Consider the following 48,567-nt stretch of genomic DNA (forward strand, 5'->3'; position numbering starts at 1 on the left):
CGCAGCGACTGCACCGCGAGGTGCAGCGCGACCAGCGACGACGAACACGCCGTGTCCACCGTCAGCGCCGGCCCCTCAAGACCGAACGAATACGCCAGCCGACCCGACGCGACACTCGTGGTGCCGCCGGTGAGCAGGTAGCCCTCGGAGCCGTCCGCGGTCTCGTGCAGGCGCGGGCCGTAGTCCATCGCGGTGGCGCCGATGAAGGTACCGACCCGCTTGCCGCGCACGGATGCGGGGTCGATGCCCGCGCTCTCGAACACCTCCCAGGCGGCCTCCAGGAGGAGCCGCTGCTGGGGGTCCATCGCCGCGGCCTCGCGGGGGTTGATGCCGAAGAAGTTCGCGTCGAACTCGGTGGCCGTGTCGAGGAATCCGCCGTGCCTGGTGCTCGACAGGCCCGGCTGTGACGGGGCGGTGCCGAGGAGGGCGTCGAGGTCCCAGCCCCGGTCGGCGGGGAAGTCGCCGATGGTGTCGATGCCTTCGGCGACGACCTGCCACAGCTCTTCGGGGGAGGTGATCCGGTCCGGATAGCGGCAGGACATGGCGACGACGGCGATCGGCTCGTCATCACGGAGGGCAGTGGCCGGGTGGGCGCCGCTGTCGGCCGAGGTGCCGGAAAGCTCGCCGACGAGGTGGTCGACCAGGACCGCGGGCGTCGGGTGGTTGAAGAGCAGCGCGGCGGGCAGCCGGAGGTCGAGCTCCTCGTTGAGGATGTTGCGCAGCTCGACGGCGAGCAGCGAGTCGAAGCCCAGTTCCTTGAAGGTGTGGGTGAGGACGACGTCGTCACCGGAGGCGTGGCCGAGGACGGTGCCGACCGTGTTCCGTACCAGGTTGGTGAGTTCGCGGGTGAGTTCCCGCGTGCCGAGCGAGGTCCGGCGGGCCGGCTCGGCGTCAGCCTGCGCCGTCTCCTCGTCCTCAGCGCCGTCCGTGGCGAGGCCGACCGGTCCGGCGGTGACCGCCGTGGTGGGGCGCGGGGTGTGCTCGGACCAGTAGCGGCGGCGCTGGAACGCATAGGTGGGCAGGTCGAGGGTGGTCGCGTCGGCGTCGATCACCGCCCGCCAGTCGACCTCGGTCCCGTTGACGTGCAGCCCCGCGAGCGCGGCCATGACCGCGTGTCCCTCGGCGCCCTCCCGCATGCCGGGCAGGAAGACGGTGCCGGGCTCGTCCAGGCACTCCTGGCCCATGGCGGTGAGCACTCCGCCCGGTCCGACCTCCAGGAAGGTCCGCACGCCCGCGGCGTTCAGGGCGTTCAGGGCGCCGGCGAAGCGGACCGGCTGGGCGACATGCCGGACCCAGTAGGCCGCGGACTGCAGTTCGCCCGCGTCGGCCGGTTCTCCGGTGACGGTGGAGACCAGCGGGACGGCCGGCTCGTGGTAGGTCAGGGTCTCGGCGACGGCCTGGAACTCGGCGAGCATCGGGGCCATCAGCGGTGAGTGGAAGGCGTGGCTGACCGTCAGCTGCCGGGTCTTGCGGCCCATCCGGCGGAAGTGTTCGGCGATCGACAGCAGGTCCTGCTCGGCACCGGAGATCACCGTGGAGCCCGGCGAGTTGATGGCGGCGAGGCCGACGGTGTGCTCCGAGCCGCGCAGGAGCGGGCCCACCTCGGCCTCGGAGGCCTGGAGCGCGATCATCGCGCCGCCGGTCGGCAGGGCCTGCATCAGTCGACCGCGCGCGGCGATCAGCGTCGCGGCATCGGCGAGCGAGAGGACACCGGCCACGTGGGCGGCGGCGACCTCACCGATGGAGTGTCCGGCGAGGTAGTCGGGGCGCACCCCCCACGAGGTGATCAGCCGGAAGAGGGCGACCTCGATCGCGAACAGCGCGGGCTGGGTGTACCGGGTCTCGTCGAGCGACGCGCGGTCGGCGGCGGCGTCACCGGTACCGCCCTCGCCGTCCTCCGCCCAGATGATCGCGCGCAGCGAGCGGCCGATGCGGTCGTCGAGCTCGGCACACACCTCGTCGAAGGCGTCGGCGAAGACCTGATGGGTCTCGTACAGCTGCCGGCCCATCCCCAGGCGCTGGCTGCCCTGGCCGGTGAAGAGGAAGGCGAGTGCACCGTCCTCGGCGCCGCGACCGGTGACCACGCAGGCGGAGCGCTTGCCCAGCGCCAGCGACTCCAGCCCGGCGGTGAGGGCGTCGAGGTCGCCGGCCACGACGGCGGCGCGGTGGGCGAAGTGGGTGCGCGTGGTGGCGAGTGAGAGAGCGACGTCGGCGGGGCGCCGCGGCGCGTCGGCACTCAGCGATGCGAGCAGCCGCCCGGCCTGGGCGCGCATCGCGGTCTCGGTCTTCCCGGACAGCAGCCAGGGCACGTGCGCTTCGTCCGCCGACGGCTGCCCGGAGGGCGCCGGCTGCGCGTGCCCGTCACGGTCGGTCGCGGGGAGCCCCGCCCCCTCCACCCGGTCGGGCGGCGAGGCGAGCACGAGGTGCCCGTTCGTACCGCCCATCCCGAAGGAGCTGACCCCGGCGACCAGTTGGCGGTCCGGGTGCGGCCACGGGCCCGACTCGCTCCGCACACGCAGGCGCAGATCGTCCAGCGGGATCTCGGGGTTGGGCTGTTCGTAGTTGAGGCTCGCCGGAATCCTCCGGTGGGCGATGCTCAGTCCGGCCTTCAGCAGGCCGACGATGCCGGCCGCGCCTTCGAGGTGGCCGATGTTGGTCTTCGCCGAGCCGACGAGCAGCGGCGCGTCGACGGCACGGCCGGTGCCGAGCGCGGCACCCAGCGCGGCGGCCTCGGTGGGGTCGCCGACCCGGGTGCCGGTGCCGTGCAGTTCGACGTACTGCACCCGGGCCGGGTCGATGCCCGCGTCGTCGTAGGCGCGCCGGATCACTTCTTCCTGGGCCCGTCCGCTGGGCACGGTGAGGCCGTCGGTGGCACCGTCGCTGTTGACCGCGCCACCCATGATGAGCCAGTGGATGCGGTCGCCGTCGGCGAGGGCCTGCTCGTACGGCTTGAGCAGCAGGGCGGCACCGCCCTCGCCGCGCACGTAGCCGTTGGCGCGCTCGTCGAAGGTGTAGCAGCGGCCGTCGGGCGACAGACCGCCGAACCTCTCCGTGCTGAGGGTGGTCTCGGCGAGGATGTTGAGGCTGACCCCGCCGGCCAGGGCGAGCGTCGAGTCGCCACGGGCCAGGCTCTCGCATGCCATCCGGACCGCGACGAGCCCGGAGGACTGCGCCGTGTCGACGGTCATGCTCGGCCCGTGCAGGTCGAGGACGTACGAGACGCGGTTGGCGATGATGCCGCGGTGGGTACCGGTGACGGTGTGCGCGGTGATGCCGTCGACGCCGGCCGCGTGCATCAGGCGGGCGTAGTCGTCGGCGATCGCGCCGACGAAGACGCCGGTCCTGCTGCCGCGCAGGTCGGCGGGAACGATCCGGGCGTCCTCCAGCGCCTCCCAGCCGAGTTCGAGCATCAGGCGCTGCTGCGGGTCCATCACGGTTGCCTCGCGGGGCGAGACTCCGAAGAAGCCCGCGTCGAAGCGGTCCACCTGGTCGAGGAAGCCGCCGAAGCGGGCCGCGATGGGCGTGTCGGGGTTCCAGCGGTCGGCGGGCGCCTCGGTGATCGCGTCCTGGCCGCTGTCGAGGAGCTTCCAGAACGCCTGCGGGTCCGGCGCTCCCGGCAGCCGACAGGCGATGCCGATGACCGCGATGGCCGGAGTGCCCTGCGAGCGGGGGGTCTGTGCGGACTCAGCCATGGGTCTTCTCCGGAGCCTGGAAGGCGGCGCAGGACCAGGTGTAGCCCGCACCGCCGCCGATCACGAGGGCGATCTCGCCGGGCTGGAGGATGCCCGAGGCGATGATGTCGCTGAGGTTGGCGATGAAGTCGCCGGCGCCGAGGTGGCCGGTCTTCCGGCCGAGGAACAGTGGCTCGGCCTTGATCACGTCCTCGATGACGGGCAGGTACATGAGGTTGTAGACGGAGTCGCCGGCGCGGGGCAGCGCGATGCAGCGGATCCGTGGGTCGCCCGGCTCGATACCGGCGAACTCCAGGCACTCAAGCAGGATGTGCCGCACCTTGGCCAGGCCGAGCGACTTGAGCTGCTCCATGCCGCCCATCTCCAGGTACGCCTTCTTCGGGCGGCGTACGTCGATGGGGCGGCTGTGGTCGAGGGCCGCGTCGCTGAAGCCGTCGCGGCCTCGGAAGAAGAGCTCGGTCTCGGCGGCCGCAGCGGTGGAGAAGGAGAGCATGTGCAGCAGGTCGCCGTGGCCGTCGGTGCGGCCGAGCAGGAGGGCGGTGCCGGCATCGCCGTAGACGACGTCGTAGTCGCCGGCCCAACGGTCGAAGCCGGGCAGGGAGAAGCGGTCGCCCGTGGTGACCAGGACCGAGTCCATCGCCGGGTCCGCGACCAGCCGGGTCGCGGCGAGCTGGACGCCGAGCGCACCGCCGTTGGACATGTGCTGGAGGCCGAAGGGCAGCGCCTTGCTGACACCCGCCTGGTCGGCGACGTAGTGGGCGGGAGCCCAGAAGTCGTGGCCCTGGTGGTAGATCCAGGCGTGGGCCAGCAGGCCGACGCGGTCGGTGTCCCAGTCGGCGGCACGCAGCGCCCGCTGGGCGGCCCGCGCCGCAAGCTGAGGGCCGGAAAGTTCGGTGGAGACCGGGAGTTCGGTGACGCCGACGCGGTGCCGGTGCTCGGGTTCCAGTCGCCCGTCCGCGATCACCGCGTCCACGGTTTCCCGGTCCTCCGGTAGCCATGTCGAGGCCGCCTTGATGCTCAGAGCGCCGCCCAGCCTCATCCTGGAATCCCCCTACTGCCACGTGCTTCGAATGTGAAAGTCCGGCGTGGGGGTCAGGCCTCCCCGACCCGCTGACCTGCCACGCGGAGGCCCACGTTAGTTAGCTCGAAGCGTTGGGAAGTAGGTCACTTAAGGCGCAACCGCCCGTGTGCTCCTTTAGTGATACCGATGTGCCTCATGACCCTCATCGGTACCCGTTCCGGCGTCGCCGTAGAGGCTGTCGGACCAGCTCAGCACCCTGGTCACGGGGCGGGTGCACCGGACGCCCCGCACCTCGGACGCCGGCACACAGGTGCGTGCGGCGGTACCGGGGATCACGCTTACCAGCCGCGCCCGCAGCGAAAAGCCATGAGTTCGAACTGCACAGATCGGCATCAATGGGCCATCTGGAAATGGAAGTTGAAAAGCCCGAAATGCACGGGGGAGGTTTTCGTGGTAGCCGCTGCCCCCACCGCCCCACCTCTCGGGCCAGAACGTGATCCGTGTCACGTCATTGACGCACCATCAGCCAACCCGCGAACCGGCGCGTGGAATTAGACTGACTCGTCGTCATAGCCGAAGCCACAGGCCGCCGGGAAGCGGAATTGGTCTGCGCAGTTCGCATTGACCGATGTATCATCCCGTTTCCAGGCCTGTGAAGTCGAGCGGCGCACCCGGGCGTTGCGCCGGGTGCCCGTTCGGAGTCGAGGCCCTGGTAGATCCTTGGGAGCCCACCGAATCGGGGGATTACTTGTGGCCTTCAAGAAAAATCTGAGCAAAGAAAACCCGTCGGGGCATGCCCTCCTGGGCCGCTCCCCGGACCTGGTCAACCGATTCTGCGCGCGGCTGGCGCAGCAGCAGAGCACGCTGATGGCGAGTCCCGCGAGTCGGGACCGCATCGCCGTCCAGGCCGACGGGGTCATCGCCGACTGTGCGCTGACCCTGCGGCTGGGGCAGGCCGTCACCTCGGAGACGGCGGCCCGCCTGGCCCGGGCCGCCGCCGATCCGCACCCCACGCTCCACGCCGACCAGGCCGCGCTGGCGCAGGCGTCCGTCGTGCTCTTCGAGACGGTGGCAACTGCGCTGCAGGAGGTCGTGGTTGCCGAACCTCAGGGTCCCGCCCTGCTCGCCGAAGCACTCCTCACGCTCCATCGCAGCGTCAACGCACGCTGGCAGGTCATCGCAGGTGACCGCGAGGCGGCCTTGCTGACCGCGATGCACAACGCGAGCAACGCCCACCGCCGGGAGCTCGCGCGTGACGTGCACGACCGAGTGGGCAGCAGCGTGAGTCTGGCGATGCGCCAGCTGGAGCTCTACGCCCTGTCGGTCGCCGACCGGACCGAGGCCGAGCAGAAGCGCGTGCTGGCCGTGCGTGACACGCTCGTCAGCACCCTGCTGGAACTGCGCGAACTCATCACCTGGCTCCGCGAGGACTCCTCGGACCTGGACCTGCGCAGCGCTCTTGCGGCGTTCGTGGAGTCGATGCAGGTGTCAAGGACGAGCGCGGTGACGATCGACGTCATCGGGGACGGCGCACCCGCCGGCCACCGGACGCTCACCGAACTCTTCCTCGTGCTGCGTGAGTGCCTGCTCAACGCTCTCGCGCATTCCATGGCCAGCCGGATCGATGTGCGGGTCGAGTTCACCGAGAGCGAGGTGAACGTCCTGGTCGAGGACAACGGCATCGGGCTCGACCTGCACCGGGCCGTATCCGGCCGCAGGGGCCACGGCCTGCTCTCCATGTCCGAGCGCGTTGCGCAACTCAACGGCCGGCTCGCCATCAAGGACACCGTGCCGACCGGTACCCGGGTCGACCTGTGGATACCGATCGGAGTCGCAGAACATGTCTGACCGGATCCGCATACTCGTCGCCGACGACCACACGATACTGCGCCAAGCCCTGTGCGACTCCCTGCGCAGCGAACCCGACCTCGAGATCGTGGCGGAGGCCGGAGACGGCCAGTCCGCGGTGGAGCTGGCGGTGCAGCATCAGCCCGACATCGCCCTGCTGGACGTCGAGATGCCGGGGCAGAAAACCCTGACCACCGTGATGCAGCTGCGCGACCGCTGCCCGGACACGAGCACGGTCATCCTGACCATGCACGACTCCCCCGGCCTGGTCCAGGAGTTCCTCGAACTGGGCATCAGCGGCTTCCTCCACAAGAGCGCGACCCGCGCGACCCTGATCTCCGCGATCCGCGCCGCCCGCTCCGCCGATCAGCAGGTGACGATGTCGGTCTCCCGGAAGAGCCTCAAGGTCTCCCGGCAGAAGCCGACCGGGCCGGGTGCGCTGTCCAACCGCGAGATCGAGGTGCTCAACCATGTCGCCGCCGCCCGCAGCAATAGACAGACGGCGGCCTCGATGGGAATCGCCGAAGGCACGGTGAAACGCCACATGCGAAATATATTCGAGAAACTCGGCGCGGTTTCCCGGATCGACGCGGTGAACAAAGCGATTGCCGCCTCGGCTATCCACGCCGACACATCGCAATCATCATGGCACGCAAACAACGCAGCCGTCTGAGCGCGAGAACCCAGTGCCCCCGCCCCGCATCGCTGCTCCTTCCGCGCATATCGCACCCTGAAAAGACATCGTAGGCCACCGAGGAATTCTGTGAATATCGACCCCGCCCTCGCCCCCGTGCTTGCCACCCTTCCGACACTCGACTGGTTCAGCGACGTCGACGGCACCCGCGCCGCCACCCGGAGGCTGCTGGCCGCCGCTCCCGCGCTCGCCGACCCGAGGATCGAGATCAGCGGGTATTCGTTCACCGGCCCTGACGGCAACCGGATAGAGCTGCGCGTCTACACCCCGACCGGGGAGGGCGGCGCGCCGCTGCCCGGGGTGCTCTACTGCCACGGCGGCGCCTTCATCACCGGAGACCTCGACACCGCCGACGGCAACTGCCGCGAGATCTGCCTCGGAGGCGGCGCGGTGGTGGTCTCGGTCGGCTACCGGCTGGCGCCCGAACACCCGTACCCCGCCGGACTCACCGACTGCTACGCCGCGCTCGGCTGGCTCCAGGCCCATGCGGCCGACCTCGGCGTGGACCCCGACCGGCTGGCGGTCAGCGGGCGCTCCGCAGGCGGTTGCCTCGCCGCCGCAGTGGCCCTGATGGCCCGCGACCGGGGCGGCCCACCTCTGATCCACCAGCTCCTGCTCATCCCCGTACTGGACGACCGCTGCGACACGCCCTCCGCTCACAGCGTTACCGACCACCGTGTGCTCAACCGGCCCACCGCCCTGACCATGTGGCAGACCTACCTCGGCCCGGCAGACCCGACCGCTCCGTACGCGGTGCCCTCCCGTGCCGACGACCTGTCGGGGCTCCCCTCCGCCTACGTCATGGTGGCCGAGAACGACCCCTTGCGGGACGAGGGCATCGACTACGCGCGCCGACTCGTCGAGGCCGGTGTCAGCACCGAACTCCACCTCGTGCCGGGCGCATTCCACCTCTTCGAGGGGTACGCGCCGGACAGCGCATTGGCCCGGCGTACGACGGAGCACTGGATGGCCGCGCTGCACGGCGCGCTGCGCCGCTGAACCGAAGTGACATGTCCACTCCCCGAAAGGGGTAGCCGTCAGTGCCCCTAATCGGCCTTACCGTCCAGCGCGGGTGCGGATAGCTTTCAAGAGGCCACGACGGAGACGGCCTCCGCAGACATGGCCCACTTCCCCTTGACCCATCACGGAAGGCAGGGCCATGTCGGACGGCGGACACGAGGAAAGCGCATGGATTCGGCGGTACCAGCCCACCCCCGGGGCGGCCCGCCGGCTGGTGTGCTTTCCGCACGCGGGCGGATCGGCCACTTTCTTCCGCCCGCTCGCACTCGCCCTGTCGGGTGCCGTCGACGTCGTGGCCGTACAGTATCCGGGCCGTCAGGACCGGCGTGCGGACCCGCTCATCGACAGCATTCCCCGGTATGCCGACACGATCGCCGAGGCGCTCGCCGGCTGGACCGACCTTCCGCTGCACTTCTTCGGCCACAGCATGGGCGCGATTCTCGCCTTTGAAGTGGCTTTGCGATTCCAGCGCGAGGACATTGCGGTCGCCCACCTCTTCGCCTCCGGCCGTAGCGCCCCCTCCGTCCTCAACGCCGACGCGGTCCACCGGCTCGGTGACGACGCGCTGCTGAAGGAGATGGCCGCGCTCGGCGGCACCGACCAGCGGCTGCTCGTCGACGACGAACTGCTCAGGGGCGCCCTGCCGGCCATCCGCAGCGACTACAAGGCGATCGAGACGTACCGGTGCGCCCCTGGCGCTGTCCTCAACTGCCCCATCACCGTGCTGACCGGCAACGACGACTCCCGCGTCAGCCAGGCCGGCGCCGCCGCCTGGAGCAGGCACACCACCGCCGGAACGCGCTTCGCGGCCTTCCCCGGCGGACACTTCTTCCTCAGCGACCAACTCCCGGCGATCACAACCCTGATCACGACCGAGCAAGGGCTCGCGCCCCATCAGGCGCGCCGAGCGCCTGGAAGCACGGTCGAAGGTGAAGGGCTGTGACCGGCATCACGCGGTAGCGGTCTGCGGGCGGCCCAGCTGGGCTGCCCGGGTTCGCCTCGGTCCGGAGCCGCCGGCGCCGGCGTCAACCGGCATGAAAATGCCCCCGAAGCGAGCTGCTTCGGGGGCATCGTGCCATTTCAGGCGGTTGTGGCCAGGGCCGGGGTCGAACCGGCGACCTTCCGCTTTTCAGGCGGACGCTCGTACCAACTGAGCTACCTGGCCGTACTGCACCGTCTCTTGCGAGACGAGCGATCCCGACGGGACTTGAACCCGCGACCTCCACCTTGACAGGGTGGCGAGCTAACCAACTGCTCCACGGGACCTTGTGGTGGCGAACCACCAAGGTCTTGCGGCACTGCACTTTACTACGGTACTGCGTGCCCCCAACGGGATTCGAACCCGTGCTACCGCCTTGAAAGGGCGGCGTCCTGGGCCACTAGACGATGAGGGCTTGTGGTCCGTTCGGCTGTTTCCAGCGTTCCCGGGGACGTCGAGAAGCATATGGGATGTGGGGCGGATCGCCAAAACGGGTTTGGGCCGGGTGGGGGTGGGGGTGTCCGGAGGGGTTGGTGGGGGCCTCCGGCGGCGGGGTCAGGACCAGCCGAGCTCGTCCAGCTCGTGGTCGTCGAAGCCGAAGTGGTGGGCGACCTCGTGGATGACGGTGGTGCGGACCTCGTCGACCACCTGCTCGCGGGTCTCGCAGTGCCGCAGGGTGGGGCCGCGGTAGATCAGGATGCGGTCGGGCAGGACGCCGGCGTACCACTCGCCGCGCTCGGTGAGCGGGGTGCCCTCGTAGAGGCCGAGGAGTTCGGGGTCGCCCGGTTCGGGTTCGTCCTCGACGAAGACCGCGACGTTGTCCATCATCGCCGCGAGCTTCGGGGGGATCCGGTCCAGGGCGTCGCTGACCAGCGTCTCGAACTCTTCCCGGGTCATCTCCACCGGATCATTGTCGGGTCTGGGGTGACGGTGTGCCAGGCGGCGGACGGCGGTGTTTGATGGGCCCGTGACGACCTCGGAGAACGCGTTGGACGACACCGTGACTGCGGCACCGCAGCCGCCGCGCCCCCCGGTGCTGCGCGGGCAGGGGCCCGCCGTGGCGGTGGTCGCGGCGGGCGGGGCGATCGGGGCGCTGGCGCGGTACGCGGCCGGGCTGGGCTGGGAGACCGGGCCGTCGGCCTTCCCGTGGACGACGCTGCTGATCAACGTGGTCGGCTGCGCGGTGATCGGGGTGTTCCTGGTGGTGGTCACCGAGGGGCGTCCGGCGAACCCGCTGCTGCGGCCGTTCTTCGGCACCGGGGTGCTGGGCGGGTTCACCACCTTCTCGACGTACGCGGTGGACGTCCGCCGGCTGCTGGAGGCCGGGCGGCTCGGGCCCGGGCTGGCGTACCTGGGGCTGACCCTGCTGGGCGCGCTCGGCGCGGTGTGGGCGGCGGCGGTGCTGACCCGGCGGCTGATCCACCGCGGGGGTGCCCGGTGAGCCGGCTGAGCGGGCCGGCGCTGCGGCTGACCGTCCTGGTGGGCGAGAGCGACACCTGGCACCACCGGCCGCTGTACAGCGAGATCGTGCACCGGGCGCGGGCCGCCGGGCTGGCCGGGGCGAGCGTGTTCCGGGGGATCGAGGGCTTCGGCGCCTCCTCGCTGGTGCACACGGCGCGGCTGCTGTCGCTGAGCGAGGACCTGCCGGTGGCGGTGGTGATCGTGGACCGGGAGGAGCGGGTGCGGGGGTTCCTGCCGCAGCTGGAGGAGTTGGTCGCGGAGGGGCTGGTGCTGCTGGACCGCTGCGAGGTCGTCCGGTACGCGGGCCGGGGTACGGAGCCGGGTGCGGGTGCGGGTGCGGGTCCGGACGCGGGGGCGGGGGAGAGCGCGGAGTGAACTGGCTGCTGGTGGTGGCGGGCGCGGTGGTCGGCGCTCCGCTGCGGTACCTGACCGACCGGGCGGTGCAGTCCCGGCACGACTCGGTGTTCCCGTGGGGCACCTTCACGGTGAACGTGGTCGGCTGCCTGGTGCTCGGCCTGCTGACCGGCGCGGTCGCGGCCGGGGCGGCCTCCTCGCACGTCCAGCTGCTGGTCGGCACGGGCTTCTGCGGGGCGCTCACCACCTACTCGACGTTCTCGTACGAGACGCTGCGGCTGGCCGAGTCCGGTGCGGGGCGGTACGCGCTGGCGAACGTGGCCGGGAGCCTGGCGGCGGGGCTGGGCGCGGTGTACGCGGGGGCGGAGCTGGCCTCGGCGCTCTGGGGCTGAGCGGGCCCCCAGCGCCCCTGGACGGCCTCCTGGCGGCCTCCAGGAGGGCTTCCGAGGGGGCGGTCGCCGAGAACTGCGCCACCCACCCGTGTCCCGCCGCGCCCGGCGCGCGTTGGGCACCGAAAGCGGCCGCGCGGCAGTGGGCGGCCCGGGTGGGGCGATGGAGAGGGAGCTCGGTGGCTTCGGTGCGGGCGGCGCGTTCGGGCGCGGTGGTACGGGCGGCGGCGGTGCTGGCGGTGGCCGGGCTGGGGCTGACCGGGTGCATGTCGGTCGGTCCGGCGGCGGAGGAGAAGCACGGTGTGGCGCCGGTCGGGCAGGCCGGTCCGGCGGGTCGGCCGGGGGCGACGGGCGGCCCCTCGACCGCGCCGGGTGCCGGGCACCCGGGGGGTGCGTCGGGGCGCTCGGAGCACCAGGGGGGCTTGCAGGCCGAGAACGCGCCGACCGGGGCGACGAGCGCCGCGCCGGGCGAGCTCGCGCCCGGCGCGAACGGCACGGTGGCCGGTGTGGTCCCGGTGCCGGGGGCGGGTTCCCCCGAGGGCGCGCCGGGCGGCAGCGGTGCGTCGGGCGGCGCGAACGTCAGCCCCGCGCCCCACCCGGGCGGCTCCTCGGCCGGCGGCTCCACGGGCACCGGCGGCACCGGGGAGGGCCGCTCCGGCGGCGGTTCGGCCGGGACCCCGTCGGCCACCCCGAGCGGCCACCCGTCCGGCACCCCCGAACCCGAGCACACCACGCCCGCCGCGACCGTCCCGCCGGGCCCGGAGCCCTCCGCCGGCAGCTCCGGATCTTCGGCCCCGAGCCCGCATGCGGGTGCGCATTAGCGATCTGGCCAGGGCATTTGCCTCTGATCCCGAGGGTCGTCTATGGTGGTAGATCGTTCGTTTGATTCATTTGATTGGCGCCCTATTCCCATCTGGCGCCCTTGGCGCGTTCCGGCGATCCGTGGCTGACCGCATAGAGGCGGTTGTGAAACAGAACCCCGGACTTTGGCGCGTGCCACTTCCGGAAGGTTTTGCATGTCTCTCGTTGACGACGCCCGCTTCGCCATGCCCGCGAACGAGGCTGCCGCCGATGTCACCGACACCACCGAACTGATCGCCGAGGCCGCCGAGGCTGCCGTCGAGGTCACCGACACCACCGACGCCGCCGAGGCCGTCGAGGAGGCGGCCGAGGCCGCCGAGCCGACCATCACCTTCGGCGACCTGGGCCTGCACGACGACGTCGTGCGCGCCCTCGCCAAGCGCGGCGTCACCACCCCGTTCCCGATCCAGGCCGCGACCATCCCGGACGCCCTGGCCGGCAAGGACGTGCTGGGCCGCGGCCGCACCGGCTCCGGCAAGACCCTCAGCTTCGGCCTGCCGCTGCTGACCCGCCTCGCCGACGGCGAGCGCACCCGCGCCAAGCACCCGCGCGGCCTGATCCTGGTCCCGACCCGCGAGCTGGCCATGCAGGTCGCCGACGCCCTGGAGCCCTTCGGCTCGGTGCTCGGCCTCAAGCTCAAGGTCGTCTGCGGCGGCACCTCGATGTCGAACCAGATCTACGCGCTGGAGCGCGGCGTCGACATCCTGGTCGCCACCCCCGGCCGTCTGCGAGACCTGCTGAACCGCGGTTCCGCCAAGCTGGCCGACGTCCAGACCGTCGTGCTCGACGAGGCCGACCAGATGGCCGACATGGGCTTCCTGCCCGAGGTCACCGAGATCCTCGACCAGGTGCCGGCCGGCGGCCAGCGCCTGCTGTTCTCCGCCACCCTGGAGAACGAGATCGACACCCTGGTGAAGCGCTACCTGAAGAACCCGGTCACCCACGAGGTCGACCCGTCGGCCGGCGCCGTCACCACCATGACCCACCACATCCTCGTGGTGAAGCCCAAGGACAAGGCGCCGATCACCAACGCGATCGCCGCCCGCAAGGGCCGCACGATCATCTTCGTCCGCACCCAGATGGGCGCCGACCGCGTCGCCGAGCAGCTGATCGAGGCCGGCGTCAAGGCCGACGCGCTGCACGGCGGCATGACCCAGGGCGCCCGTACCCGCGTCCTCGGCGACTTCAAGGACGGCTACGTCAACGTCGTCGTCGCCACCGACGTCGCCGCCCGCGGCATCCACGTCGACGGCATCGACCTGGTCCTCAACGTGGACCCGGCCGGCGACCACAAGGACTACCTGCACCGCTCCGGCCGCACCGCCCGGGCCGGCCGCTCCGGCGCCGTCGTCACCCTGGTGCTGCCGCACCAGCGCCGCGGCGTCTTCCGCCTGATGGAGGACGCGGGCGTCGACGCCAGCCGCCACATCCTGGACCACGCCTTCGACGCCGAGGTCGCCAAGATCACCGGCGCCCGCTCGCTCACCGAGGTCCAGGCCGAGAGCGCCGCCAACATCGCCGGTGCCGCCGAGCGCGAGCTCGCCGACATGACCCGCCAGCTGGAGCGCGCGCAGCGCCGCGCCACCGAGCTGCGCGAGGAGGCCGACCGCCTGGCCGCCCGTGCGGCGCGCGAGCGGGCCGACCTGGGCATCGAGGACGAGGCCCCGGCCGACGCCCCGGAGACCGGCGAGGAGGCCGCCCCGGCCGCCGCCGAGGCTCCGGCCGCCGCGGCCGCGCCGCAGGCGGAGGAGCGCACCCCGGCCTACCGCGAGGCCCGCAGCGAGCGTCCGGCCTTCGGTCGGGACCGCGACCGTGACCGTGACGACCGCGGTGGCCGTTCCGGTGGCTTCAACCGTGACCGCGACGACCGCGGTGGCCGCTCCGGTGGCTTCAACCGTGACGACCGTGGTGGCCGTTCCGGTGGCTTCGGTGGCGACCGTGAGCGCTCGGGTGGCTTCAACCGTGACCGTGACGACCGCGGTGGCCGTTCCGGTGGCTTCAACCGTGACGACCGTGGTGGCCGTTCCGGTGGCTTCGGTGGCGACCGTGAGCGTTCGGGTGGCTTCAACCGTGACCGTGACGACCGCGGTGGCCGCTCCGGTGGCTTCGGCGACCGTCCGGCCCGCACCTTCGGCGACCGCCCGTCCTTCGGCCGGGACCGCGACGAGCGCGGCGGCAGCAGCAGCCGTCCGTTCGCGCGCCGCGACGACCACCGCTCCGGCGGCCGTCCGCAGGCCGACCGCGGTGGCTTCAACCGTGACCGCGGCGGCTTCGGCGACCGCGACCGCGGCGGCTTCAACGGTGGCGGCTTCAACCGCGACGACCGCAAGCCGCGCTGGAAGAACTGACCTCGACCGAGGTCGTGCGGCACGGCCGGTGATCGACCGCCGGCCGGCTGACTGAACCACGTACGAAGGGCCCGCTCCGTCCCCCGGAGCGGGCCCTTCGCGTTCCCCCGGCGATATCCCCCGATACCCCCGGTACCCCCCCCGACACCTCGCTGCCACACGCCCCCCGAGGTGTTGTTCTGGTAGTGAGAATAACCTGTGGCGCGTGCTGAGGGTAGTCCCGTAGCGTCACGGACATGAGCAGCAGACTGCATGACGTGGCACGGGTGAACGAGGAGATCGCCGCGCGGGGGAGCTACCGGACGGCCGGGGGCGAACTCGTGCAGGTGGGGGAGCAGTTGGCGGCTGCCCGGGCCGGCACGGTGTCGTACGCGCCGGAGGGGCTGGACGCGCTGCTGGCGGCGGGGGAGCGGGGTCCGGCGGGCGGGCGGATCGAGGTGACGGCCGAGGGCAGCGTCGAGGCCGCCCGGCGGCTGGTCGCGGCCGGGGCCGGGCCGGTCGGGGTGCTGAACTTCGCCTCCGCGCGCAACCCCGGCGGCGGGTACCTGCGCGGCGCCCGCGCCCAGGAGGAGGACCTCTGCCGCAGCGCGCTGCTGTACAGCTGCCTGGTCGAGGCGCCGGACTACTACGAGGCGCACCGGGCCTCGACGGACCTGCGGTACAGCCACCGGGTCATCGTCTCGCCCGCCGTACCGGTGATCCGGGGCGGCCGGGGCGACCTGCTGGCCCGGCCGTACCCGGTCACCTTCCTGACCTCGCCCGCCCCCAACGCCGGTCAGCTGGAACGGCGTTCGGCCGGTACGGACGTCCGGGGCGTGCTCGCCGAGCGGGCCCTGCGGGTGCTCGCGGCGGCGGCCCGGCACGAGGTCCGCGCCCTGGTGCTCGGCGCCTGGGGCTGCGGGGTGTTCCGCAACGACCCGGCCCAGGTCGCCGAGGCCTTCGAGGGCGCGCTGGCCCGGTACGGGGGCGCGTTCGACCAGGTGGTGTTCGCGGTCTGGGACCGCTCGCCGGTCTCGGCCAACCGGGCGGCCTTCGAGGCGCGGTTCGGTACGGCGGTCGTGCCGTCCTGAACCGGGGCCGTGAACCAGGGCCGTGACCGGCTCAGGACCAGTGGGGGGCCGGTTCGGGACGGGCTGCTCAGCGCTTGCGCGCGGACAGCACCGTCGCGGCCGTCGAAGCCGCCGCCACCACCCCGGTGACGGCGAAGACCGACGGCCAGGCGCCGATCCGCTTCGCCAGCGGGTGCGAGCCGCCGAAGGCCGCCACGTACAGGCCGGTCAGCGCCGCCGCGGCCGCCGTGCCCGAGCTGCGCCGCCACTGCGCGGCCGCCCCGGCACCGGCCACCGCCAGCACCGCGCCGCCCAGTTCGCGCCGGCCGCTCCAGCGGGCCACGCCGTAACCGCCGACCAGACCGCTCGCCGCGGTCAGCGCGGCGGGCGCGGCGGCCGCGAGCGCGTTCGGGACCTTCGCCATCGTCGACTCCACTCGTAGGGCTCGTAGGGGACGTGCGTCGGCTTCCGACCCTAACGCGGTGAACGGGGCAACCGGCCAGGGGCCCGGGGCGCTCAGTTGAAGGCCGAGGCCGCAGCCGCCCCCGGCACCGTCCGGGCCAGCAGCCGGGCCGCCTCCGCCGGGTCGAGCACCCGCTCCAGCCGCAGCTCGCCCGGGACCTCCTGGAGGAAGCGCCCGGCCGACCAGCTGCGCTCGTACGGCAGCGGCTCCAGCACCAGGGTGCGCACGCCGTCCAGCACCGGGACGTCGCTCGGCGTGCCCTCGTTCCACAGCCAGGAGCCGTCCGGGGCGACCAGGTTGAAGGCGCCGGTGGCGATCAGCCGGCGGCCGTCCAGGAACTCCGTCCGGGCCAGCGCCACCACCTCCGGGTCCTGCGGGGCGCCGGGCAGGTGGCCGCCGCCGATCAGCACGTCGGCGAGCAGGGTGTGCAGCTGGAAGGTGTCGCTCAGGCCGCTCATCCGCAGCAGGTAGCCGGTGCCGGTGGGGCGGTCGAGGACCAGCAGCGGCTCGTCGTCGAGCACCAGCGCCAGGTGCGTCAGGCCCTTGAAGTCGTGCCGCTCGCCGTCGTACCGGTCGAACAGCCCCAGCAGCACCTCGGTGACGCCCGAGGCGCGGGCCTCGGCCCGGACCGGCGGGTGCGCGTACACCGCCCAGGCGGCCTGCTGCCACAGGTGCAGCGTCCACCAGGCGACCACGGCCTGGTGCGCGTGCCAGGGGTCGAGGTGCGCCGGGTCCTCGATCCGGGCGTGCGCCTCGGCCGGATCGTCCGCCTCCTGGTCCGGCAGCGGCCCGCCGCCGGTCCGCGCCCAGTGCTCGACCAGCCGCTGCGCGCCGGTCAACGCCCCGCGCAGTCCGGCCAGCACCGGGCCGGCGCAGGCCACCGGGCCGGCACCGGACTCCACGCAGGCGCCGACGACCATGGCCAGGTGGGCCCGGGGGAACGGCGGCGCGTCCGGCAGCAACGCGGCCAGCCGCGGGCCGGCCGCCCGTCGCTCGGCCGGTCCGGCCGGGCCGAACACCCCGCCGACCAGGCCCAGGGCCGGGCCGAAGCCCTCGTCGTCGCCGGCCGCGACCACCGCCTCCAGTACGGCCACCGCTTCGAGGAGGGTGGGCTGCTGACGGGTCGGCGAAGTGCTCTGGTCGGACATTCGCCGCAGCATAGGCGGCCCCGCCCGTCCACCGGAAACCGCCCTGCGCACCGGCCCGGTGACGGATACTCGCGCGGTGACTGCGTCTCCCGTACCCCCCGTCGCGTCCGAGGTCGGCGCGATATCCGAGCCCGCGCTCAAGGCCGAACCGGCGCTCAAGGCCGAACCCGCGCTCAAGGCCGAACCCGCGCTCAAGGCCGAACCGGCCCTCAAGGTCGCGGCGCTCGAACTCTTCCTGGACCTCGTCTTCGTCTTCACCATCACCCAGCTCACCGGCAGCCTGGTCCACCACCTCACCCCCGGCGGCTTCGCCCAGGTCCTGGTGATGCTCGGGGTGATCTGGTGGATGTACGACGCCTTCATCTGGCTCACCAATGCCATGCCGCCACGCACCCACGGGCGGCGCGCGCTGCTGATGCTGGCGATGGGCGCCTTCCTGGTGATCTCGCTGTCCGTGCCGCACGCCTTCGAGGGCAGCGGCGCCGCGTTCGGCTGGGCGTACCTGGTGGTGGTCGCCCTGCACACCGGGATGTTCGTCGCCGCCGGGGTGGCGCCCGGTGCGGCGCTGCGGATGGGCGCCTCCAACCTGGTCGTCACCGCGCTGGTGGTGACCGGCGGCTACCTCACCGGCACGGCCCAACTCGGCTTCTGGGCAGCGGCCTTCGCGATGCAGTTCGTCACCCCGCGGGTGGCCCGGCTGCCCGAGTTCCGGCTGCGCGCGGACCACTTCGTGGAGCGGCACGGGCTGATCGTGATCATCGCGTTCGGCGAGTCGGTGATCGCCATCGGGATCGGCGCGGGCGCGGCCGGGCTCGGACCGGCGCTGATCGCCGTCGCGCTGCTCAGCCTCACCGTCTGCGTCGGGCTCTGGTGGGCGTACTTCGGGCACGACGACGACGCGCGCGCCGAGCACCACATGGCCTCGCTGCCCTCCGCCGAGCGCAACCGGGCGGCGGTCTCCGTCTACTACCTCGGCCACCTCGGGCTGCTGTTCGGCGTGCTGCTGTTCGCCGCCGGGGTGAAGTCGGCGACCGCCCACCCCGGCGCCGCGATCACCCCGCCGCAGGCCACCGCGCTGGCCGGCGGCATCACCCTGTACCTGGTGGTCAACACCGCCGTCCGACGCTTCTTCGGGCTGCGGCCCAACCTGCCCCGGCTGGTCGGCGCCGCCCTGATCGCCGGGACGGTACCGCTGGGCACCTCGGTGTCCGCCCTGGCCCAGGTCGCCGCCGTGGTCGCGGTGCTGGCGGCCGTCTTCGGGCACGAGGCGCGCCGCCGCACCGCGGAGCGGGCCGCGCTGTCAGCCGCTGGTGCGAGACTGCGGCCATGACGGACAGCGCCCCTGACAGCACGGCCGACCAGGCGGTCACCGACGGCCGCTACCGGATCCGCAACATCGGCAGCGGCCTGCTGCTGGAGGTCGCCGAGGCCTCCCGACGCAGCGGCGCCCGGATCCGCCTCGGCACGGACGACGGCTCCGACGCCCAGCTCTGGCAGCTCACCGCCGTCCACCCCGGCGGCGCGCTCTTCCACATCGAGAACGCCGGCAGCGGCAAGCGCCTCGACGTCACCGGTGCCTCCCCGGAGGACGGCGTCCCCGTCCAGCAGTGGTCCGCCAACGCCTTCGGCGCCCAGGAGTGGCTCCTGGAGGCCCACGTCGACGCCCCGGGCACCTACACCGTCACCAGCTTCATCAGCGGCAAGCCCCTCACCGCCACCGACACCGGCGCCCAGCAGTGGGAGGACACCGATGCCCCCACCCAGTGGTGGCGCTTCGAACGGCAGCGGTAGAGCGGGCCGTCCCACCGGCGCCTCAGGCCGAGAGGTTGGCCCGGAGGGCGTCCAGGTCGGCGGGGGTGAGGCCGTGGGCGGCGAGGTAGGCCGGGACGGTGCCGTGGTGGGTGCGGATCCAGGCGAGGGAGGAGGCGATGAGGTCGGCGTTGATCGGGCGGGAGATCCGCTCGGTGCCGGTCTCGTCGATGTACGGGGTGGGGCCGTCCTCCAGGTCGAGGCCGGCGTTGGAGAGCAGGAAGTCGGCGGTGATGTCGGCGTCCGAGGCGCCCAGCAGGGACTGCAGGACGGCGATGGTGAGGCCGGTGCGGTCCTTGCCGACGGCGCAGTGCACGATCACCGGCACGGCCTCCGGGGCGGCCAGCCGACGGATCACCGCGGCGAGCGAGGGGCCGGCGGTCTCGGGCATGAAGGTGTAGAGCTCGGCCTGGTCCTCGGGCCAGGGGCGGTCGAGGTCCTCGCGGTTGGCGGGCAGGGTCGGCAGGTTGAGGGACTCGTGGTCGAGGCCGTGCCGCTGGTCCGGCCAGACCTCCAGCTCGAACGGGCTGCGCAGGTCGATCACCGTCCGCAGGCCGAGGTCCTTGAGCTTCCGGGCACCCTCCTCGGTGAGCGTGTGGAGGGAGCCGGAGCGGTACAGGACGCCCCGGCGCAGGGCGCCGATCCCGCCCGCGTCACGGAAGTTGCGCACACCGGGGATGTCGATGAAGGCATCGGTCATGGCCCCCACCGTACGGGCGCGGACGGAGCGGGGGGAAGGAAACCGGAGAGGACCGTTCGCTTAACCCCGTTCCGTACTCCGTCGCGTACCCCGTCCCGTACGACGTCCCGTACGACGTCGCGCCGCAGCCCCGTCAGCGCCCGCCGGAGACCTCCAGGAACGCCCCCGTGGTGTACGAGGCGGCCGGGGACAGCAGGAACAGCACCGCCTCGGCGACCTCCTCCGGCTCCCCGCCGCGCCGCATCGGCAGGCCCGGCGCGACCCGGTCGACCCGGCCCGGCTCGCCGCCGAGCGCGTGGATGCCGGTGTGGATCAGGCCCGGGCGCACGCAGTTGATCCGGATCCCCTCGGCCGCGACCTCCAGGGCCAGTCCGCGGGTCATCGAGTCCACCGCGCCCTTGGCGGCCGCGTAGTCGACGTACTCGTTCGGCGAGCCGATCCGGGAGGCGGCCGAGCCCACGTTGACGATCGCGCCGCCGCGCCCGCCGTGCCGGGTGGACATCCGGCGGACGGCCTGGGCCGCGCACAGGAACGGGCCGGTGATGTTGGCGGCCCAGATCCGGTTCAGCCGGTCCTCGTCGATGTCCTCCAGCCGGCACTGCCGCTCCAGCGTGCCCGCGTTGTTCACCAGCCCGGTGAGCGGCCCGAGTTCGGCGTCCACGGTGGCGAACAGCCGCTCCACCTCGGCGCTGCGGCTGACGTCGGCCCGGACGGCGATCGCGGTGCCGCCGCCGGCCCGGACGGCGTCCACCACGGCGGCCGCCGAGGCCTCGTCCGTACGGTAGTTGACGCACACCCGGTAGCCGCGGCGGGCGGCCAGCAGGGCGGTGGCGGCGCCGATGCCGCGGCCGGCGCCGGTGACGAGCAGGACCTCGTCGGTGTCGGCGGCGGTGCTGTCGTCGGTGCTGGGAGTCGACATGGCTCGTACGCTACCCGGCCGTCAGCCGGCGCGCCGCCCCGCCGAGGCGGCCTCCCGCAGCGCGGCGACCTTCGGGGCGCGGCTCTTCGGCGAGTCGAGGCTGAACCCGCGGGCGTCGCCCAACTCGTCCCGGACGAACGCCTCGGTGCGGGCCACCGCCGCGCGCAGCGCGTCGTCCGGCGGGACGAAGGACTGGTGGACGATCTCGGCCCGCTCCGTGTCGTACTCCCACAGGCCGACGATCCGGCCCCGGTCCAGCACCAGGTGGGTCTGCGGGTCGGTCTCGCCGCCGAAGGTGCGCCCGGCCCGGCCGGCGGGCAGCGGGCGGGCGGCGTCCGCCGGGTCGAGCAGCCGGGACAGGTCCCGGTGCAGCAGGTGGATGCCGTCGATGCCGGCCAGCAGGGTGTAGTGCGGCTCGGCCGGCACCTCGAACCCGGCGAACTCCTCGGCGAGTTCGGGCGGCAGCAGCAGCACCGAGCCGGGGGCGACCGGCACCGGGCCGGCCTCGGCGACGGCCGCGCGGGCGGTGGCCGCGGAGAAGCCGGAGAACCAGCGGAAGTGCGAGAGGGTGGCCGGCCCGGCCCAGGAGAAGTAGCGGCGGGCGAGGTCCACGGCGTTCCCCGCGACCGGCTGGTCCCAGCCGACGTAGCCGTAACGCTGTTGGTCCAGACGGCCGTTGACGGGCACCCGGCGGATCCGGCCGCGTGACTGCAGCAGCCCGAGGGCGAGCGGCAGGGTGGTCGCCAGCCCGCGCTTGCGGCCCGGCTCGCCCAGCGACCGGACCGCGCCGCCGACCGCCTCCCGGATCGTGGTCGGATCCAGCGGCCCGCCGTCGGCCAGCGCCCGCTCGATGGCCAGGCAGAGCTGCTCCACCTCGTCCCGGCCGACCCCCAGGTGCTTCGCCGCGGCCGCCAGCTCGCCTTCCGGGGCGGCCGCGCCCACCGCCAGGCCGAGCGCGAAGTCGGCGGCCGGCAGCACGTAGGTGCAGCCCCGCGCCGACGGCAGCTCGTGCACCGCCAGGTCGGCCACCGCGGCGTCCACCGCCGCCCGCCCCAGCCCGGCCCGGGCGAACAGGCCCAGGTACGGGGCCGCGCCGCCCACCGAGCGGGCCCAGCCGGTCGCGGCCAGCACCTCGGCGGCCGACGCCCCGGCGTGCGGGCGGTCCAGCCACTGCCGGTGCGACCACCAGGCCCGCAACTTCTCGACGCCGACGGCTTCCGGGCGGGGATCGTGCTCCATGGGGCCAGTATCGGCGGCCGGGCGGGCCCCGGGTCGGAAATCGCTCGCCCGGCGCGGCCCGTTCCGGAGAGGATGCGGTACCCGGAAGAACCACTGACCGAGAGGAGAACGCATGCCCGCCGCACCCGGCACCGTGCTGCTCTCCGGCATCGTCGGCTCCACCGCCTACGGCTTCGCCCACGCCGGCTCCGACATCGACCGGCTGGGCCTGTTCGCCGTCCCCACCGAGGAGTTGCACGGCCTGCACCGCCCGGCCGAGTCGCACGTCACCACCGAGCCGGACGTCACCCTGCACGAGGCCGCCAAGTGGTGCCGGCTGGCGCTGTCCTGCAACCCGACCGCCTCCGAACTCGTCTGGCTGCCCGAGGACCTGTACGAGACCGCCACCCCGCTCGGTCGCGAACTGGTCGAGATCCGGTCGAGCTTCCTCAGCGCACCCGCCGTCCGCAACGCCTATCTCGGCTACGCGGACCAGCAGTTCCGCAAACTGCTGACCCGCGACACCACCGACCCGGCCACCCGCCGCCGGGCCGCCAAGCACGCCCGGCACCTCGTCCGGCTGGTCGAGCAGGCCGTCCGCCTGCACCGCACCGGCCACAACCTGATCCGGCTGCCCGACCCCGAACGCGTCCGCGACCTCGGCGAACGCATCGCCGACCGCCCCGCCACCGCCGAACAGCTGCTCGCCGACGCCGCCGACCGCCTCGCCCGCCCCGGCGTCCTGCCCGCCGCCCCCGACCCCCGCCCCGCCGAGGCCTGGCTCCGCCGCGTCCGCGCCGCCCACTACAGCCCGCCTCGAGCCGCACCCCCCGCACCCGGCGCGCCCACCCAATCCACTGGCGGAGCCCTGGGCCCCACCGGGTAGGATCGCCGTTGGCCCTCCCCACCCGGGACCACCCGGCACGGAGGGCCGCGGGCCACTAGCTCAATTGGCAGAGCTGCGGACTTTTAATCCGTAGGTTCAGGGTTCGAGCCCCTGGTGGCCCACACGAACGATCCGGTCAGGCCAAGGGCGTTCTCCCCGTCGGGGAGGGCGCCCTTCGTCGTGTCCGGGGGCGGTGAGGGTGAGTGAGGAAGGCTCAACTATCTTGGTGTCATGGGACCTTTGAAGCCGGATGTTGCACAGCTGGTCATCGGACTCGTCTGCTTCTTCCTGATATTCGGGATCCTCGGGGCTGTTCTGCTGCCGCGGATCGAGAAGGTGCTGGGGGAGCGGCGGGACGCCACTGAGGGGGGTGTCGAGCGGGCGGAGGAAGCGCGGGCCGAGGCCCAGCGGGTGTACGAGGAGTTCCAGGCGGAGCTCACGGCGGCGCGGCACGAGGCGGCGGTGATCCGCCAGACCGCGACCGAGGAGGGTGCGGCGCTGATCGCGCAGCTGCGGGCCGAGGGGCAGGCGCTGCGGGACGGGATGCTGGCCGAGGCGCAGGTGCAGCTGGCGGCGGACCGGGTGCTGGCCGAGGCCGAGCTGCGGGAGGACGTGATCCGGCTGGCCGGGGAGCTGGCGGGGCGCGTGGTCGGGGAGCCGCTGGCGGACCTGCCGCGGACCCGGGAGATCGCGGACGAGCTCTTCGCCGCGCACGACGCCGGGGCCGCTGCCCGGGCCTGACCTACCTGTCGTACTTCCCCACCAATGGCTCGGGCCCCGGGCAGTGGATCGACCACTGCCCGGGGCCCGGGCCGTTCTGCGGTGGGGGCATGACGTTTGTCATGGCGGGCTGGTGTTCGCGGGCACTGACGGGGCGTCCGGGCCCGGCCGTAGGTTTCAGGGCATGGAGATCACGAAGAACATCGCGTCCGAGGCCCGCCGCACCGAGTGGAGCCTGGCACTGCTGGGCGGGCTGAAGCACCGCGGCGGTTTCGCGGCCCGGCAGCGCACGGTGCACGTGGCCGCGGTGGGCGGGGCGAAGCTGGACCACACCGAGGCGGTGCTGCCGGTGGACGGGACGCACCTGGTCAAGGTGGCCCTGGTCGGTGGCGCGGAGCTGGCCTACCCGGAGGGTGCCTCGGCCGAGGTGGACGCGTTCTCGGTGTTCGGCGGGGTGGACCTGACCGTTCCGGCCGGGACGGCGGTGGAGGTCAGCGGCTTCTCGCTGCTCGGCGGCCGGAGCCAGGGCGTGGTGGGCGAGCCGGGCGGTGCGGTGGTCAAGGTGCGTTCGTACTCGCTGGTCGGGGGTGTGAAGGTCCGGCAGGCCGGCTGACCCCGGTCACCGGTTGGCGAGGGCCGGGGCCGGGGCGGTGGCGCCGGGAGCTGCGGCGGGGGCGGCGGCCGCGGCGGTGGCGCGGGAGAGTCGGACGGTGAGGCCGATCATGGCGAGGACGGCCGCGAGCGCGACCCAGCCGGCGGTGGCCGCGGCGACGGCCGGGCTGTGGTGGTCGAGGACGGCGAAGTAGCTGCCGCCGATGACGGCGACGCCGGTGACGGCGGCGAACTGCTGGGTGGTGGAGAGGGTGCCGGAGGCGGTGCCGGCCCGTTCGGGGGCGATCCCGGCCATCGGGGCGCCGATCAGGGACGGCAGGACCAGGCCGTTGCCGATGCCCATCAGGCCCATGGTGGCGAGCAGGACGGGCAGGGCGTGGCGGGCGCCGTCGGTCTGCAGGGCGAGGGCGGTGAGCAGCAGGCTCAGCGCCGTGATCGCGCCGCCGACGACGGGGACGCGCAGCCCGTACCGGGGGAGCAGCCGCTTGCCGGTGAGCGAGCCGGCCATGGCGAGGACGGCCATGGGGGTGAAGACCAGGCCGGAGCGCAGCGGGCTGTAGCCGAAGCCGGTCTGGACGGTCAGGCTGATGACGAACACGAAGCCGGCGAAGAAGGCCATGAAGGCGGCGTTGACGGCGAGGCCGGTGCGGAAGACCCGGCCGCGGAACAGGTCGGGGTCGAGCAGCGGCTGTCCGCCGCGGGCGGCGAGCCGGCGCTCCCACCGCAGGGCGGCGAGGGCGGCGGGGACGGCGGCGGCGAGCATCGCCCAGGCCCAGAGCGGCCAGCCGGCCTCCCGGCCGAGGACGAGCGGGACGAGGGCGAGGGCCAGCGAGCCGGAGACGGCGAGCACGCCGATGCCGTCCAGGGCGGGGCGGCGTCCGGTGGTGGTGCGGGGCAGGACGGCGGCGGCGACGGCGAGGACGACCAGGCCGACCGGCAGGTTGACCAGGAAGACGGCGCGCCAGCCGAGGCCGAAGAGGTCGCCGTCGAGCAGCACGCCGCCGAGCAGCTGGCCGCAGACGCCGCTGAGTCCGCCGGTCACGCCGAACCAGGCGAGGGCGCGCGGCCGGCCTTCGGCGGGGATGACGGTGGTGATCAGGGCGAGCACCTGGGGGACCATGGCGGCGGCGGTGAGGCCCTGGAGCATGCGGGCGAGCACCAGCTGGGTGGGGGACTGGGCGAGTCCGCAGAGCACGGAGGCGACGGTGAAGGCGGCCATGCCGGTGAGGAACATCCGCCGGTGGCCGAGGATGTCGCCGAGGCGGCCGCCGAGGACGAGTCCGGTGGCGTAGCTGAACACGTAGCCGGCGACGACCAGTTCGAGGGCGGCCTGGCCGGCGCCGAGGTCGGCGCGGATGGCGGGCAGGGCGACGTTCACGACGTTGCCGTCGAAGCCGTACATGAAGAACGCCGCCAGGATGACGGGGAGCAGGGGCATGGGGTCTGGCCTCCGGCGGGAGTAGTTGTTGGTTGAAGTGCCAAAAACCTGGGTGCGGGGAAGCCCGGAGCCCCCGTGAGGACTCGGGCGCTCAGGCAGTCATGCGGTCGGGCGTTCAGGTGGTCAGGCGCGCAGGTCCTCGACGATCGCGTCGACGGTGGCGTGCAGCGACTCGGGCTCGAAGCCCGCCTTGGCCTGGAGCAGCAGGCCGTGGAAGCCGGCCATCACCTGGCGGGCGAGCACCTGTGGGGCGCGGTCGGCGCGGATCTCGCCGCTGAGCCGGCCGGCCTCGATCGCGGTGGTCAGTGAGGCCTCCAGCGGGATGAAGGCCTGGCGGGCCAGATCGGCCAACTCCGGCTCTCGGATGGCGAGTTCGGTGACGGTATTGACCGCGAGGCAGCCGCGGTGGTCGGCCGAGGCCTGGTCCACCCCGGTCAGCAGCAGTCGGCGGATGCGCTCCAGCGGCGGACGGTCGTCCTGCACCGGGTTCGCCCCGGCGCCGCCGCCCTCGCGGTAGCGGCGCAGCGCCAGTTCGAACAGCTGGCGCTTGCCGCCGAAGGCGTTGTACAGGCTGCCGCGCAGCATGCCGGTGCTCTCGGCCAGGTCGTCGGTCGAGGTCGCGGTGTACCCCTTGGTCCAGAAGGTGTTCATGGCCGCGTCGATCGCGGCCTCGGTGTCGAACTTCCTCGGGCGTGCCATGGGGAGGATCGTGCCAGTTATTGTCGGCTCTGTCAAAAACTCCGTCAGATCCCGGTGCGGGCGAGGCCCCGGCGCCCGTTCCCTGCGTGCACGGACCAGGGTGGGTTCGCGCCAACGAGGGCCGTGATTCGCGTCAATCGGCAGGGCCGCGCCGGGCCGGGCGCCGCCGGGCGCCGAACGGGTTCGGCCCGCTGTCCTACGATGCCGCCCGAACGAAAACGATCACCTGGGGGAATTCGTGTCCCGTACAAAGACATTGACTGGGCGTCAGGCCAAGCGCTGGCCGGTCGCGGCGGCCGCCGCCGCGCTCGCCGCCGCCACGTTCTTCACCACCACCGGCAGCACCGCCGAGGCCTCCGCCACCCCGCCGGGCGGGCTGCCGGGCTTCAAGGACGGCTACGCGGTCAGCGACGGCCTGCGGATCCACTACGCGGTGGCCGGGCACGGCCCGGCGCTGGTGCTGCTGCACGGCTGGCCGGAGACCCTCCAGGCCTGGGAGCAGGTGGCGCCCGCGCTGGCCGAGGACCACACCGTGATCGCGGTCGACCTGCGCGGGCTGGGCCGCTCGCAGGCCTCCGACAGTGACGCCTACGGCAGCTACACCCCGCTCACCCTCGCCGCCGACGTGCACGCCGTGGTGGACCGGCTCGGCTTCGGCGGCACCAAGGTCGCGGTGGCCGGCCATGACATCGGCGGCGGGGTGGCGCTGGCCTACGCCGCCCGGTACCGCGACCAGGTGAGCCAGTTGGGGATCCTGGAGGCGCCGCCCACCCTCTGGTACCTGAAGCTGGTCGCCGACATGCCGAACTTCCTGTGGTGGGACTCCTTCGTCAACGGCCAACAGCCCGGTGTGGCCGAGCAGTTGGTGGCCGGCAAGGAGAAGGTCTACTACGGGTCGGTCTACAACAACGGCGGCCCGGGCGGGGCGCCGAGCGCCAAGGCCCAGCGGGAGTACACCGCCGCCTACAGCCGCCCCGGCGCCACCCGCTCGGGCTTCGACTTCTTCCGCCAGCAGGACAAGGGCATGCACGACCTGCAGGCGCTGCTCGAGCACGACCGGCTGACCATGCCGGTGCTCGGCCTCGGTGGCCAGAACAGCATGAAGGACTCGATCGGCGAGGAGATGAAGAACGTCGCGACGGACGTGACCACCGCGGTCGTGCCGAACGCCAACCACTGGGTGCTGGAGGAGGATCCGCAGTTCGTCATCGACCAGCTGCGGCAGCTGCTGGCCCGCTGACCGGACCCTGCCGGACCCTGCCGGACCCTGCCGGACCCTGTCTGGGCCGGGGCCGCGGGGCCGGTGCCGGGGCGGGTGGGCGCCCGCCCGCCCCGGCACCGGGGCGGTCACTCCGCCAGGAACGTCTCGCTGAAGCTGGTGCCACCGGAGCCGAGGCCGCCGGTGCTGGCCTCGAAGGTGCCGTTGGAGCTGGGGTCGAGGGCGACCGGGCCGGCCGAGCCGAGGGACTTGCCGTTGACGGTGGCCGAGGTGAAGTTCAGCGTGCCGAAGTCGGGGTAGGCGCCGGTCGGCGACTCGATGATGACCTCGGCGCTGGTCCGCTGGGCGGTGGTGGACTTGGTGGTGGTGTAGGTCCAGCCCCGTGAGGAGTCGGTCAGCTTGAGGGTGTACCGGTTGCTGCCGACGTAGTTCACCGAGGCGGTGATGTGGTCGCCGGCCGACACCGGGTACGAACTCAGGCTCAGGTAGACCGGGTTCGCCGGGTACATCTCGTACCAGGCCTGGTTGACCGGGCTGCCGCTGGAGCAGTCGGTCGCCACCCCGGTCTGCTCGACGCTGGAGGAGCCGTACCCGTCGATGCCGACCCACGGGGCGTAGAGGTCGTTGCTGGAGTTGCAGGTCGCGTCCGGTTCGGTCCAGGACGCCGAGACCGAGCTGAAGCCGCTGCCCGTCGCGGCGTAGCCGCCCCAGTTGTAGCCGTTGGTGTTGTACTGCAGCGGGCGGAAGGCGAGCCCCTGGGCGGCCGCCGCGGTGGTCGGCGCGACGGGGGCGAGAGTGGTGGCCGCTGCCGCGAGGGTGGCGAGGCGGATCATGAATCTGCGCATGCTGACTCCTTCGTGAGGGGACGAACAGGAGGAGCACAAGCCAACTGAGGCCGTGGGGGCGGCCGTTGGCGAGTGGCAGTTCAGGATGAGCCGACTGTCATGCCCGGGGCAAGAGGATCAGGGGGAAGGTTGGCCAAGCCATTGCACTGTCGGGTGCACTACTTGACGATGCGTCGGCGAACCAATGCCGGCCTCGAAGTCGTTTCGGTCGGGGTCAATCTGCGGTAAATCGGGCGCAGCGATGGCAATTTGACGTCGAACCGTTTTGGCGTGATCCGTTTCTGTGTTTCGCTGGCGACTCCATGCCTGTCGAAAACGGATCGAACGGTCCGGGAGCCGGGGGACACACCATGGCCGAGCACACCGAGAACGCCGAGCAGCCGCAGGGCCCCGAGCAGCCGCCGCAGGCCGGCGGCCGGGCCGCCGTCCGCAAGGCCGGTGGCGGCGGACGCTCCCCGCTGCTGATCGCGGGCCGGGTGGCGGCCTGCGCGGTCGGCTTCACGGTGTTCGCGGCCAGCGGAGTGGTCTGGTACGAGTACACGTCGCTGACCGACGGGATGACCACGTCCAAGGCCCTCGACGAGACCAAGAAGGACGCCCCCAAGCACCTCGACAACTCGATCAACCTGCTGCTGATCGGCCTGGACAGCCGCAAGGCGATGGACGGTTCGGACCTCGACCCGTCGATCGTGGAGAACGAGCTGCACGCCGGCCACGACTCCGAGATCGGCGGCTACAACACCAACTCGCTGATCCTGCTGCACATACCGGCGGGCGGCGGCAAGGTGCAGGCGGTCTCCATCCCGCGCGACGACTACGTCATGACGTACAAGGGCGACGGCACCAAGATGGGCATGGCCAAGATCAAGGAGGCCTACGGCAACGCCAAGGACCAGTTCAACGGCAGCTCCAAGGCGAAGGGCCTCAAGGGCCCCGACCTGGAGAAGGCCGGCCGGGACGTCGGGCGCGCGGCCACCATCCGCACCGTCCAGACCTTCCTCGACCAGCCCGTCGACCACGTCGCCGAGGTCAACCTCAAGGGCTTCTACGACATCGCCAAGGTGCTCGCGCCGATCGAGGTCTGCCTCACCCACCCGGTGGACGACCCGATCATCGCCAGGACGGCCACCAAGGCGGGCGGCGGCACCGGACTCAAGCTCCCCGCCGGGCACAGCAAGCTGGACGCCGCCCAGGCGCTCTCCTTCGTCCGCCAGCGCCACAACCTGGACGACGGCCACGGCAACTCCGACGACTTCGCCCGCACCCACCGCCAGCAGGCCTTCGTCTCCTACGTCGTCTACAACCTCAAGCAGAAGGGCATCGTCGGCGACCTCGGCAAGATGCGGGAGCTGATGGGCGTGCTGCAGCAGGACCTCGTCATCGACGACCAGTGGAACGTCCTGGACTTCGCCCAGCAGGCCCCCAACCTGACCGGCGGCAACGCCGAGTTCCGCACCCTCCCGGTGGCCGACCTCTCGTCGGTCAACGGCCAGGACGTCAACCTCGTCAACCCGGCCAAGATCCAGAAGATCGTCAAACAGCTCTTCGGCTACGCGGACGCCGCCCCCGCCCCGGCCGACGCGACCCCCGGGGCCACGGCCACCACCCCGGCCCCCGCCCAGTCGACCGCGACGGCTCCGACCGCGCCGCCGACCGCCGCCGCCAAGGCCGTCACCGTGGACGTCCTCAATGCCTCCGCCGCCGCCGGGGTGTCCTCCTCCGACGAGGCCAAGGCCCTGGTCGGCATGGGCTTCAAGGAGGGGAGGACCGGCCCGGCGGCCAGCCGCCCGAAGACCACCACGGTCAGCTACGGCAAGGGTGCCAAGGACGGCGCCGACCAGATCGCCGCCCGCTACGGCGTGACCGCCGCCGAGTCCGCCTCGGTGGGCCCCGACCGGGTGGTCGTCGTCCTCGGTACCGGCTTCACCGGCGTCGCCGCCGACCGGCCCACCACCGCCCCGACCGACCCGGGCACCAACGTGGCCCAGCAGGGCCCGATGGTCGACGCCCAGGCCGACGGCGGCATCCCCTGCGTCTTCTGATCTGGCCGGTTCCCCTCGGGTTCTCGCCCAGTTCGCACCGGGTTCCCGCCCGGTTCCCGCCCGGTTCTCCGAGGCCGACGACACCCCGCCCGAATCGGTCGATTCCGGACGTTCTGTGGCGGCAGCGCCCGGTGGCCTGCGGGGTGGTTGGTGTACCGGAGGTCGGTGATCGCCTTCGGTCTCCATATGATCGGAAGCCACGATGGTCGGTCTGTACCGACTTTCGTACGTACAACCAGGGAGCGGGTTCCGGCCGTCTCCCTGAGTGCGGTGCGCCAGATCGTCCGGGGCGTCGCTTCCGTCGGTGAAAGGTAAGCGCATGGCAGGTCGCAGGGGCGAGAGCCCGGCTCGGGGCGAGGACGCGCCCGGGGCACTCCCGGCGGACGGTGCGGCGGGCGGCGTGCCCGCCCCGCGCTCCGGCGGTCGGGCCGAGGCCCGGCGTGCCGCGCAGGGCAAGGGCGGCGGCCGGTCGGACGGCGGGTCCGGCGGCTCCGGTGGCTCCGGCGGGACGGGCCCGGGCGGCCGGGCGGCGGCGCGGCGCGGCGCCAAGCCCAAGAAGAACGTGAAGAAGATCGTCGCCTGGTCCGCGGCCGGCGTGCTGGTGCTGATCGCGGGCGCCGGCGGCGCGATCTACTTCAAGCTGAACGCCAACATCAAGTCCTTCGACGCCGACGCGATAGCCACCGACCGCCCGCCCGAGGCCAAGGCCGACGCGGACGGCAACAAGCCGGTCAACATCCTGCTGATCGGCTCCGACAGCCGCGGCGGCAACAACTCCGACCTCGGCGGCGGCGAGGACGGCGGCGCCCGCTCGGACACCACGATCCTGTTGCACGTCTACGCCGACCACAAGCACGCCGTGGGCATCTCGATCCCGCGCAACGCGATCGTGCCGATCCCGTCCTGCAAGCTGCCCAACGGCAAGTGGACCAAGGGCGGCAACGACCTGTTCAACGCCGCCTTCTCGGTCGGCGGCAGCGACGGCGGCAACCCGGCCTGCACCCAGAACACCATCGAGAAGGTCACCGGCATCCGGGTCGACCACACCATGGTGGTGGACTTCAACGGCTTCGCCGCGATGACCAAGGCCGTCAACGGCGTGGACGTCTGCCTGCCGAAGGCGATCTACGAGGGGGACATCAACCCCAACCTGCACAAGAAGGGCAACCTCGTCCTCCCGCAGGGCAAGCAGACCGTCGAAGGACAGCAGGCGCTCGACTACGTACGCCTGCGGCACGGCATCGGCGACGGCTCCGACATCGGCCGGATGAAGCGCCAGCAGGCCTTCATGAGCTCGCTCGCCACCAAGATGAAGAAGGAGGGGCTGAGCCCCACCAACCTGCTGCCGCTGGCCGACGCGGCCACCAAGTCGCTGACCGTCGACCCCGGGCTGGACTCTGCGGACAAGCTGATCTCCTTCGGCCTGTCGCTGAAGAACATCGACATGCACGACCTCAAGTTCGTGACGGCGCCCTGGCGCTACCGCACCCAGGACGCCAACATCGACCTGGTCCAGCCCGACGCCAACAAGCTCTGGGACACCCTCAAGGCCGACCAGACCATCGACGGCCAGAACGCCACCGGCCAGCAGCCGGACGCCGCCGGCACCACCGCCCCCCAGCAGGCCGCGCCCAGCACGCCCGCCGCGGCGGCCGGGGACCCCTCCAACGCCTCGGTCAAGGTCGCGGTCTACAACGGCACGGTCGTCAACGGCCTGGCCGGCAAGGGGACCGACCTGCTCAAGGGCGCCAAGTACTCGGCCAGTACGGCGGGCCAGGCGGCGAACACCAAGTACAAGACCACCACGATCGAGTACAGCTCCAGCCAGAAGGCGAACGCCGAGAAGCTCGCCGCGCTGTTCCCGGGCGCGAGCCTGGAGCCCAGCAGCGCGAAGGGCATCTCGGTGATCGTCGGCCAGGACTTCGCCGCGGCCAACGGCATGGGCACCACCGCGCCCGCCGCGGGTGCCACCCCCGGCGTCCAGACGCCCCCGCAGCCGCTGCCCACCACCGTCACCAACGACGCCCGCTCGGCGGACGACGACATCTGCGCGAACACCACCTACGGCAGCGGCGGCTGACCGCACCCGCCGGACCGACTCCCGGACCGACCGCCGGACCGACCGCACGACCCCGGAGCGCGTACGCCCCGGGGTCGTGCCATCGTGGGCTCAGGGCCCGTCCGCGGATCGTCGCCGGACCGGGCCGCCGAGGGGGCCACCGTCACCGAAAGGCGGACCCCATGCCCGAGATCGCCATGCAGATCGACATCGCCGCGCCCCGGTCCGCCGTGCTCGACGCGCTCAACACCCACGTCGGGCTGACCAGCTGGTGGACCACCGGCGTGGACCGCGAGGGCGAGGTGCTGCTCTTCGACTTCCCCGGCGTCCCCGAGCCGTTCCGGCTGCGCCGCGAGCGGGCCGACCCGGACCGGGTGCTGTGGGCCAACGCCGGGGCCTTCCCGCCGCACTGGGCCGGCACCTGGATCAGCTGGGACCTCTCCGACCAGCCCGACGCCCCCGACCGCACCCGGCTGCTGTTCCGCCACGGCGGCTGGCAGCCGGGCAGCGAGGAGGGCGTCCCGATGGTGGCCGGCACCTGGGCCGAACTGCTGGTCCGGCTCAAGGACTACGCGCAGAGCGGCAAGGCGCAGCCGCTCTTCGTCACCGCCCTGCGCCACGACGAGGAGTGACCGCGGGGTCACAACCCGGCCACCGCCCCGCCACCGCCCCGCCGCCGCCCCGCCGCCCCGCCGCCCCGCCGCCGGTCGCCCGCCAGGGCGCCGTCCGGTGGCGGGAACGCGGCGCCGGACCGAAGGTGGGCGGTGTACCGCCGTCGTACCGCCGTCCGTGCGGACGGCCGTACCGGTCGGGCCGGGCCCGTCCGCCCGCCCGACGACCCCAGCCGGCCACCACCGCCTCCGGGAGGCCCCGCAATGCCCCTAGTGACCGATCCGTACAAGCCCGGCACCCCGTGCTGGATCGACCTGATGGCGAGCGACCAGCAGGCCGCGCTCGACTTCTACCGCGACCTGTTCGGCTGGCAGGGCGAGGTCGGCCCGGCCGAGTTCGGCGGGTACGCCGTGTGCACCCTCAACGGCCGCCCGGTCGCCGGGATCATGACGCAGTCCGGGCCCGAGGGGCAGCCGCTGCCGCCCGTCGCCTGGACCACCTACCTGGCCTCGGACGACGCCGACGCGGCCCACACCGCCATCGCCGGGGCCGGCGGCACGGTGCTCTACGAGCCGATGGACGTCGGCACGATCGGCCGGATGCTGGTCGCCGCCGACCCGACCGGCGCGGTGTTCGGGGTCTGGCAGGCGATGGACTTCATCGGCGCGGGCGTCGTCAACGAGCCCGGCGCGCTGGTCTGGAACGAGCTCAACACCTCCGACACCGACGCGGCCGGCCGCTTCTACCAGCCGGCGGTCGGGCTGCGCCCGGCCACCATCCAGGGCATGGACGGCTACTTCTCGCTGAACGTCGGCGACCGCACGGTGGGCGGCATGCAGGCGATCCCCGGGTACCTGGGGTCCGGCACCCCCTCGCACTGGATGACGTACTTCTCGGTGGACGACACCGACTCCACGGTGGACGCCCTGGTCAAGGCCGGCGGCTCGGTGCTCCAGCCGCCGTTCGACATGCAGTCCGGCCGGATGGCCGTGGTCCGGGACCCGCAGGGCGCGCTGTTCGCCGTCATCCAGGCGCCGGAGGCGCAGATGCCGGACTCGCCGTAACCGGTGCCGCGGCCGCGACGGCCCCGGCCGTGACGGCCCCCGGCCGCGGCGGGCAACCGGAAGCCGCCCTTCCCGCGACGCGCCGCCGGGAATGGGCGGCATCCCCCGCGTTCCCGGGGCAGACTGCACCCATGCTGGGGCTACCGGACGACATCCGCGCTTTCCTCTTCGACCTCGACGGGGTGCTCACCCAGACCGCCACGGTGCACGCCGCGGCCTGGAAGGACACCTTCGATGCCTTCCTGCGCGCCGAATCCGCCCGCACCGGCGGTCCGTTCGTCCCCTTCGACGCCGTCACCGACTACGACACCTACGTGGACGGCCGCCCGCGGCTGGACGGCACCCGGGCCTTCCTGCGCAGCCGGGGCATCGACCTCCCCGAGGGCACCGAGGACGACCCGCCGAACACCCGTACCGTGCAGGGCGTCAGCCGGGCCAAGAACGACACCGTGCTGCGGCTGATCCGCGAGCAGGGCGTCGCCCCGTACGACGGCTCGGTCGCCTACGTGCACCGGCTGCGCGCGCTGGGACTGCCCCGCGCGGTGGTCTCCTCCAGCGCCAACTGCCGGGACGTGCTGCGCTCGGCGGGCATCCTGGACCTCTTCGACGTGATCGTGGACGGCGTGGTCGCCAAGGAACGGTCCCTGCCCGGCAAGCCCGCCCCGGACACCTACCTGTACGCCGCCCGGGAGCTCGGCGTCGAACCCGCGCACGCCGCCGTCTTCGAGGACGCGCTGGCCGGGGTCGCCTCCGGCCGGGCCGGCGGCTTCGGCGCGGTGGTCGGGGTCAACCGCACCGGGCAGGCCGCCGAACTGCGCCGCGACGGCGCCACCGTGGTCGTCGACGACCTCGCCGAGCTGCTGCCGGAGGAAGAGCGATGAGTCCTGCGGACAATTTCACCATCGACCCCTGGCAGGTCACCGAACACGGCGTGGACCCGGCCTCGTTGGCCCGCGCCGAGTCCGTCTTCGCGCTCTCCAACGGCCACATCGGCCTGCGCGCCAACCTGGACGAGGGCGAGCCGCACGGCCTGCCCGGCACCTACCTCAACGGCGTCTTCGAACTGCGCCCGCTGCCGTACGGCGAGGGCGGCTACGGCTACCCGGAGTCCAGCCAGAGCGTCATCAACATCACCAACGGCAAGATCATCCGGCTGCTGGTGGACGACGAGCCCTTCGACCTGCGCTACGGCGAACTGGTCAGCCACACCCGCTGGTTGGACTTCCGCGAGGGCCTGCTGCACCGCGACTGCGAATGGACCTCCCCGGCCGGGCGGACCATCCGGGTGCGCTCCTCCCGGCTGGTCTCGCTCACCCAACGGGCCATCGCCGCCGTGGAGTACACCGTCGAGGCGGTGGACGGGCCGGTGCGGATCGTGCTCCAGTCCGAGCTGGTCGCCAACGAGCAGCTGCCGGGCGGCCCGGAGGGCGATCCGCGCGCCGCCGCCGTGCTGGAGGCGCCGCTGCAGGCCGAGGCGCACCACGCGAGCGGCACCAAGGCCGTCCTGGTGCACCGCACCCGGTTCAGCGGCATCCGGGTCGCCGCCGGGATGGACCACGTCATCGAGGGCCCGGAACGGCTCGACACCGTCGCCGAGGCCGAGGCCGACCACTGCCGGATCAGCGTCACCACCGTGCTCGCCCCCGGACAGCGGCTGCGGCTGGTCAAGTTCATGTCCTACGGCTGGTCCGGCACCCGCTCGCTGCCCGCCGTCCGGGACCAGGTCGAGGCCGCGCTGAACGCCGCCCGCTACACCGGCTGGGACGGCCTGGTCGCCGAACAGGCCGACTACCTCAGGGAGTTCTGGGAGACCAGCGACGTCGAGATCGAGGGCGACGTCGAACTCCAGCAGGCCGTCCGGTTCGCCGTCTTCCACGTGCTGCAGGCCGGCGCCCGCAGCGAGGAACGCGCCATCCCCGCCAAGGGGTTGACCGGCCCGGGCTACGACGGGCACAGCTTCTGGGACACCGAGACCTTCGTCCTGCCGGTGCTCACCTACTGCCTGCCCGGCGCCGTCAACCAGGCCCTGCGCTGGCGGCACACCACCCTCCCGCTCGCCCGCGAGCGCGCGGCCCAACTCGGCCTGGCCGGAGCCGTGTTCCCCTGGCGGACGATCCGCGGCGAGGAGTGCTCCGGGTACTGGCCGGCCGGCACCGCGGCCTTCCACATCGGCGCCGACATCGCCGCCGCCGTCGCCCGCTACGTCCGGGCCACCGGGGACGCGGAGTTCGAGCGCGAGTACGGCCTCGAACTCCTGGTGGAGACCGCCCGGATGTGGCGCTCGCTCGGCCACCACGACAGCGCCGGGAAGTTCCGGATCGAAGGCGTCACCGGTCCGGACGAGTACAGCGCCGTCGCCGACAACAACGTCTACACCAACCTGATGGCGCAGACGAACCTGCGCGCCGCCGCCGAGGCCGCCGTCCGCCACCCGCGCGAGGCCGACGCGCTCGGCGTGGACACCGAGGAGACCGCCGCCTGGCGCGACGCCGCCGCCGCGATGTACGTCCCGTACGACGAGGACCTCGGCGTCCACCCCCAGGCCGACGGCTTCACCCACCACCAGGTCTGGGACTTCGAGTCCACCCCGCCGGAGAAGTACCCGCTGCTGCTGCACTACCCGTACTTCGACCTGTACCGGAAGCAGGTGGTCAAGCAGGCCGACCTGGTGCTCGCCATGCAGGTCCGCGGCGACGCCTTCACCGACGAGCAGAAGGCCCGCAACTTCGCCTACTACGAGCGGCTCACCGTCCGCGACTCCTCGCTCTCCGCCTGCACCCAGGCCGTGATCGCCGCCGAGGTCGGCCAACTCGACCTCGCCTACGACTACACGGCCGAGGCGGCGCTGATGGACCTCCACGACCTCGGCGGCAACACCCGCGACGGCCTGCACATGGCCTCGCTCGCCGGGGCCTGCATCGCCCTGGTGGCCGGCTTCGGCGGACTGCGCGACCACGGCGAGACGCTCGACTTCCGGCCCCGGCTGCCCTCCGGGCTGATGAAGCTGAGCTTCTCGCTGCTGGTCCGCGGCCATCTGCTCGGCGTCCGGATCACCCACGACGGCACCACCTACACGCTGCGCCGGGGCGAGGTGATCCACCTGCGGCACGACGGCGAGACGGTCCAGGTCAAGGCCGGCTCCCCGGTCACCCTGCCCACCACCGCCCCGCCCGCCCAGGAGCGCTGCGTCCAGCCCCCGGGCCGCGAACCGGCCCGCCGCCAGCCCCAGGCGGGCCTGGTCGCCGGGAAGCTCGGCCAGCAGGAGCACCTGGCGGCGGAGTAGCCGGGCCGGTCGGCGGGGGAGTGGCCGGGCCGGTCGGCGGGGGCAACGTCCGCGCCGGTCGGCGGCGGAGCGGCCGGGCCGGTCGCTCGCCTGTTCGGGCCCGCTCCGGATGCGGAGCGGGCCCCCGCGCCGGAGGGTGGGCACGTCCTGTGACAACCGGCGCCCGGCCGACGCCCGGCGCCCGGCGAAGGGGTGCACCCGTGGCGACCGTGGCCGAACAGATGGTGGAGGTGCTCCGGCAGGCCGGGGTGGAACGGGTCTACGGCGTGGTCGGCGACAGCCTCAACCCCGTGGTCGACGCGATCCGCCGGGCGGACGGCATCGGCTGGGTGCACGTGCGCAACGAGGAGGCCGGCGCCTTCGCGGCCGCCGCCGAGGCCGAGCTCAGCGGCCGCCTCGCGGTCTGCGCCGGCTCCTGCGGCCCCGGCAACACCCACCTGATCCAGGGCCTGTACGACGCCCAGCGCAGCGGCCTGCCGGTGCTCGCGCTCGCCTCGCACATCCCGTCCGGACAGATCGGCACCGGCTTCTTCCAGGAGACCCACCCCGAGCGGGTGTTCACCGACTGCAGCAACTGGTGCGAGATGCTCTCCACCCCCGCCCAGCTGCCCCGGCTGCTGCGGGTCGGGATCCAGCACGCGCTCGGCTCGCACGGCGTCTCCGTGCTGGCCTTCCCCGGGGACGTCGCCGCCCTCCCCGCCGCCGGGCCGACCGGCAGCAGCCACTTCCTCACCGAGCAGGCCGTGGCCGCGCCGCCCTGGTCCCAGGTGCAGGAGCTGGCCCGGCTGTTGAACGCGGCCCGCCGGGTCGCCCTGTTCTGCGGCGCCGGGGTGCGCGGGGCGCACGCCGAGGTGATGGCGGTCGCCGAGGCGCTGAACGCGCCGGTCGGGCACTCGCTGCGCGGCAAGGAGTGGATCCAGTACGACAACCCGTACGACGTCGGGATGAGCGGCCTGCTCGGCTACGGCGCCTGCCACGAGGCGCTGCACTCCGCCGACCTGGTGCTGCTGCTCGGCACCGACTTCCCGTACGACTCCTTCCTGCCGCAGGCGCGCACCGTCCAGGTCGACCACGACGCGACCCGGCTGGGCCGGCGCACCGCGCTGGAGCTGGCCGTGCACGGCGACGTCGCGGCCACCCTGCGGGCCGTCCTGCCGCTGCTGGACGCGAAGCCGGACCGGTCTTTCCTGGACGGCATGCTGCGCAAGCACTGCAAGTCGCTGGAGGACGTGATCGGCGCCTACACCCGGGACATCGAGCAGCACCTGCCGATCCACCCCGAGTACGTCGCCTCGGTGCTGGACGAAGTCGCCGCCGAGGACGCGGTGTTCACGGTCGACACCGGCATGAACAACGTCTGGGCCGCCCGCTACCTCCAGCCCAACGGCCGCCGCCGGGTGATCGGCTCCTTCCTGCACGGCTCGATGGCGAACGCCCTCCCGCACGCGATCGGCGCCCAACTCGCCTGCCCCGGGCGGCAGGTGGTCGCGATGGCGGGCGACGGCGGGATCGGCATGCTGCTCGGCGAGCTGCTCACGGTGGCCAAGTACCGGCTGCCGGTGAAGACGGTGGTCTTCAACAACGGCGCGCTCGGCATGATCAAGCTGGAGATGCTGGTCTCCGGCTACCCGGAGTCCGAGATCGACAACGGGGACGTGGACTACGCGGGCGTCGCCCGGGCGATGGGCATCCAGGCCAAGCGGGTCACCGAGCCGGCCCGGGTCCGGGAGGTGCTGGCGGAGGCGCTGGAGCGGCCCGGACCGGCGCTGGTGGACGTGGTCACCGACCCCAACGCGCTGTCCATCCCGCCGCGGATCACCGCCGCCCAGGTGAAGGGCTTCGCGCTGGCGGCCGGGAAGACGGTGCTGTCGGGCGGGGTCGGGCGGATGGTCGACCTGGCGCGCAGCAACCTGCGCAACATCCCGCGGCCGTGAGCGACTCGGGGCCGGCTTCCGTGATTTGCCTCTGAGGCAACTTTCTTGCCCCGGCGGCACGGCGGGTGTCCACTGGTCACATGACCAGCAGCTCCACCGGCACCCCCGCCGACGGCCGGCAGTCCGACGGTCGGCAGCCCGACGGCCAGCAACTCGACGACCAGGAGGTCGCCGGCCTCGCCGCCCGCCTCCGTGAGCACCGGCTCAGCAGCCGGCTCACCCTGGAGGTCGCCGCGGGCCGGATCGGCCTCTCCCCAGCCTATCTGTCCCGGCTGGAGACCGGCCGCCGCCAGCCCTCGCTGCCCGTCCTGCTCGGCCTCGCCCGCGCCTACGGCACCTCGGTCTCCGGGCTGCTCGGCGAGGCCATGGTCGAACCGGACCCGGTGGTCCGCGGCGGGGCCATAGAGCCCGGCCGGGCGGGAGGTTGGGGCTACCGCCGGGCCGGTGCCCCCGGCCGCGCCATGCAGGCCCTGCGGGTGCACGTCCCGCCGGGCGTCCAGGACGCGGTGGTCCGGGTCCACCCCGGCGAGGAGTGGCTGTACGTCCTGCGCGGGGAGCTGAAGGTCACCCTCGGCGACCGCGTCCACCACCTCGCCCCCGGCGACTCCGCCCACTACGACTCGCTCACCCCGCACTGCATCGCCGCCGAATCCGACACCGGCGTCGAACTGCTCTTCATCCACACCCTGTTGCAGAGCCCCGGCGGCGAACTCTGCCTCGGCGGCGGCCCCGCCGCGAGCCACTGACCTGCCGTCAGGCCCACCCGGAGGAGATCACCATGGCCGATCCCACCACCCCCGCCACCACTGCCGCCACCGCCGGCGCCGCCACCGGTGCCGTTCCGGTCGGAGCCGCCGACACCGCAGCCGGTCCGAAGACCATGGACGCCGGCAAGTGGGCCAACAAGCGGGTCTACCTCCGCCTGGTCATCTACACCGCGGGGATCCACGCCTTCGCCGGCTTCATCATGCTGCTGTTCGAACTGGGCAACCGCAACAAGTAGTTGAGACCTCCTCAAGCCCGTCAAGCCGGTCAGGCCCCGCGGAGCACCCCGCAGAGGGCCTCCAGGGCCGCCGGGAAGGCGTGCTCCGGCGGGGTCCCGTAGCCGATCACCAGCGCGGGACCGTCCTCCTCCTCCGTCCCCGGCACCTCCGGGTCGGCGCGGTGCCAGGCGAGGCCGCTGAGGGCCAGCCCGGCGGCCTCGGCGCGGGCCAGCAGTTCGGCCTCCGGCGTGGCGCCGGGCGGGAGTTGGACGACGGCGTGCAGACCGGCCGCGATGCCGGTGACCCGCACCCGCGGGGCGTGCTCGGCGAGCGCGGAGACCAGCCGGTCCCGGCGGCGCCGGTAGTGCAGCCGACAGCGCCGCACGTGCCGGTCGTACGTCCCCGAGGTGATCAGCTCGGCCAGGGTCAGCTGGTCGAGCACCGGGGACATCGTGTCGGCCAGCACCTTCAACCGGGCCACCGGTTCGACCAGCGCGTCCGGCAGGGCCAGCCAGGCCAGCCGCAGGCCCGGGGCCAGGCTCTTGGCGGCGGTGCCCGCGTACACCACCCGCTCCGGGTCGAGCGCCTGCATCGCGCCGAGCGGCTGCCGGTCGTAGCGGAACTCGCCGTCGTAGTCGTCCTCGACGACGTACCGGTCCTGCTCGCGCGCCCACCGCACCGCGGCCGCCCGCCGGTCGGCGGACAGCGGCGCACCGGTGGGGTACTGGTGGGCGGGGGTGAGCAGGGCGGCGGCGGAGTCGGCGTCCAGCCGGTCGACCAGCGCGCCCTCGCAGTCCAGCGGCAGCGGGACGGTGGCCAGCCCGGCGGCCCGCACCACGGCGTGCTGCGGCGGCAGCCCGTACCCCTCCACCGCGAGCGACCGGGCCCCGCGCTCGCGCAGCGCCGCGCACAGCAGGGCGAGGCCCTGTTGGAAGCCGCTGCAGATCAGCAGGTGGTCCGGGTCGGTACGGACCCCGCGGACCCGGGCCAGGTAGTGGGTGAGCGCCTCGCGCAGCTCGATCCGGCCGAGCGGGCTGCCGTAGCCGAGCGCCTCGTGCGGGGCGGTGGCGAGGGCGCGGCGGGCGGCGGTCAGCCAGGCGGTGCGCGGGAAGAGCGAGAGGTCGGGCCGCCCGGGCATCAGGTCGTGCCGCACGCTCCGCCGCCGAGCCCCGGCCGGTGCGGACCGCTCGCCCCGCACCGGCACGGCCCGGCGCGCGACGGTGGTGCCGGACCCCTGCCGCGAGCTGAGCCACCCCTCGGCGGCGAGCTGCCCGTACGCCTCCACCACCGTGTTGCGGGCGATCCCGAGGTCCTCGCCGAGCGCCCGGGAGGACGGCAGCCGGGTACCGGGCGCCAGCCGTCCGTCCTGCACCGCCTCGCGCAGCGCGTCCTCCAGCGCGGCCCGCAGGCCGGCGCCGGCACCGCGCCGCTCGGTGAGGTCCAGATGCAGATCGCCGCCGAAGGAGGTCCAGGAGCCGTTCACGGGCCCCATTCTCGCCTGTCGGGCCCGGCTCCGGGCGGGGCGGCGGGTGTTCCGCCGTGGGGTGTCGAAGTGGTCGAGGCGGTGGCCGCCCTCCGTCGGGTCCGGCAGAATCGGGGTGGGGTGCTCAGGGTCGGTGGGGTTGCCGGGGTGGGCGGTGTCCGTCACCGGTTCGACGGATCCCGACGCGAGGATGTGACAGATGAGCGGGGAAATCTCCCGAGCGGAGCTGCTGGCCGCACGGTTCGAGGCCGAGCGGCCCCAACTGAGGTCCGTGGCCTACCGGATGCTCGGGTCGCTCGCCGAGGCGGAGGACGCCGTCCAGGAGGCGTGGCTCAAGCTGAGCCGCAGTGACACGGACGAGGTGCGCAAGCTCGGGGCCTGGCTGACCACCGTGGTCGGCCGGGTGTGCCTGGACCAGCTGCGCTCCCGGGCCTCCCGGCGGGAGGACCCGCTGCCCGAGCAGGACGGGCAGGTGCGGCTGCCGGACCCGGTGGTGAGCGGGGCGGCGACGCTGGACCCCGTGCACGGGATCCTGGTCGCCGACTCGGTGGGGATCGCGCTGATGGTGGTGCTGGAGACGCTCTCCCCGGCGGAGCGGGTGGCCTTCGTGCTGCACGACATGTTCGACGTGCCCTTCGACGGGATCGCCGAGGTGCTCGGCCGGACCGCCGCCTCGACCCGGCAACTGGCCAGCCGCGCCCGCCGCCGGGTGCAGGGCGCCACCCCGGCCGCCGACACCGACGACGGGCGCAAGCGCGAGGTGGTGGAGGCCTTCCTGGCCGCCTCCCGGGGCGGCGACTTCGACGCCCTGCTGACGGTGCTCGACCCGGAGGTGGTGGCCCGCTCCGACGGCGGCACGCTGGTGCCGAGCGTGCTGCGCCGGGGCGCGGCGGACGTCGCCGCCCAGGCGATCGCCTTCGCCCGGTTCGCCGCCGACGGACGCCTGGTGCTGGTCAACGGCTCGCCCGGGGTGGTGTCCTTCGCCGGGGGCCGTCCGCTGTCGGTCATGTCCTTCACGATCCACCGGGGCCGGATCACCGGCCTGGACATCCTCACCGACCCGACCCGCCTGGCCGCGCTGGGGCTCGGAGCGTAGAACGCCCGCAGGCCGTCCGGCAGTTCGCCGGACGGCCTGCGGGCTGTCGTAGGTCAGACGTCGGTCAGCGGCCGGTCAGCCCAGGCCGCCGGTGGCCCGGAGGTTCTGTCCGGTGATCCAGCGGGCGTCCGGCCCGGCCAGGAAGGCGACCACGTCGGCGATGTCCTCGGGCTGTCCGAGGCGGCGCAGCGGGGTCAGCGCCGCGACCCGCTCGAGCGCCTCGGGCGGGTTGGTGCCGCGCAGCAGGTCGGTGTCGGTGGCGCCGGGGGAGACGGTGTTGACGGTGATGCCGCGCGGGCCGAGTTCGGCCGCGGCGACGGCGGTGAGCTGTTCGACGGCGCCCTTGCTGGCGGCGTACGCGGCGATGCCGGGGACGGGGCGCGCGGTGTTCACGCTGGAGATGTTGACGATCCGTCCGCCGTCGCGCATCCGGCGGGCCGCGTAGCGGACGGTGGCGAACACGGCGCGGGTGTTGACGGCCAGGACGGCCTCGAAGGCCGTGTCGTCGAGGTCCGCGAGCGGGGTGGGCGTGAAGGACTTCGCGGCGTTGTTCACCAGGATGTCCAGCCCGCCGAGCCGTTCCTCGGCCTCGGCCATCAGCCGTTCGGCGGCGCCCGCCTCGCCGAGGTCGGCCCGTAGCGCCCAGGCGCGGCCGCCGGCCGCCCTCACCGCGTCGACCACCGCTCCGGCGGCCGCCCGGTCGGTGGCGTAGCCGAGGACGACGTCCGCGCCCTCGCGCGCCAGCCGTTCGACGATCGCCCGTCCGATGCCCCGCGAGCCGCCCGTGACGACCGCCGCTCTTCCCTCGGCCACCTTGCGCACCTGTCCTCCCACCGTGAAGTCGCCTGCCCTGTCGGGGACATCGTCGCCGAGGCGGTCGGGCGGCGCGCGCGAATTTCCGGCGTCCAGGGGCTCAGACCGAGAGGTAGACCGCGCTGCCGAGGCCGGCCAGGAAGCAGTACACCGCGAACGGCGTCAGGCTGCGGGTCTCGAAGTACTTGGTGAGGAAGCGCACCGAGATGTAGCCGGCCACGAAGGCGGCGACGCTGCCGGCCGCGACCGGGCCGAGGACGGAGGAGTTCTCCGGCTTGAACAGCTCGGGCACCTTGAGCACCGAGGCGGCCAGGATGACCGGGGTGGCGAGCAGGAAGGAGAACCGGGCGGCGTCCTCGTGGTGCAGTCCGCGCAGGATGCCGGCGCTCATGGTGACGCCGGAGCGGCTGATGCCGGGGAACAGCGCGAGGATCTGGGCGGCGCCGATCCAGGCGCCCTGGCCGAAGCTGAGCTTGGTCAGCCGGACGTCGGAGGCGACCGCCGGGTCGAGGCCGGGCTCGTCGACGGGGGCGGCGTACCCGGCCCGGCGGCGGCCGCTGCCGCCGCGCTTGAGCCGTTCGGCGCCGAGCAGCACCAGTCCGTTGAGGGCGAGGAAGACCGCGGCCGGCAGCGGCTTGCCGAGCGCGTGCCGCAGGGCCTTCTCCAGGACGAGGCCGGCCACGCCGACCGGGATGGTGGAGATGATGAGCAGCCAGGTGAGCTTCTCGTCCCGGGTCTCCACCCGGCGGTGGCGGATCGAGCTGACCAGGCCGCTGACCACCCGGACCCAGTCCCGCCAGAAGAAGACCACCAGGGCGAGCGCGGTGGCCAGGTGCAGGGCGACCAGCGCGGCGAGGTAGGAGGAGCCGTCGGCGGTCATGTCGAGGTCCTGTTGGATCTTCCCGCCGATCACGGCCGGGAGCAGGATGCTGTGGCCCAGGCTGGAGACCGGGAAGAGTTCCGTCACACCCTGCAGCAGGCCGACGCCTATCGCTTCCGGGTAGGTCAGGGTCGACATCGCGCACCTTCGCTCGGGGGTCGGTGGTCGCCGGATTCCGGTGGCCACGGCGAAGCTACTACGGGCATGTAGACGCCTGGCAGCCCTGCTTCCAGAAGTTCATCGAGCGTATGTCCGGGCGTCACCGGGGCCGGTTCACCCGAACAGGGCGCCGGCCACCGTGCCCAGCAGGCTGCCGCTCGGCACGGCCCGGTGCACGGCGCCGCCGAGCAGCAGGCCGGCGGTCGCCGCGAGCGGGAGGCCCACCAGGGGCAGGGCGACGGCCAGCAGGGCGGCCAGTACGGCGGACGGGCGTGGCGGGCGCTCCATCGTGAGCCTCCATCGGGCGCGGGGGTCGACGGACGCCCACGATGCCGCCTCCCGCAGCGTCAGGTTCAAGTCCGTGTCCGGGACTTGTCCCGGACGTCCGGCCGAGACGTACGTCCGTATGTCCGCCCGGGTCAGACCTCCACCCGCCGCCACCCCGACCCGTCGTCGGGCACCGGCGCGGTCGCGAAGTCGTAGCGCAGCAGCTCCGGTCCGAGCGCCAGCAGGGAGATCGAGGAGGACCCCCAGATCCGCCCGTCGCCGAAGTCCCGCCGCTGGATCAGCGCGGCGTCCTCGTCCGGGGCCAGCCCGTCGCCGGTGACGATCGGCAGCCAGCCGCCCCAGGCCCGTCCGGTCGGGCCGTCGGCGGTGGGCCGCGGCCGGGGTTCGGCGCGGAAGCGGGCCCGGAAGTGGTCGGCGCGGGCGGCCATCAGCGAGCGGATCCGTTCGGAGGCGGTGCGGCTGGCGGCCATGCCCTCCAGCCCGTCGTTGACCACCACGCTGAGCCCGGTGGGCAGTTCGTGCTCGTCGAGCCGCCCGCCGCCCCAACTGCTGACCCGGGCGCCGTCGGGGCGGACCTGGACGAGGTGGAAGGGGTCGTACGGGGTGAGGTCGAGGTGGCCGATCCCGCCCTCGCGGACGGCGGTGAGCGGCAGCTCGCCGCGGCTGAGCCGGGTGTCGGCGGGGGCGAGCGGGCCGAAGCCGTTCAGCAGGCAGGCGGCGGTGCGCCGGGTGGGGTCGACGGCCAGCCAGGTGCCGCCGGCCGCGAGGTCCAGTCCGCCGAGCAGTTCGGGCCGCTGCGGCCAGTGGTGGTCCGGCGGCAGCCAGGCGCGTCCGAGGTACTCGTCCCGGACGGAGAGCAGCAGTACCGGTACCGCCGCCTCCGGCTCGATGCTGATGAACGCCGTGCACACGGTCGTGTTCCCCCTGACCTCTTCGTGCCGAAGATCCACCGGCGATCCTCGCACGCCTGTTCGTGCACCGGAAGTGGCCCAAGGAAACAGTGGTCGAATGCACCAGGGGCGCGGGCCAGTGGACTCCTAGGCTGGCCACCGTGACGACGAACGAGACGACGAGCGAGACCGCCCACGCGAACGGGGCCGTGCCCGCCCCCGAGCAGCGCCTGCAGATGCCGCGACTGGCCCCCGAGTTCTACCAGGCCATGATCGCCGTGGACCGGGCCTCCCGGCAGGGCCTGGACCCGGTCCTCGCCGAGCTGGTCAAGGTGCACGCCTCGATGATCAACGGCTGCGCCTTCTGCATCGACATGCACGCCACCGACGCCCGCAAGAACGGCGAGCAGGACCACCGCCTGGTCTCTCTCCCCGCCTGGCGCGAGACCCCCTGGTTCACCGCCCGCGAGCGCGCCGCCCTGGCCCTCACCGAGTCGGTCACCCTGCTGACCCAGGGGCACGTGCCGGACGCCGTGTACGCCGAGGCCGCCGCGCACTTCGAGCAGGCCGAACTGGCCCAGCTGATCGCGCTGATCGCCACCATCAACGCGTGGAACCGGATCGGCGTGTCCACCCGCATGAGCCCGGCCGCGAAGTGAGCGGGGCAGCGATGACCACCCAGCGGGAGAAGGCCCGGCTGCTCCGGGAGCTGCACCGCCCGGGCGAGCCGCTGGTGCTGGCCAATGTGTGGGACGCCGCGAGCGCCCGGCTGGTGGCCCTCGCCGGGGCGCGGGCGCTGGCGACGGCCAGTGCCAGTGTGTCCTGGTCGCTCGGCAGCGCGGACGGCGGCGGCGCCGACCGCGAGCGGGTGCTGGCGCGCACCGCCGACGTGGTCCGCTCGGTCGACCTGCCGGTCACCGCGGACCTGGAGAGCGGCTACGCGGACACCGCGGCCGGGGTCGGCGAAACGGTCACCGCGCTGCTCGCCACCGGCGCGGTCGGGGTGAACCTGGAGGACGCGGACCACCCCCCGGAGCAGGCCGCGGAGCGGGTCGCGGCGGCCCGGGCGGCGGCCGACGCGGCGGGCGTCCCGCTGTTCGTGAACGCCCGCACCGACGTCTTCCTGCACGGCATCGGCGAGCCCGAGGGCCGGCTGGACGAGGCGGTCCGCCGGCTGCGGGCGTACGTCGAGGCGGGTGCGGACGGCGTGTTCGTCCCCGGCGTCGACGACCCGGAGACCATCGCGGCCCTGGTCGCGGCCGTCCCGGCCCCGCTGAACGTGCTGGCGGCGCCGGGCTCCCCCGCGGTCGCCGAGCTGGCGAAGCTGGGCGTGGCCCGGATCAGCCTGGGCCCGGGCCTGGCCAAGGTCGCGTACGCGGCGGTCCGCCGGGCGGCCGAGGAGGTGTACGCGAGCGGCACGTACACCTCCCTGGACGGCGGGCTGACGTACCCGGAGCTCAACGGCCTCTTCACGGGCTGAGCACCGGGGCTCCGAGGAGCAGGAGCGGGCGGCTGGCCGGACGGGGGTCGGTCAGCCGCCCGTTCCACCTCGTGCCGGGGTGCCCCCGGGGGCGGCGGACGGTCAGCCGATCTGCCCGCTGATCCCCGGGTGGGACATCTGGTTGGTGCCGATGGCCTCGACCTCGTCGGCGGTGTGCCCGACCACCGGGAGCTTGCCCGCGGTCTGCAGGGCCAGGTCGGCGGGGGAGAGGGTGAGACCGTCGGTGAGGCCGCCGGTGGCGTCCGGCGAGCTGGCGGTCTGGCTGGTGGCGGAGGCCGCCGGGACGGCGAGGGCGAGGCCCGCCATGGTGAGGGCGGCGAGGGTGGCGAGTTTCTTCATGCCCTGCCGAACGACCGGGCCGCCTTCAGGTAACCGGGTGACGGCGAGCGTCACCCTGCCACCGTCGCCGTCCCCCGCGGCCGTCTCCCTCCTCTGACCGTCCTGCTCAGACCGTCACCCGCAGCGTCCGCACGCTGTTGCTCACGAACGAGCCGATCGGCTCCGGCCGTTCGCCCTCCGCCAGGGCCAGCGCCGGGAACCGTCCGAACAGGTGCCGCAGCGCCGTCTCCGCCTCCAGCCGGGCCAGGCCCGAGCCGAGGCAGAAGTGCGGGCCGTGCCCGAGCGACAGGTGCCGGGCGGGCTGCCGGGTGAGGTCGAAGCGGTCGGCGTCCGGGTAGTGCCCGGCGTCGCGTCCGGCCGCGGCGTACGAGGCGAGCAGGGCCTCGCCGCGGCGGATCACCACGTCGCCGACCTCGATGTCCTCGCTCGCGTAGCGCAGCGGGAACTGGCCGACCGGCGAGTCGTAGCGCAGTGTCTCCTCCACCACCGCGGACCACGGCTGCGCGCCGTCCAGCACCAGCCGCAGCTGGTCGGGGTGGGCGAGCAGGGCCCGGACCGCGTTGGTGATCAGGTTGAGCGTGGTCTCGTGCCCGGCGACCAGCATCAGCAGCAGGGTGCCGACGAGTTCGGCCTCGCTGAGCCCGGCGCCGTCCCCGTTCCCGGCCCCGTCCCCGTTCGCGGCCTCGCGGGCGGCGATCAGGTCGGTGGTGAGGTCGTCGCCGGGCTCGGCCCGCTTGACGGCGACCACC

General features: G+C 73.3%; 46 protein-coding genes and 4 tRNA genes. 29 read left to right on the forward strand and 21 right to left on the reverse strand.

Annotated features, from left to right (window positions below):
• Together ACFVXG_RS43440 and ACFVXG_RS43445 are read right to left on the reverse strand one after the other, a co-directional pair.
• Positions 1 to 3,692, reverse strand: a 3,692-nt coding sequence (locus tag ACFVXG_RS43440) for a type I polyketide synthase (RefSeq protein ID WP_387936042.1), incomplete at its 3' end; no start/stop codon positions are given.
• Positions 3,685 to 4,665 (reverse strand): 3-oxoacyl-[acyl-carrier-protein] synthase III C-terminal domain-containing protein, encoded by a 981-nt coding sequence (locus tag ACFVXG_RS43445; RefSeq protein ID WP_387936043.1) that lies wholly within the window; start codon positions 4,663 to 4,665, stop codon positions 3,685 to 3,687. The genes ACFVXG_RS43445 and ACFVXG_RS43440, both read right to left, overlap by 8 nt.
• 798 nt (positions 4,666 to 5,463) lie before the next feature.
• Here ACFVXG_RS43445 and ACFVXG_RS43450 point away from each other — a divergent pair.
• The 4 genes from ACFVXG_RS43450 to ACFVXG_RS43465 all read left to right on the forward strand — a co-directional run bounded on the left by ACFVXG_RS43450 (position 5,464) and on the right by ACFVXG_RS43465 (position 9,218).
• On the forward strand, positions 5,464 to 6,561 hold the full coding sequence (locus tag ACFVXG_RS43450; RefSeq protein ID WP_387936044.1) for a sensor histidine kinase: 1,098 nt from the start codon (positions 5,464 to 5,466) through the stop codon (positions 6,559 to 6,561).
• Positions 6,554 to 7,234: a response regulator gene (locus ACFVXG_RS43455; protein ID WP_387936045.1), complete on the forward strand. Its 681-nt coding sequence runs from the start codon at positions 6,554 to 6,556 to the stop codon at positions 7,232 to 7,234. Before ACFVXG_RS43450 ends, ACFVXG_RS43455 begins: the two co-directional genes overlap by 8 nt.
• Before the next feature lie 90 nt (positions 7,235 to 7,324).
• Complete coding sequence (locus ACFVXG_RS43460; RefSeq protein ID WP_387936046.1) at positions 7,325 to 8,254, forward strand: alpha/beta hydrolase; 930 nt, start codon at positions 7,325 to 7,327, stop codon at positions 8,252 to 8,254.
• A 160-nt stretch (positions 8,255 to 8,414) separates the two neighbouring features.
• A complete protein-coding gene (locus ACFVXG_RS43465; protein WP_387936047.1) occupies positions 8,415 to 9,218 on the forward strand; it encodes a thioesterase II family protein in 804 nt (267 codons plus the stop codon).
• Positions 9,219 to 9,366: 148 nt separating this feature from the next.
• On the opposite strand, the gene ACFVXG_RS43470 is transcribed toward ACFVXG_RS43465, so the two are convergent.
• The 4 genes from ACFVXG_RS43470 to ACFVXG_RS43485 form a co-directional block, all read right to left on the reverse strand.
• A tRNA-Phe gene (locus tag ACFVXG_RS43470) sits at positions 9,367 to 9,440 on the reverse strand.
• Between the two features lie 27 nt (positions 9,441 to 9,467).
• Positions 9,468 to 9,541: transfer RNA gene (locus ACFVXG_RS43475), tRNA-Asp, on the reverse strand.
• A 55-nt stretch (positions 9,542 to 9,596) separates the two neighbouring features.
• Positions 9,597 to 9,669: transfer RNA gene (locus ACFVXG_RS43480), tRNA-Glu, on the reverse strand.
• A 140-nt stretch (positions 9,670 to 9,809) separates the two neighbouring features.
• Entirely contained in the window at positions 9,810 to 10,151 is a 342-nt protein-coding gene (locus tag ACFVXG_RS43485; protein WP_350507644.1) for a metallopeptidase family protein, read from the reverse strand.
• 70 nt (positions 10,152 to 10,221) lie between these two features.
• Between ACFVXG_RS43485 and crcB (ACFVXG_RS43490) the strand changes: the two genes are divergently transcribed.
• From crcB (ACFVXG_RS43490) to ACFVXG_RS43515, 6 genes are all read left to right on the forward strand, one after another.
• Complete coding sequence (gene crcB, locus ACFVXG_RS43490; RefSeq protein WP_387936048.1) at positions 10,222 to 10,695, forward strand: fluoride efflux transporter CrcB; 474 nt, start codon at positions 10,222 to 10,224, stop codon at positions 10,693 to 10,695.
• Positions 10,692 to 11,090 carry a DUF190 domain-containing protein gene (locus tag ACFVXG_RS43495; RefSeq protein ID WP_387936049.1) on the forward strand — a complete coding sequence of 133 codons (399 nt, stop codon included), beginning with the start codon at positions 10,692 to 10,694 and terminating at the stop codon, positions 11,088 to 11,090. Before crcB (ACFVXG_RS43490) ends, ACFVXG_RS43495 begins: the two co-directional genes overlap by 4 nt.
• Entirely contained in the window at positions 11,087 to 11,461 is a 375-nt protein-coding gene (crcB, locus tag ACFVXG_RS43500) for a fluoride efflux transporter CrcB (protein WP_350507596.1), read from the forward strand. The genes ACFVXG_RS43495 and crcB (ACFVXG_RS43500) overlap by 4 nt, the downstream gene beginning before the upstream one ends.
• Before the next feature lie 176 nt (positions 11,462 to 11,637).
• On the forward strand, positions 11,638 to 12,279 hold the full coding sequence (locus ACFVXG_RS43505) for a hypothetical protein (RefSeq protein ID WP_387936050.1): 642 nt from the start codon (positions 11,638 to 11,640) through the stop codon (positions 12,277 to 12,279).
• A 195-nt stretch (positions 12,280 to 12,474) separates the two neighbouring features.
• On the forward strand, positions 12,475 to 14,667 hold the full coding sequence (locus tag ACFVXG_RS43510; RefSeq protein WP_387936051.1) for a DEAD/DEAH box helicase: 2,193 nt from the start codon (positions 12,475 to 12,477) through the stop codon (positions 14,665 to 14,667).
• A 236-nt stretch (positions 14,668 to 14,903) separates the two neighbouring features.
• Positions 14,904 to 15,737 carry a TIGR02452 family protein gene (locus ACFVXG_RS43515; RefSeq protein ID WP_387936052.1) on the forward strand — a complete coding sequence of 278 codons (834 nt, stop codon included), beginning with the start codon at positions 14,904 to 14,906 and terminating at the stop codon, positions 15,735 to 15,737.
• A gap of 67 nt (positions 15,738 to 15,804) precedes the next feature.
• Here the strand turns inward: ACFVXG_RS43515 and ACFVXG_RS43520 are convergent, their stop codons facing one another.
• A complete protein-coding gene (locus ACFVXG_RS43520; RefSeq protein ID WP_350507592.1) occupies positions 15,805 to 16,140 on the reverse strand; it encodes a hypothetical protein in 336 nt (111 codons plus the stop codon).
• Positions 16,141 to 16,232: 92 nt separating this feature from the next.
• Entirely contained in the window at positions 16,233 to 17,327 is a 1,095-nt protein-coding gene (locus ACFVXG_RS43525) for a hypothetical protein (protein WP_387936053.1), read from the reverse strand.
• A 76-nt stretch (positions 17,328 to 17,403) separates the two neighbouring features.
• On the opposite strand from ACFVXG_RS43525, the gene ACFVXG_RS43530 reads away from it, so the two are divergent.
• Together ACFVXG_RS43530 and ACFVXG_RS43535 are read left to right on the forward strand one after the other, a co-directional pair.
• Positions 17,404 to 18,657 carry a low temperature requirement protein A gene (locus ACFVXG_RS43530; RefSeq protein WP_387936054.1) on the forward strand — a complete coding sequence of 418 codons (1,254 nt, stop codon included), beginning with the start codon at positions 17,404 to 17,406 and terminating at the stop codon, positions 18,655 to 18,657.
• Positions 18,654 to 19,118 (forward strand): RICIN domain-containing protein, encoded by a 465-nt coding sequence (locus ACFVXG_RS43535; RefSeq protein ID WP_387936055.1) that lies wholly within the window; start codon positions 18,654 to 18,656, stop codon positions 19,116 to 19,118. The genes ACFVXG_RS43530 and ACFVXG_RS43535 overlap by 4 nt, the downstream gene beginning before the upstream one ends.
• 22 nt (positions 19,119 to 19,140) lie before the next feature.
• On the opposite strand, the gene ACFVXG_RS43540 is transcribed toward ACFVXG_RS43535, so the two are convergent.
• The 3 genes from ACFVXG_RS43540 to ACFVXG_RS43550 form a co-directional block, all read right to left on the reverse strand.
• Positions 19,141 to 19,836 carry a tyrosine-protein phosphatase gene (locus tag ACFVXG_RS43540; RefSeq protein WP_387936056.1) on the reverse strand — a complete coding sequence of 232 codons (696 nt, stop codon included), beginning with the start codon at positions 19,834 to 19,836 and terminating at the stop codon, positions 19,141 to 19,143.
• 133 nt (positions 19,837 to 19,969) lie between these two features.
• On the reverse strand, positions 19,970 to 20,755 hold the full coding sequence (locus ACFVXG_RS43545) for an SDR family oxidoreductase (protein WP_387936057.1): 786 nt from the start codon (positions 20,753 to 20,755) through the stop codon (positions 19,970 to 19,972).
• A gap of 21 nt (positions 20,756 to 20,776) precedes the next feature.
• Positions 20,777 to 21,994, reverse strand: a complete 1,218-nt coding sequence (locus ACFVXG_RS43550; RefSeq protein ID WP_387936058.1) for a DNA glycosylase AlkZ-like family protein — start codon at positions 21,992 to 21,994, stop codon at positions 20,777 to 20,779.
• A gap of 112 nt (positions 21,995 to 22,106) precedes the next feature.
• On the opposite strand from ACFVXG_RS43550, the gene ACFVXG_RS43555 reads away from it, so the two are divergent.
• The 4 genes from ACFVXG_RS43555 (at position 22,107) to ACFVXG_RS43570 (ending at position 24,192) form a co-directional block, all read left to right on the forward strand.
• Positions 22,107 to 22,859 (forward strand): DNA polymerase beta superfamily protein, encoded by a 753-nt coding sequence (locus tag ACFVXG_RS43555; RefSeq protein WP_387936059.1) that lies wholly within the window; start codon positions 22,107 to 22,109, stop codon positions 22,857 to 22,859.
• Positions 22,860 to 22,908: 49 nt separating this feature from the next.
• A tRNA-Lys gene (locus ACFVXG_RS43560) sits at positions 22,909 to 22,981 on the forward strand.
• Between the two features lie 109 nt (positions 22,982 to 23,090).
• On the forward strand, positions 23,091 to 23,600 hold the full coding sequence (locus ACFVXG_RS43565; protein WP_387936060.1) for a hypothetical protein: 510 nt from the start codon (positions 23,091 to 23,093) through the stop codon (positions 23,598 to 23,600).
• Positions 23,601 to 23,763: 163 nt separating this feature from the next.
• The gene (locus ACFVXG_RS43570; protein WP_387936061.1) at positions 23,764 to 24,192 is read left to right on the forward strand and encodes a hypothetical protein; all 429 of its coding nucleotides are present in this window, start codon (positions 23,764 to 23,766) and stop codon (positions 24,190 to 24,192) included.
• Between the two features lie 6 nt (positions 24,193 to 24,198).
• Here ACFVXG_RS43570 and ACFVXG_RS43575 read toward each other — a convergent pair whose 3' ends face one another.
• Both ACFVXG_RS43575 and ACFVXG_RS43580 read right to left on the reverse strand, forming a co-directional pair.
• Entirely contained in the window at positions 24,199 to 25,629 is a 1,431-nt protein-coding gene (locus tag ACFVXG_RS43575; protein WP_387936062.1) for an MFS transporter, read from the reverse strand.
• A 123-nt stretch (positions 25,630 to 25,752) separates the two neighbouring features.
• On the reverse strand, positions 25,753 to 26,328 hold the full coding sequence (locus ACFVXG_RS43580; protein WP_387936063.1) for a TetR/AcrR family transcriptional regulator: 576 nt from the start codon (positions 26,326 to 26,328) through the stop codon (positions 25,753 to 25,755).
• 256 nt (positions 26,329 to 26,584) lie between these two features.
• Here ACFVXG_RS43580 and ACFVXG_RS43585 point away from each other — a divergent pair, with 256 nt between their 5' ends.
• On the forward strand, positions 26,585 to 27,568 hold the full coding sequence (locus tag ACFVXG_RS43585; RefSeq protein ID WP_387936064.1) for an alpha/beta fold hydrolase: 984 nt from the start codon (positions 26,585 to 26,587) through the stop codon (positions 27,566 to 27,568).
• A gap of 107 nt (positions 27,569 to 27,675) precedes the next feature.
• Here the strand turns inward: ACFVXG_RS43585 and ACFVXG_RS43590 are convergent, their stop codons facing one another.
• Positions 27,676 to 28,392 (reverse strand): G1 family glutamic endopeptidase, encoded by a 717-nt coding sequence (locus ACFVXG_RS43590; RefSeq protein WP_387936065.1) that lies wholly within the window; start codon positions 28,390 to 28,392, stop codon positions 27,676 to 27,678.
• Between the two features lie 350 nt (positions 28,393 to 28,742).
• On the opposite strand from ACFVXG_RS43590, the gene ACFVXG_RS43595 reads away from it, so the two are divergent.
• The 9 genes from ACFVXG_RS43595 to ACFVXG_RS43635 all read left to right on the forward strand — a co-directional run bounded on the left by ACFVXG_RS43595 (position 28,743) and on the right by ACFVXG_RS43635 (position 40,389).
• Positions 28,743 to 30,434, forward strand: coding sequence for an LCP family protein (locus tag ACFVXG_RS43595; protein WP_387936066.1), 1,692 nt, complete (start codon positions 28,743 to 28,745; stop codon positions 30,432 to 30,434).
• Positions 30,435 to 30,753: 319 nt separating this feature from the next.
• Positions 30,754 to 32,514, forward strand: coding sequence for an LCP family protein (locus tag ACFVXG_RS43600; protein WP_387936067.1), 1,761 nt, complete (start codon positions 30,754 to 30,756; stop codon positions 32,512 to 32,514).
• 161 nt (positions 32,515 to 32,675) lie between these two features.
• Positions 32,676 to 33,125 carry an SRPBCC domain-containing protein gene (locus ACFVXG_RS43605; RefSeq protein ID WP_387936068.1) on the forward strand — a complete coding sequence of 150 codons (450 nt, stop codon included), beginning with the start codon at positions 32,676 to 32,678 and terminating at the stop codon, positions 33,123 to 33,125.
• A gap of 243 nt (positions 33,126 to 33,368) precedes the next feature.
• Positions 33,369 to 34,169 (forward strand): VOC family protein, encoded by an 801-nt coding sequence (locus ACFVXG_RS43610; protein ID WP_387936069.1) that lies wholly within the window; start codon positions 33,369 to 33,371, stop codon positions 34,167 to 34,169.
• Positions 34,170 to 34,300: 131 nt separating this feature from the next.
• Positions 34,301 to 35,050 (forward strand): HAD family hydrolase, encoded by a 750-nt coding sequence (locus ACFVXG_RS43615; protein ID WP_387936070.1) that lies wholly within the window; start codon positions 34,301 to 34,303, stop codon positions 35,048 to 35,050.
• Positions 35,047 to 37,452: a glycoside hydrolase family 65 protein gene (locus ACFVXG_RS43620; RefSeq protein WP_387936071.1), complete on the forward strand. Its 2,406-nt coding sequence runs from the start codon at positions 35,047 to 35,049 to the stop codon at positions 37,450 to 37,452. Before ACFVXG_RS43615 ends, ACFVXG_RS43620 begins: the two co-directional genes overlap by 4 nt.
• Before the next feature lie 200 nt (positions 37,453 to 37,652).
• Positions 37,653 to 39,386 carry a pyruvate dehydrogenase gene (locus ACFVXG_RS43625; RefSeq protein WP_387936072.1) on the forward strand — a complete coding sequence of 578 codons (1,734 nt, stop codon included), beginning with the start codon at positions 37,653 to 37,655 and terminating at the stop codon, positions 39,384 to 39,386.
• Between the two features lie 80 nt (positions 39,387 to 39,466).
• The gene (locus ACFVXG_RS43630; RefSeq protein ID WP_387936073.1) at positions 39,467 to 40,132 is read left to right on the forward strand and encodes a helix-turn-helix domain-containing protein; all 666 of its coding nucleotides are present in this window, start codon (positions 39,467 to 39,469) and stop codon (positions 40,130 to 40,132) included.
• A gap of 32 nt (positions 40,133 to 40,164) precedes the next feature.
• Positions 40,165 to 40,389: a DUF6126 family protein gene (locus tag ACFVXG_RS43635; protein WP_387936074.1), complete on the forward strand. Its 225-nt coding sequence runs from the start codon at positions 40,165 to 40,167 to the stop codon at positions 40,387 to 40,389.
• Between the two features lie 29 nt (positions 40,390 to 40,418).
• Here the strand turns inward: ACFVXG_RS43635 and ACFVXG_RS43640 are convergent, their stop codons facing one another.
• Positions 40,419 to 41,852: a PLP-dependent aminotransferase family protein gene (locus ACFVXG_RS43640; protein WP_387936075.1), complete on the reverse strand. Its 1,434-nt coding sequence runs from the start codon at positions 41,850 to 41,852 to the stop codon at positions 40,419 to 40,421.
• 199 nt (positions 41,853 to 42,051) lie between these two features.
• Here ACFVXG_RS43640 and ACFVXG_RS43645 point away from each other — a divergent pair, with 199 nt between their 5' ends.
• Positions 42,052 to 42,948, forward strand: a complete 897-nt coding sequence (locus tag ACFVXG_RS43645; protein ID WP_387936076.1) for a sigma-70 family RNA polymerase sigma factor — start codon at positions 42,052 to 42,054, stop codon at positions 42,946 to 42,948.
• Between the two features lie 75 nt (positions 42,949 to 43,023).
• On the opposite strand, the gene ACFVXG_RS43650 is transcribed toward ACFVXG_RS43645, so the two are convergent.
• The 4 genes from ACFVXG_RS43650 to ACFVXG_RS43665 form a co-directional block, all read right to left on the reverse strand.
• A complete protein-coding gene (locus ACFVXG_RS43650) occupies positions 43,024 to 43,761 on the reverse strand; it encodes a glucose 1-dehydrogenase (protein ID WP_387936077.1) in 738 nt (245 codons plus the stop codon).
• Between the two features lie 100 nt (positions 43,762 to 43,861).
• Complete coding sequence (locus tag ACFVXG_RS43655) at positions 43,862 to 44,779, reverse strand: undecaprenyl-diphosphate phosphatase (protein WP_387936078.1); 918 nt, start codon at positions 44,777 to 44,779, stop codon at positions 43,862 to 43,864.
• Between the two features lie 135 nt (positions 44,780 to 44,914).
• Positions 44,915 to 45,088 carry a hypothetical protein gene (locus ACFVXG_RS43660; RefSeq protein WP_387936079.1) on the reverse strand — a complete coding sequence of 58 codons (174 nt, stop codon included), beginning with the start codon at positions 45,086 to 45,088 and terminating at the stop codon, positions 44,915 to 44,917.
• 131 nt (positions 45,089 to 45,219) lie between these two features.
• The gene (locus ACFVXG_RS43665; protein WP_387936080.1) at positions 45,220 to 45,999 is read right to left on the reverse strand and encodes an NRDE family protein; all 780 of its coding nucleotides are present in this window, start codon (positions 45,997 to 45,999) and stop codon (positions 45,220 to 45,222) included.
• A 140-nt stretch (positions 46,000 to 46,139) separates the two neighbouring features.
• Between ACFVXG_RS43665 and ACFVXG_RS43670 the strand changes: the two genes are divergently transcribed.
• Both ACFVXG_RS43670 and ACFVXG_RS43675 read left to right on the forward strand, forming a co-directional pair.
• Positions 46,140 to 46,637, forward strand: coding sequence for a carboxymuconolactone decarboxylase family protein (locus tag ACFVXG_RS43670; protein WP_387936081.1), 498 nt, complete (start codon positions 46,140 to 46,142; stop codon positions 46,635 to 46,637).
• Positions 46,638 to 46,648: 11 nt separating this feature from the next.
• Complete coding sequence (locus ACFVXG_RS43675) at positions 46,649 to 47,458, forward strand: isocitrate lyase/phosphoenolpyruvate mutase family protein (protein WP_387936082.1); 810 nt, start codon at positions 46,649 to 46,651, stop codon at positions 47,456 to 47,458.
• A gap of 102 nt (positions 47,459 to 47,560) precedes the next feature.
• On the opposite strand, the gene ACFVXG_RS43680 is transcribed toward ACFVXG_RS43675, so the two are convergent.
• On the reverse strand, positions 47,561 to 47,872 hold the full coding sequence (locus ACFVXG_RS43680) for a hypothetical protein (RefSeq protein ID WP_387936083.1): 312 nt from the start codon (positions 47,870 to 47,872) through the stop codon (positions 47,561 to 47,563).
• Between the two features lie 52 nt (positions 47,873 to 47,924).
• A partial coding sequence (locus tag ACFVXG_RS43685; RefSeq protein WP_387936084.1) for a cytochrome P450 occupies positions 47,925 to 48,567 on the reverse strand: 643 nt, incomplete at its 5' end.

It is taken from the genome of Kitasatospora sp. NPDC058162, from assembly GCF_042884005.1.
In the GTDB taxonomy this organism is placed as follows: domain Bacteria; phylum Actinomycetota; class Actinomycetes; order Streptomycetales; family Streptomycetaceae; genus Kitasatospora.

Bases quoted from the DNA above. Each gene is read 5' to 3' on its own strand.
- ACFVXG_RS43455 (WP_387936045.1), top strand. From the start codon at position 6,554: ATGTCTGACCGGATCCGCATACTCGTCGCCGACGACCACACGATACTG.
- ACFVXG_RS43465 (WP_387936047.1), top strand. From the start codon at position 8,415: ATGTCGGACGGCGGACACGAGGAAAGCGCATGGATTCGGCGGTACCAG.
- ACFVXG_RS43485 (WP_350507644.1), bottom strand. From the start codon at position 10,151: ATGACCCGGGAAGAGTTCGAGACGCTGGTCAGCGACGCCCTGGACCGG.
- ACFVXG_RS43510 (WP_387936051.1), top strand. From the start codon at position 12,475: ATGTCTCTCGTTGACGACGCCCGCTTCGCCATGCCCGCGAACGAGGCT.
- ACFVXG_RS43515 (WP_387936052.1), top strand. From the start codon at position 14,904: ATGAGCAGCAGACTGCATGACGTGGCACGGGTGAACGAGGAGATCGCC.
- ACFVXG_RS43520 (WP_350507592.1), bottom strand. From the start codon at position 16,140: ATGGCGAAGGTCCCGAACGCGCTCGCGGCCGCCGCGCCCGCCGCGCTG.
- ACFVXG_RS43525 (WP_387936053.1), bottom strand. From the start codon at position 17,327: ATGTCCGACCAGAGCACTTCGCCGACCCGTCAGCAGCCCACCCTCCTC.
- ACFVXG_RS43535 (WP_387936055.1), top strand. From the start codon at position 18,654: ATGACGGACAGCGCCCCTGACAGCACGGCCGACCAGGCGGTCACCGAC.
- ACFVXG_RS43540 (WP_387936056.1), bottom strand. From the start codon at position 19,836: ATGACCGATGCCTTCATCGACATCCCCGGTGTGCGCAACTTCCGTGAC.
- ACFVXG_RS43545 (WP_387936057.1), bottom strand. From the start codon at position 20,755: ATGTCGACTCCCAGCACCGACGACAGCACCGCCGCCGACACCGACGAG.
- ACFVXG_RS43550 (WP_387936058.1), bottom strand. From the start codon at position 21,994: ATGGAGCACGATCCCCGCCCGGAAGCCGTCGGCGTCGAGAAGTTGCGG.
- ACFVXG_RS43555 (WP_387936059.1), top strand. From the start codon at position 22,107: ATGCCCGCCGCACCCGGCACCGTGCTGCTCTCCGGCATCGTCGGCTCC.
- ACFVXG_RS43565 (WP_387936060.1), top strand. From the start codon at position 23,091: ATGGGACCTTTGAAGCCGGATGTTGCACAGCTGGTCATCGGACTCGTC.
- ACFVXG_RS43570 (WP_387936061.1), top strand. From the start codon at position 23,764: ATGGAGATCACGAAGAACATCGCGTCCGAGGCCCGCCGCACCGAGTGG.
- ACFVXG_RS43575 (WP_387936062.1), bottom strand. From the start codon at position 25,629: ATGCCCCTGCTCCCCGTCATCCTGGCGGCGTTCTTCATGTACGGCTTC.
- ACFVXG_RS43580 (WP_387936063.1), bottom strand. From the start codon at position 26,328: ATGGCACGCCCGAGGAAGTTCGACACCGAGGCCGCGATCGACGCGGCC.
- ACFVXG_RS43590 (WP_387936065.1), bottom strand. From the start codon at position 28,392: ATGCGCAGATTCATGATCCGCCTCGCCACCCTCGCGGCAGCGGCCACC.
- ACFVXG_RS43595 (WP_387936066.1), top strand. From the start codon at position 28,743: ATGGCCGAGCACACCGAGAACGCCGAGCAGCCGCAGGGCCCCGAGCAG.
- ACFVXG_RS43600 (WP_387936067.1), top strand. From the start codon at position 30,754: ATGGCAGGTCGCAGGGGCGAGAGCCCGGCTCGGGGCGAGGACGCGCCC.
- ACFVXG_RS43605 (WP_387936068.1), top strand. From the start codon at position 32,676: ATGCCCGAGATCGCCATGCAGATCGACATCGCCGCGCCCCGGTCCGCC.
- ACFVXG_RS43610 (WP_387936069.1), top strand. From the start codon at position 33,369: ATGCCCCTAGTGACCGATCCGTACAAGCCCGGCACCCCGTGCTGGATC.
- ACFVXG_RS43615 (WP_387936070.1), top strand. From the start codon at position 34,301: ATGCTGGGGCTACCGGACGACATCCGCGCTTTCCTCTTCGACCTCGAC.
- ACFVXG_RS43620 (WP_387936071.1), top strand. From the start codon at position 35,047: ATGAGTCCTGCGGACAATTTCACCATCGACCCCTGGCAGGTCACCGAA.
- ACFVXG_RS43630 (WP_387936073.1), top strand. From the start codon at position 39,467: ATGACCAGCAGCTCCACCGGCACCCCCGCCGACGGCCGGCAGTCCGAC.
- ACFVXG_RS43635 (WP_387936074.1), top strand. From the start codon at position 40,165: ATGGCCGATCCCACCACCCCCGCCACCACTGCCGCCACCGCCGGCGCC.
- ACFVXG_RS43645 (WP_387936076.1), top strand. From the start codon at position 42,052: ATGAGCGGGGAAATCTCCCGAGCGGAGCTGCTGGCCGCACGGTTCGAG.
- ACFVXG_RS43655 (WP_387936078.1), bottom strand. From the start codon at position 44,779: ATGTCGACCCTGACCTACCCGGAAGCGATAGGCGTCGGCCTGCTGCAG.
- ACFVXG_RS43660 (WP_387936079.1), bottom strand. From the start codon at position 45,088: ATGGAGCGCCCGCCACGCCCGTCCGCCGTACTGGCCGCCCTGCTGGCC.
- ACFVXG_RS43675 (WP_387936082.1), top strand. From the start codon at position 46,649: ATGACCACCCAGCGGGAGAAGGCCCGGCTGCTCCGGGAGCTGCACCGC.